At 64.8% G+C, this 55,887-nt stretch carries 53 protein-coding genes, 1 tRNA gene and 7 pseudogenes (1 of these 61 only partly in view); 28 read left to right on the top strand and 33 right to left on the bottom strand.

Annotated elements, in window-relative coordinates; genetic code table 11:
* Positions 1-105: the beginning of a serine O-acetyltransferase gene (gene cysE, locus AUC69_RS14345; protein WP_069442754.1), read on the bottom strand. Its footprint begins 729 nt before the window's first position; only the first 105 of its 834 coding nucleotides appear in the window; the start codon lies at positions 103-105; its stop codon lies beyond the left edge, outside the window.
* Between the two features lie 66 nt (positions 106-171).
* Complete coding sequence (locus AUC69_RS14340; protein WP_069442753.1) at positions 172-924, bottom strand: alpha/beta fold hydrolase; 753 nt, start codon at positions 922-924, stop codon at positions 172-174.
* A 76-nt stretch (positions 925-1,000) separates the two neighbouring features.
* Between AUC69_RS14340 and AUC69_RS14335 the strand changes: the two genes are divergently transcribed.
* From AUC69_RS14335 to AUC69_RS14295, 11 genes and pseudogenes are all read left to right on the top strand, one after another.
* Positions 1,001-1,264, top strand: a complete 264-nt coding sequence (locus tag AUC69_RS14335; protein WP_069442752.1) for a zinc-finger domain-containing protein — start codon at positions 1,001-1,003, stop codon at positions 1,262-1,264.
* Positions 1,150-1,410, top strand: a pseudogene (locus tag AUC69_RS19835) (FAD-dependent oxidoreductase); the annotation flags it as partial. The gene AUC69_RS14335 and the pseudogene AUC69_RS19835, both read left to right, overlap by 115 nt.
* Positions 1,365-2,498 (top strand): FAD-dependent monooxygenase, encoded by a 1,134-nt coding sequence (locus tag AUC69_RS14330; RefSeq protein WP_083239480.1) that lies wholly within the window; start codon positions 1,365-1,367, stop codon positions 2,496-2,498. The pseudogene AUC69_RS19835 and the gene AUC69_RS14330, both read left to right, overlap by 46 nt.
* Positions 2,499-2,618: 120 nt before the next feature.
* Positions 2,619-5,477: a monovalent cation/H+ antiporter subunit A gene (locus tag AUC69_RS14325; RefSeq protein WP_069442751.1), complete on the top strand. Its 2,859-nt coding sequence runs from the start codon at positions 2,619-2,621 to the stop codon at positions 5,475-5,477.
* A gap of 1 nt (position 5,478) precedes the next feature.
* A complete protein-coding gene (locus tag AUC69_RS14320) occupies positions 5,479-5,832 on the top strand; it encodes a Na+/H+ antiporter subunit C (protein ID WP_069442750.1) in 354 nt (117 codons plus the stop codon).
* Between the two features lie 16 nt (positions 5,833-5,848).
* Positions 5,849-7,378, top strand: a complete 1,530-nt coding sequence (locus AUC69_RS14315; protein ID WP_069442749.1) for a monovalent cation/H+ antiporter subunit D — start codon at positions 5,849-5,851, stop codon at positions 7,376-7,378.
* 2 nt (positions 7,379-7,380) lie between these two features.
* Positions 7,381-7,872 (top strand): Na+/H+ antiporter subunit E, encoded by a 492-nt coding sequence (locus AUC69_RS14310; RefSeq protein WP_069442748.1) that lies wholly within the window; start codon positions 7,381-7,383, stop codon positions 7,870-7,872.
* Positions 7,869-8,138, top strand: coding sequence for a K+/H+ antiporter subunit F (locus AUC69_RS14305; protein WP_069442747.1), 270 nt, complete (start codon positions 7,869-7,871; stop codon positions 8,136-8,138). Before AUC69_RS14310 ends, AUC69_RS14305 begins: the two co-directional genes overlap by 4 nt.
* Positions 8,139-8,142: 4 nt before the next feature.
* Positions 8,143-8,529: a Na+/H+ antiporter subunit G gene (locus AUC69_RS14300; protein ID WP_069442746.1), complete on the top strand. Its 387-nt coding sequence runs from the start codon at positions 8,143-8,145 to the stop codon at positions 8,527-8,529.
* 112 nt (positions 8,530-8,641) lie between these two features.
* Entirely contained in the window at positions 8,642-8,935 is a 294-nt protein-coding gene (locus AUC69_RS17170) for a hypothetical protein (protein ID WP_141700820.1), read from the top strand.
* Positions 8,932-9,582, top strand: coding sequence for a diguanylate cyclase domain-containing protein (locus AUC69_RS14295; protein ID WP_204377336.1), 651 nt, complete (start codon positions 8,932-8,934; stop codon positions 9,580-9,582). The genes AUC69_RS17170 and AUC69_RS14295 overlap by 4 nt, the downstream gene beginning before the upstream one ends.
* 29 nt (positions 9,583-9,611) lie before the next feature.
* On the opposite strand, the gene AUC69_RS14290 is transcribed toward AUC69_RS14295, so the two are convergent.
* On the bottom strand, positions 9,612-10,145 hold the full coding sequence (locus tag AUC69_RS14290; protein WP_069442744.1) for a Dps family protein: 534 nt from the start codon (positions 10,143-10,145) through the stop codon (positions 9,612-9,614).
* Between the two features lie 248 nt (positions 10,146-10,393).
* Here AUC69_RS14290 and hmuQ point away from each other — a divergent pair, with 248 nt between their 5' ends.
* Positions 10,394-10,732 carry a heme-degrading protein HmuQ gene (hmuQ, locus tag AUC69_RS14285; protein ID WP_069442743.1) on the top strand — a complete coding sequence of 113 codons (339 nt, stop codon included), beginning with the start codon at positions 10,394-10,396 and terminating at the stop codon, positions 10,730-10,732.
* An 18-nt stretch (positions 10,733-10,750) separates the two neighbouring features.
* Here hmuQ and AUC69_RS14280 read toward each other — a convergent pair.
* Positions 10,751-12,882, bottom strand: a pseudogene (locus tag AUC69_RS14280) (molybdopterin-containing oxidoreductase family protein).
* Between the two features lie 166 nt (positions 12,883-13,048).
* Between AUC69_RS14280 and AUC69_RS19465 the strand changes: the two are divergent.
* Together AUC69_RS19465 and AUC69_RS14275 are read left to right on the top strand one after the other, a co-directional pair.
* Positions 13,049-13,243 (top strand): annotated as a pseudogene (locus tag AUC69_RS19465) (hypothetical protein); the annotation flags it as partial.
* Positions 13,244-13,338: 95 nt separating this feature from the next.
* The gene (locus AUC69_RS14275) at positions 13,339-17,289 is read left to right on the top strand and encodes a methionine adenosyltransferase domain-containing protein (protein WP_069442742.1); all 3,951 of its coding nucleotides are present in this window, start codon (positions 13,339-13,341) and stop codon (positions 17,287-17,289) included.
* Positions 17,290-17,296: 7 nt separating this feature from the next.
* Here AUC69_RS14275 and AUC69_RS14270 read toward each other — a convergent pair whose 3' ends face one another.
* Together AUC69_RS14270 and AUC69_RS14265 are read right to left on the bottom strand one after the other, a co-directional pair.
* The gene (locus tag AUC69_RS14270; protein ID WP_244500278.1) at positions 17,297-17,776 is read right to left on the bottom strand and encodes a heavy-metal-associated domain-containing protein; all 480 of its coding nucleotides are present in this window, start codon (positions 17,774-17,776) and stop codon (positions 17,297-17,299) included.
* Positions 17,773-18,087, bottom strand: a complete 315-nt coding sequence (locus AUC69_RS14265; RefSeq protein WP_069442740.1) for a hypothetical protein — start codon at positions 18,085-18,087, stop codon at positions 17,773-17,775. The genes AUC69_RS14270 and AUC69_RS14265 overlap by 4 nt, the downstream gene beginning before the upstream one ends.
* A gap of 224 nt (positions 18,088-18,311) precedes the next feature.
* Between AUC69_RS14265 and pstB the strand changes: the two genes are divergently transcribed.
* The 4 genes from pstB to AUC69_RS14245 all read left to right on the top strand — a co-directional run bounded on the left by pstB (position 18,312) and on the right by AUC69_RS14245 (position 22,933).
* Complete coding sequence (pstB, locus tag AUC69_RS14260; RefSeq protein WP_083239492.1) at positions 18,312-19,133, top strand: phosphate ABC transporter ATP-binding protein PstB; 822 nt, start codon at positions 18,312-18,314, stop codon at positions 19,131-19,133.
* A 344-nt stretch (positions 19,134-19,477) separates the two neighbouring features.
* Positions 19,478-21,262, top strand: coding sequence for a PHA/PHB synthase family protein (locus AUC69_RS14255; RefSeq protein ID WP_193427424.1), 1,785 nt, complete (start codon positions 19,478-19,480; stop codon positions 21,260-21,262).
* A gap of 119 nt (positions 21,263-21,381) precedes the next feature.
* Positions 21,382-22,209, top strand: a complete 828-nt coding sequence (locus AUC69_RS14250; RefSeq protein ID WP_158008134.1) for a GGDEF domain-containing protein — start codon at positions 21,382-21,384, stop codon at positions 22,207-22,209.
* A 382-nt stretch (positions 22,210-22,591) separates the two neighbouring features.
* Positions 22,592-22,933, top strand: coding sequence for an EF-hand domain-containing protein (locus AUC69_RS14245; protein ID WP_069442737.1), 342 nt, complete (start codon positions 22,592-22,594; stop codon positions 22,931-22,933).
* Positions 22,934-23,038: 105 nt separating this feature from the next.
* Here the strand turns inward: AUC69_RS14245 and AUC69_RS14240 are convergent.
* A tRNA-Leu gene (locus AUC69_RS14240) sits at positions 23,039-23,125 on the bottom strand.
* A gap of 119 nt (positions 23,126-23,244) precedes the next feature.
* Positions 23,245-24,339, bottom strand: a complete 1,095-nt coding sequence (locus AUC69_RS19130; RefSeq protein WP_083239475.1) for a ceramidase domain-containing protein — start codon at positions 24,337-24,339, stop codon at positions 23,245-23,247.
* A gap of 151 nt (positions 24,340-24,490) precedes the next feature.
* Here AUC69_RS19130 and AUC69_RS14230 point away from each other — a divergent pair, with 151 nt between their 5' ends.
* Positions 24,491-24,799 (top strand): hypothetical protein, encoded by a 309-nt coding sequence (locus AUC69_RS14230; protein ID WP_141700819.1) that lies wholly within the window; start codon positions 24,491-24,493, stop codon positions 24,797-24,799.
* 50 nt (positions 24,800-24,849) lie between these two features.
* Positions 24,850-26,136 carry a DUF2254 domain-containing protein gene (locus AUC69_RS14225; protein WP_069442734.1) on the top strand — a complete coding sequence of 429 codons (1,287 nt, stop codon included), beginning with the start codon at positions 24,850-24,852 and terminating at the stop codon, positions 26,134-26,136.
* Between the two features lie 10 nt (positions 26,137-26,146).
* Here the strand turns inward: AUC69_RS14225 and aspS are convergent, their stop codons facing one another.
* Positions 26,147-27,931: an aspartate--tRNA ligase gene (gene aspS, locus AUC69_RS14220; RefSeq protein ID WP_069442733.1), complete on the bottom strand. Its 1,785-nt coding sequence runs from the start codon at positions 27,929-27,931 to the stop codon at positions 26,147-26,149.
* A gap of 158 nt (positions 27,932-28,089) precedes the next feature.
* On the opposite strand from aspS, the gene AUC69_RS14215 reads away from it, so the two are divergent.
* The 3 genes from AUC69_RS14215 to rnd all read left to right on the top strand — a co-directional run bounded on the left by AUC69_RS14215 (position 28,090) and on the right by rnd (position 30,092).
* On the top strand, positions 28,090-28,389 hold the full coding sequence (locus AUC69_RS14215; RefSeq protein ID WP_069442732.1) for a hypothetical protein: 300 nt from the start codon (positions 28,090-28,092) through the stop codon (positions 28,387-28,389).
* Positions 28,390-28,504: 115 nt separating this feature from the next.
* Positions 28,505-28,684, top strand: coding sequence for a hypothetical protein (locus AUC69_RS14210; protein WP_069442731.1), 180 nt, complete (start codon positions 28,505-28,507; stop codon positions 28,682-28,684).
* A gap of 310 nt (positions 28,685-28,994) precedes the next feature.
* The gene (gene rnd / locus AUC69_RS14205; protein ID WP_342018612.1) at positions 28,995-30,092 is read left to right on the top strand and encodes a ribonuclease D; all 1,098 of its coding nucleotides are present in this window, start codon (positions 28,995-28,997) and stop codon (positions 30,090-30,092) included.
* Here the strand turns inward: rnd and AUC69_RS14200 are convergent.
* The 9 genes and pseudogenes from AUC69_RS14200 to AUC69_RS14160 form a co-directional block, all read right to left on the bottom strand.
* Positions 30,060-30,254: a DUF2905 domain-containing protein gene (locus AUC69_RS14200; protein ID WP_069442730.1), complete on the bottom strand. Its 195-nt coding sequence runs from the start codon at positions 30,252-30,254 to the stop codon at positions 30,060-30,062. The two genes, rnd and AUC69_RS14200, sit on opposite strands and share 33 nt — an antisense overlap.
* Positions 30,255-30,258: 4 nt before the next feature.
* A complete protein-coding gene (locus AUC69_RS14195) occupies positions 30,259-30,585 on the bottom strand; it encodes a MerR family transcriptional regulator (RefSeq protein ID WP_069442729.1) in 327 nt (108 codons plus the stop codon).
* On the bottom strand, positions 30,585-31,529 hold the full coding sequence (locus AUC69_RS14190; RefSeq protein ID WP_244500277.1) for a DnaJ C-terminal domain-containing protein: 945 nt from the start codon (positions 31,527-31,529) through the stop codon (positions 30,585-30,587). The genes AUC69_RS14195 and AUC69_RS14190 overlap by 1 nt, the downstream gene beginning before the upstream one ends.
* A gap of 130 nt (positions 31,530-31,659) precedes the next feature.
* A complete protein-coding gene (locus AUC69_RS14185; RefSeq protein WP_069442728.1) occupies positions 31,660-33,171 on the bottom strand; it encodes a Ppx/GppA phosphatase family protein in 1,512 nt (503 codons plus the stop codon).
* Between the two features lie 13 nt (positions 33,172-33,184).
* A pseudogene (locus AUC69_RS14180) lies at positions 33,185-35,361 on the bottom strand (RNA degradosome polyphosphate kinase).
* A gap of 101 nt (positions 35,362-35,462) precedes the next feature.
* Positions 35,463-36,140 carry a P-loop NTPase family protein gene (locus AUC69_RS14175; protein ID WP_069442727.1) on the bottom strand — a complete coding sequence of 226 codons (678 nt, stop codon included), beginning with the start codon at positions 36,138-36,140 and terminating at the stop codon, positions 35,463-35,465.
* Between the two features lie 190 nt (positions 36,141-36,330).
* Positions 36,331-36,528, bottom strand: a pseudogene (locus AUC69_RS19460) (CDP-alcohol phosphatidyltransferase family protein); the annotation flags it as partial.
* Complete coding sequence (locus tag AUC69_RS19455; RefSeq protein WP_342018611.1) at positions 36,525-36,749, bottom strand: CDP-alcohol phosphatidyltransferase family protein; 225 nt, start codon at positions 36,747-36,749, stop codon at positions 36,525-36,527. The pseudogene AUC69_RS19460 and the gene AUC69_RS19455, both read right to left, overlap by 4 nt.
* Positions 36,750-37,054: 305 nt before the next feature.
* Positions 37,055-37,981, bottom strand: coding sequence for a DUF2066 domain-containing protein (locus AUC69_RS14160; RefSeq protein WP_158008133.1), 927 nt, complete (start codon positions 37,979-37,981; stop codon positions 37,055-37,057).
* Positions 37,982-38,174: 193 nt separating this feature from the next.
* Here AUC69_RS14160 and purM point away from each other — a divergent pair.
* From purM to AUC69_RS14145, 3 genes and pseudogenes are all read left to right on the top strand, one after another.
* Positions 38,175-39,204, top strand: a pseudogene (gene purM, locus AUC69_RS14155) (phosphoribosylformylglycinamidine cyclo-ligase); the annotation flags it as partial.
* A gap of 55 nt (positions 39,205-39,259) precedes the next feature.
* Positions 39,260-39,886: a phosphoribosylglycinamide formyltransferase gene (gene purN, locus AUC69_RS14150; protein ID WP_069442722.1), complete on the top strand. Its 627-nt coding sequence runs from the start codon at positions 39,260-39,262 to the stop codon at positions 39,884-39,886.
* Between the two features lie 309 nt (positions 39,887-40,195).
* The gene (locus AUC69_RS14145; RefSeq protein ID WP_244500276.1) at positions 40,196-41,557 is read left to right on the top strand and encodes a cytochrome P450; all 1,362 of its coding nucleotides are present in this window, start codon (positions 40,196-40,198) and stop codon (positions 41,555-41,557) included.
* Positions 41,558-41,562: 5 nt separating this feature from the next.
* On the opposite strand, the gene AUC69_RS14140 is transcribed toward AUC69_RS14145, so the two are convergent.
* Positions 41,563-42,180 (bottom strand): c-type cytochrome, encoded by a 618-nt coding sequence (locus tag AUC69_RS14140; protein WP_083239473.1) that lies wholly within the window; start codon positions 42,178-42,180, stop codon positions 41,563-41,565.
* 107 nt (positions 42,181-42,287) lie between these two features.
* Positions 42,288-42,708, bottom strand: a pseudogene (gene ndk / locus AUC69_RS14135) (nucleoside-diphosphate kinase).
* Positions 42,709-42,847: 139 nt separating this feature from the next.
* Here ndk and AUC69_RS14130 point away from each other — a divergent pair.
* Positions 42,848-43,198, top strand: coding sequence for a DUF3147 family protein (locus AUC69_RS14130; protein ID WP_069442792.1), 351 nt, complete (start codon positions 42,848-42,850; stop codon positions 43,196-43,198).
* 13 nt (positions 43,199-43,211) lie between these two features.
* On the opposite strand, the gene AUC69_RS14125 is transcribed toward AUC69_RS14130, so the two are convergent.
* The 12 genes from AUC69_RS14125 to AUC69_RS14075 form a co-directional block, all read right to left on the bottom strand.
* Positions 43,212-43,670 (bottom strand): DNA polymerase III subunit chi, encoded by a 459-nt coding sequence (locus AUC69_RS14125; RefSeq protein WP_069442720.1) that lies wholly within the window; start codon positions 43,668-43,670, stop codon positions 43,212-43,214.
* A gap of 20 nt (positions 43,671-43,690) precedes the next feature.
* Entirely contained in the window at positions 43,691-45,058 is a 1,368-nt protein-coding gene (der, locus tag AUC69_RS14120; protein ID WP_069442719.1) for a ribosome biogenesis GTPase Der, read from the bottom strand.
* 90 nt (positions 45,059-45,148) lie between these two features.
* Positions 45,149-46,129 (bottom strand): outer membrane protein assembly factor BamB family protein, encoded by a 981-nt coding sequence (locus AUC69_RS14115; RefSeq protein WP_204377335.1) that lies wholly within the window; start codon positions 46,127-46,129, stop codon positions 45,149-45,151.
* Positions 46,126-46,494 carry a hypothetical protein gene (locus AUC69_RS17580; protein ID WP_158008131.1) on the bottom strand — a complete coding sequence of 123 codons (369 nt, stop codon included), beginning with the start codon at positions 46,492-46,494 and terminating at the stop codon, positions 46,126-46,128. The genes AUC69_RS14115 and AUC69_RS17580 overlap by 4 nt, the downstream gene beginning before the upstream one ends.
* Positions 46,495-46,520: 26 nt before the next feature.
* Positions 46,521-47,204 (bottom strand): tetratricopeptide repeat protein, encoded by a 684-nt coding sequence (locus AUC69_RS14110; protein ID WP_069442718.1) that lies wholly within the window; start codon positions 47,202-47,204, stop codon positions 46,521-46,523.
* Positions 47,205-47,365: 161 nt separating this feature from the next.
* On the bottom strand, positions 47,366-48,226 hold the full coding sequence (gene panB, locus AUC69_RS14105; RefSeq protein ID WP_069442717.1) for a 3-methyl-2-oxobutanoate hydroxymethyltransferase: 861 nt from the start codon (positions 48,224-48,226) through the stop codon (positions 47,366-47,368).
* A gap of 86 nt (positions 48,227-48,312) precedes the next feature.
* Positions 48,313-48,885, bottom strand: a complete 573-nt coding sequence (locus tag AUC69_RS14100; RefSeq protein ID WP_069442716.1) for an NnrU family protein — start codon at positions 48,883-48,885, stop codon at positions 48,313-48,315.
* A gap of 29 nt (positions 48,886-48,914) precedes the next feature.
* On the bottom strand, positions 48,915-49,409 hold the full coding sequence (locus tag AUC69_RS19125) for a DUF805 domain-containing protein (RefSeq protein ID WP_280136658.1): 495 nt from the start codon (positions 49,407-49,409) through the stop codon (positions 48,915-48,917).
* Positions 49,348-50,700 carry a hypothetical protein gene (locus AUC69_RS17570; protein ID WP_158008129.1) on the bottom strand — a complete coding sequence of 451 codons (1,353 nt, stop codon included), beginning with the start codon at positions 50,698-50,700 and terminating at the stop codon, positions 49,348-49,350. The genes AUC69_RS19125 and AUC69_RS17570 overlap by 62 nt, the downstream gene beginning before the upstream one ends.
* A 23-nt stretch (positions 50,701-50,723) precedes the next feature.
* On the bottom strand, positions 50,724-51,311 hold the full coding sequence (locus AUC69_RS14085) for a hypothetical protein (RefSeq protein WP_141700816.1): 588 nt from the start codon (positions 51,309-51,311) through the stop codon (positions 50,724-50,726).
* Positions 51,312-51,361: 50 nt separating this feature from the next.
* Complete coding sequence (locus AUC69_RS14080) at positions 51,362-51,832, bottom strand: GtrA family protein (protein WP_083239470.1); 471 nt, start codon at positions 51,830-51,832, stop codon at positions 51,362-51,364.
* Positions 51,829-53,322 (bottom strand): NAD(P)/FAD-dependent oxidoreductase, encoded by a 1,494-nt coding sequence (locus AUC69_RS14075; protein ID WP_069442713.1) that lies wholly within the window; start codon positions 53,320-53,322, stop codon positions 51,829-51,831. Before AUC69_RS14075 ends, AUC69_RS14080 begins: the two co-directional genes overlap by 4 nt.
* Positions 53,323-53,681: 359 nt before the next feature.
* Here AUC69_RS14075 and AUC69_RS14070 point away from each other — a divergent pair, with 359 nt between their 5' ends.
* The gene (locus tag AUC69_RS14070; RefSeq protein ID WP_083239469.1) at positions 53,682-54,404 is read left to right on the top strand and encodes a vWA domain-containing protein; all 723 of its coding nucleotides are present in this window, start codon (positions 53,682-53,684) and stop codon (positions 54,402-54,404) included.
* A gap of 19 nt (positions 54,405-54,423) precedes the next feature.
* On the opposite strand, the gene AUC69_RS14065 is transcribed toward AUC69_RS14070, so the two are convergent.
* Complete coding sequence (locus AUC69_RS14065; RefSeq protein WP_425283553.1) at positions 54,424-55,290, bottom strand: hypothetical protein; 867 nt, start codon at positions 55,288-55,290, stop codon at positions 54,424-54,426.
* Positions 55,291-55,887: the final 597 nt, after the last annotated feature.

Below are 55,887 nucleotides of genomic sequence, written 5' to 3'. Positions count from 1 at the left end.
CGCCGGCTCCGCCGCGCTGATGTCCTCGGCCTCGCGCCGCACCCGGCTCCACACCGGGTCGTGCAGTTTGATCTGCAGCTCTGCCGATACCATGGACTTATGCATGGGCTTTCCTCACTTCGCCCCCCTAGCAGGCCCGGGGAGCTTAGTCTACCACTCGAAAGCTAGGACCTAAGCTCGTGAAGTTAAAAAGTCGAGCACACCCTGCTTGAAAGCTGCGTCGCCGACGGCCCTCATGTGATCGCGTCCGGTGATCTCTAGAAATTGGGCACCCGGGATGAGCTCTGCAAGCGCCGCTCCCGACCCGCCAATCACATCCTTGCTACCGACCGCCACCAGCGCCGGCACGGCGATCTCGCCGAGTCGCTCGGCGGGGACCTTCTCGCGCGGCCCCCGCATGCACGCGGCCAGCGCCTTCAGATCGCTTTTCGTCTGCTCGGCGAAGACCCGGAAGCTGCGCGCCGTGGCGTTGGTGACATCCTCGACACGGGGCGCTTCGAGGGCATGGGCCAGCGGGCCCGAGCCCACCATCCCGCGCACCATATGGATGCCGAGACCGCCGAAGATGACGCTACGCACCCGCTCGGGATGGGCGAAGGTGAGGAAAGCCGCGATCCGCGCCCCCATGGAGTAGCCGAGCACATCCGTCCGGGCCACGCCCAGATGATCCAGGAGTCGTCTGGCGTCCTCCGCCATGGCCGGCGCGCCGTACAACGCGGGGTCGTAGAGCTTGTCGCTGCGCCCGTGACCCCGGTTGTCATAGGCGATCACCCGCCTGCCGGCTTGCGTCAGGGTCTTCACCCAGCCCGGATCGATCCAATTCGCCGCGATATTGGAGGCGAAGCCGTGGATCAGCAGGATGGGTTCGCCCTCCCCCTCGTCCACATAGGCAATCCTCACACCGTCGGAATCGAAGCTCTGCATTCTCTCCCTACCGTTTTGCCTCAAGGGTCACTATGCTGGCCGCCAATCCTCACCACAGACAGTTTTGCGAACCCTCATGGCTCAAACGCTCGTACCCCATTTCGTGAATGACGTAGGCGTCGACCGGATCAAGATCGGCGTCAAGGAGTTCCAGTGCATGGGGACCCTGCCGCCCGACGATCACCCGCATGTCTATCTCGACATGGGGCACGAAACCCAGATCGTTTGCCCTTATTGTTCCACGCTCTACGAATTCGACGGCGACCTGGAGGCAACGCAGACCGAGCCCGGCGGTTGCGTCTATGTCGCGACTTCCCCGCCTGGCCCGCCTGCCGCCTAGCGCATCTTGATGGCGAAGCAGGCGCGCCCGTTCTCATCGCCGGCGGCGGTATCGGCGGGCTCTCGACAGCCATCGCCCTGGCCAAGCAGGGTATTGAGACCTGCGTCCTCGACGCTCGAGCTTCACCGAGGAAAGCGGCGCCGGCATTCAGCTCGGGCCCAACGCCACGCGCCTGCTCCGTAGCCTCGGCGTTTTCGACGCGATCGAGCCCACCGCCTTCCGGCCCGAAGCGATCTGTCTCTTCGACGGCATCACGGGCCGCCGCCTCGCCACCGTGCCGCTCAAGCCTCAGGCCGAGACGCGCTACGGCGCGCCTTATATCAGCCTCCACCGCGCCGACCTCCATGCCGGGCTGTTGTCGGTCGCCAAGACGCTTCAAGCCGTCGAATTGCGCCCGGGGTTCGACCTCGCTCAGATCGAGCCGGGCGAGAAGACGATCGCTGCACGGCGCATCGGCGGTCCCGGCGCGGAAGGGTCGGCGCTCATCGGCGCCGACGGCCTGTGGTCGGTGGTGCGCAAAACCGTGGCGCCCGGCGCGACCTTGAGCTTTTCAGGGGCCACCGCCTATCGCGGCATGCTGCCCATGGGCGATCTGCCCAGCCCCTTCGCCGATCCCGTGGTGGGGCTGTGGCTCGGCCCGAAGGCGCATCTCGTCCACTACCCGGTCCGTGGCGGCGAGGCCCTGAATATCGTTGCCGTCACCGAGGGCGGACAAGAGGTGCAAGGCTGGAACCAGTCGGGCGACGCCGCGTCTTTGCTTTCCGGATTCACCCGCTGGTGCAAGGAGTCGAAATCATTGCTCGAACGGGTTCAGGCTTGGCGCCGCTGGTCGCTCTATCGCCTGCCCCCATTGCCCTATTGGAGCGGCGGCGCCATCACCCTTCTCGGCGACGCGGCCCATCCCGTGCTGCCTTTCCTGGCGCAAGGGGCAGGCCTTGCCATCGAGGACGCCGTCACTTTGGCGGAGACTCTCGCTGCGGAGCCTAACGAGCCCGCCGCCGCCTTTCATCGCTACGAGGTCTTGCGCCGTCCGCGGGCCACGCGGCTCCAGCAGCAATCGAAGCGCTTCGGATGGCTGTATCATTTGCGGGGGCCGCGCGGCTCGCCCGCAACTTCGCGCTTCACGCCGCAGCGACGAGACGGCACTCGCGAGATTCGACTGGCTCTACGGCGAAACCTAGCCGGATCCGGCGGAAATGCGGTCTTCCGTGCGGCAAGAATACTCAGCCCGTGACGGTTTCCGGCGACTTTCGACATCGCCCCGACTATGCTTCGATGCCGTGCAGATTCTCACCACCAGTCCCCGCCGAGCCCCGCAAGCGGTTGACTTTCCACAAGCTTGGTAGCCGCCACGATGCTGCTCGCCGTCGTTACGCTCACGCCATTTCTGGGCGCCGTGATCCCTCTGCTGGCGATCCGCTATGGCCGCAACTTCTGCGCGTTGGCGACGGGGGCCGTCACCCTCACGGCGCTCGTCCTCCTTCTTTCCCAGGCGCCCGCCGTCTACCGCGGCGACGTCATCACGTGGAGCGTACCGTGGCTGCCGATGATCGGCTTGTCCTTCTCGTTCTTCGTCGATGGCTTGGGACTGTTCTTCGCCGCGCTCATTCTCGGCATGGGGCTGCTGATCATCCTCTATGCGCGCTACTACCTGAGCGCGGACGACCCCCTCGGCCTCTTCTACTTCTACCTCCTGATGTTCCAGGGCGCGATGGTGGGCATCGTCCTCAGCGACAACATTCTTCTGATGCTCGTGTTCTGGGAACTTACGAGCCTCACGTCGTTCCTGCTGATCGGCTACTGGCGCCACTTGCCGGAATCACGCCAGGGCGCGCGCATGGCGCTCATCGTCACCGGCGGCGGGGGCTTGTCGCTCATCGCCGGCATGCTGATGCTCGGTCACATCGCGGGGTCTTACGAGATCACCGAGATCCTGCAGCGTGGTGAGATCATCAGATCCTCGCCGCTTCTCGTGCCGACGCTTCTGCTGATCCTGGGCGGCGCCTTCACCAAATCGGCGCAGTTCCCGTTCCACTTCTGGCTGCCGCACGCGATGGCCGCGCCCACGCCCGTCTCGGCCTATCTGCATTCCGCGACCATGGTGAAAGCGGGTCTTTTCCTGATGGGCCGGCTATGGCCGGTCTTCGCCCCGACGGAAGCGTGGTTCCTCATCGTCGCGCCGGTCGGGCTCATCACCATGCTCATCGGCGCATGGATCGCGCTGTTCAAGGATGATCTCAAGGCCCTGCTCGCATTCTCGACCGTGAGTCATCTCGGGCTCATCACCATGCTGTTCGGACTCGGCACGCCTCTGGGCGCCATTGCCGCCGTGTTCCACATCGTCAATCATGCGACCTTCAAGGCGGCGCTGTTCATGAGCGCAGGTATCATCGACCATGAAGCGGGCACGCGCGACATTCGCCGGCTTGGCGGACTGCTCACCCTCATGCCGATCACGGCCACCTTGGCGATCCTGGCTGCGGCGTCGATGGCCGGAATTCCGCTTTTCAACGGCTTCCTGTCAAAGGAGATGATGCTCGAAGAGACGGCACACACCGTCTATGCCGGGATCGTCTGGCTCTTCCCCGTATTGGCGACGATCGGGGCCCTCCTCTCCGCCGCCTACTCCTTCCGTTTCGCGATCAGCACGTTCTTCGGACCGCCGCGCGACGACTACCCCCACAAGCCCCACGACCCGCCGCTTGGGATGTGGCTCCCCGTCGCCATCCTCGTCGTCCCGGTCGTGGCCATCGGCGTTCTTCCGGCCCTTACAGCAGGTCCGATCGTGGAGCGTACGGCGCTTGCCGTGGTAGGCGAGGCCCTGCCCGACTACAAGCTCGCAATTTGGCATGGCCTGACGCCGGCACTCTTCATGAGCCTGATCGCGCTAGCCGGCGGCGCCATGCTCTTCGGCCTGTACCGCTACGCCGACGCGATCCGGCTCGCCCTCCCGCGGCCCGACGCGAAGCGCATCTACGACGCAGTGCTCTCCGCCTTGGTGAACGGCTCGCGCGCGATCATTGACGTGACCCATAACGGCTCGCTGCCGCGCTATGCCGGAATCATTATCGGCGTCATTGTCGCGGTCGGGCTTGTCGGCTTCCTGGCTTCGCCGCATGAGGCTGGAACCAGGGAGATCATTCCCATGTCGTTTCCAGCGGGCGTCGCCTGGATCGTCCTCGCCGCGATATGCGTTGCGCTTCTCTTCTGGCATGGAGACCGGCTGCTCGCCCTCATCCTCACGAGCGGCGTCGGCCTCATCGTCTCTCTCGTGTTCTTGCATTTCTCCGCGCCCGACCTCGCGCTCACGCAGATCTCGGTCGACGTCGTCACGACGATCCTCCTTCTGCTTGCTCTCAATCTCTTGCCGAAGACGACGCCTGCGGAGACGGATGCGGCCGGACGGCTAGGGCGCGGCGGACTTGCGGCTGCTGTCGGCCTCGGAGTCGGCGCCCTCACCTACGCCATCCTGACACGCGATTTCCAAACGATCTCCGACTACCACTTGGCGCAAGCGAAGCCCGGCGGCGGCGGCACCAACGTCGTCAACGTCATCCTCGTCGACTTTCGTGGCTTTGATACGTTCGGCGAGATCATCGTTCTCGGCATCGCCGCCATCACCATCTTCGCGCTTCTCGACAACGCTCTGAGAGGCGCAGCGAGGAAAACCCTCGAGTCCATCCGCCATCCCCTGCAAAGTAAGGATGCTCATCCGCTAATCCTCGTCGTGGCCACGCGCATCCTTCTGCCTCTCGCGCTCACCGTCGCGGTCTTCATCTTTCTCCGCGGCCACAATGAGCCGGGTGGCGGCTTCATCGCCGGGCTGATCGTCGCCATCGCTCTCATCATGCAATATCTGGCGAGCGGCTATGCGTGGGCCGCACAGCGCGCCCGCATCGATAGTCAGGCCATGATCGGCTCCGGCGTCGCCATCGCCGGCATTGCCGGACTGACATCGCTGTTCTTCGACTGGCCCTTCCTCACCAGCACATACACACATGTCGAACTACCGTTGGTGGGCGAGATCGAAATCGCCTCGGCGGTTGCCTTCGATCTCGGCGTCTTCCTCACCGTCGTCGGCGTCGTGATGCTGTCGCTCGCCCAGATCTCGCGCGTCGAGGAACGGACCGAGCGCCAACCTGTGCCAAAGGGACCAATGGACATCCCGTTGAAGCAGGGGCGCATCGTCAGCTCGAGCAAGGGGGGCAACTGACGTGGAGCTTCTGGTCGCCAGCGCCGTGGGCTTGATGACGGCGGTCGGAGTCTACCTGCTCCTGCAGCGGCGGACGTTTCCGATCATCATCGGACTGACTTTGCTATCCTACGCGGTGAACGTGTTCCTGTTCTCGGCGGGGCGGCTCGTTGTCAACCTGCCGCCGATTATTTCCGATGCAGGCGCCTACACCGATCCCTTGCCGCAGGCGCTGGTGTTGACGGCAATCGTGATCTCGTTCGGCATGACGGCCCTGATCGTCGTTCTTGCGTTGCGCAGCTTCCTCGAGACCGAGAACGACAACGCGGACATTCCGGGAGAAGACCTCGCGCCCGAAGCCGAGGCAGATCGATGATGGCGGTGCGCACCTCATGACGAACTGGATCATCGCCCCGGCAATCCTGCCCGCGCTGACGGCCGCTCTGCTAATCCTGGTGCGGCGGCGTGACATCCGCATGCAGCGGATCGTCTCCGTCGTCGCCACCCTGGCCCTCGTGGGGATTGCGATCTTTCTCTATCACCTGGCGAGCGACGGCGAGCCACGCGTCTACCGCGTCGGCGCCTGGCCTGCACCGTTTGGTATCGTCCTCGTGCTCGATCGCCTGTCGGCAACCATGCTGCTGCTTGCCGCAGCGCTCGCTCTCGCCATCCTTGTCTATGCCGTGGCGGGATGGGATGAGCGGGGACGCCACTTCCACGCTCTGTTCCAGTTCCAACTGCTGGGCCTGAACGGCGCGTTTCTCACCGGCGACATCTTCAACCTATTCGTGTTCTTCGAGGTGATGCTGATCGCGTCCTACGGGCTCATGCTCCATGGCGGGGGCGCCCGCCGCCTGGGCGCGGGTTTCCAGTACGTCGCGATCAATCTCGTGGCTTCAACGCTGTTCTTGATCGCTATCGGCTTGATCTATGGGATCACCGGCACGCTCAACATGGCCGATCTCGCCGTGAAGGTGCCGCAGGTCGCCGCCGGAAACGAGGCGCTGCTGCGAACCGGCGCCCTGCTGTTGTTCCTGGTCTTCGCCATCAAGGCCGCCTTCGTGCCTCTGCATTGGTGGCTCCCCGGCACCTATTCGTCAGCGTCGGCGCCGGTCGCCGCACTCTTCGCCATCATGACCAAAGTCGGTGCCTATGCGATCATTCGCGTCTACGGCACGATCTTCGGTGCCGATGCCGGCGCGCTCGCGGGCGTGGCCGTGCCATGGATCCTGCCCGCCGCCCTTGCGACGCTTCTCGTCGGCGCCATCGGCCTTCTCGCAAGCCGCACCCTCCTCGACCTCGCGTCCTTCAACATCGTCGCGTCCATGGGCACGCTGCTCATCGCTATCGGTCTTTTCGACGTCGATGGCCTGACAACGGCGCTCTACTATCTGGTGCACAGCACGTTGACCGGCGCCGCGCTCTTCCTCATCGTGGACCTGATAACGACGCGGCGAATAGAGAGAGGCGATGCGCTCATACCGGGGCATCCGATCCGCCAGGCCCCTATCCTCGGCGCTCTGTTTTTCCTCACGGCGCTCGCCGCCGTCGGCCTTCCACCGCTCTCAGGCTTCATCGGCAAGCTCCTGGTGCTCGATGCGGCCTATGAAAGTCCCCAAGCCGGCCTGATCTGGCTTTTCGTTCTCGGCGCCTCGCTCATGATGACCATTGCTTTCGCCCGCGCCGGCAGCATCGTCTTCTGGAACACCGTGGGCCGGACCACGGGGCCGACATGGGCAACGATGCCAATCTCTCCCATAGTGGTCGTGGCCTTGCTCGTCTGCGCCATTGCACTACTGTCCATCTTTGCCGGGCCCGCCGTCGAAGCGTTCCATGCGACGGCCGAGCAACTGCTCGCTCCGGCCGACTATATCGACGCCGTGCTAGGCTCCACCAACGTCATGCCGTCGACGGGACACTAAACATGTTCAAACGCTTGGTGCCTCACCCCCTTCTGACGCTCCTCATCGTCGTGGTGTGGATTCTGCTGAACGGCATCTCTTGGGGTGCGGCCGTGCTCGGCGCGATTCTGGGTCTCGCGATCCCGAAGCTGACAAGCCCATATTGGCCTGACAGGCCGCATATCGGGAGCCCGCTTACTATCCTGGAATATGCCGTCATTGTTCTCTGGGATATCGTCGTCGCCAATTTCCAGGTGGCCTATCTGATCCTATTCCGCCGCGGGGAGTCTCTCCGCTCGCGCTTCGTGACCGTGCCGCTCGACCTCAGAACGCCCGAAGCGATTTCCGCACTGGCAGGAACGATCACCATGACCCCGGGCACGGTCAGCGCCGATCTCAGCGGCGACGGCCGCGCGCTGCTCGTCCATTGTCTCGAGACGAACGACGCCGAAGCGACCGTGGCGACAATCAAGTCGCGTTACGAAACCAGACTGCAGAGGATCTTCGAGAAATGATCGCGCTTGCTTGCACAATCGCCGTCTTTGCCATCGGCGCCGCGATGCTGTTGAACGTTTACCGCTTGCTGGTGGGGCCGGACACCGCGACACGCATCCTGGCGCTCGATACGCTCGTCATCAACGCCATCGCGCTCGTGGTGCTGATCGGCATCTACTTTGGAACGGAAATCTATTTCGAGGCGGCGCTGCTGTTCGCCATGGTCGGCTTCCTGACGACCGTCGCCTACTGCAAATACATCCTGCGCGGCAATGTGATGGAGTAGCGCGATGATCGATATTGGCGAAATCGCAATCGCGGCCTTGATCTACCTGGCGGCCTTTTTTCTATTCGTCGGCTCGTTTGGCCTTGCGAAGCTACCCGACCTGATGCGCCGCTTACACGGGCCGACCAAGGCGACGACTCTCGGCATCGGCTCGATGCTGATCGCCTCGATGCTCTATTTCATCTTGGAGCGCGGCACCGTGTCGATCCACGAGCTCCTAATTTCAACCTTCTTGTTCCTGACGGCGCCGGTCACGGCTCTCATGGTCGCGAAGGCGCACATCCTGTGCGACAAGGAAAGCCGCAAACAACTCCCGCCTACGGGCCGTCCGGCCGGCTGGGCCGTGATCGACGGTCCGCAGACGGAAAGGGCCAGGAAGCCCACTACCTGACCTTGAGGGCCCCAAAAGGGGCTCTTGGCGGTTGTATTCAGGTGTCAGATTAACCCGATAGTAGACGTCTTCCGCTAAGAGGTCTCGACGACCCACGCAGCCAGGAGATGTGATGGCTATCCAGCAACTCTCCCCTGAAGAACTGCACGCCGCTTCGGCCGAACTTGATCGCTGCCTCTACAACCATGACGAATGGTTGAATGGCTTATTCGGGACGTTGATCTGCCGGCTGCAGCCCGACCAGCGCGATCTGGAACGCGATGCCCATCGTCTATGCAGACTAGGCCAGTGGTATTATTCCGGATGCGGCGCGGCCGCCGCGCTTGTCGACCGGCCGGGATTTGCCGAGCTCGCGCCGAGCACCAACGCACGCATCAATGCGCGGCGCACATGCTGCAAACCATGAAAGCCGGCCAGCCTGTTGCGCTCGAGGACTACCAGCGCTTCATCAACGCGCTTAAGCGGATGCGCATGGAGATTTTCGCCCTAAAGCGCGACATCGAGGAAGCGCTCTACGCGCTTGACCCCTTGACCGGCATACCGGGTCGCATCGGACTACTCGCCAAGCTGCGTGAGCAGCAGTCCCTAGTTGAGCGCGGGGTCCAACCCTGCTGTCTCGCCATGATGGATCTCGATGAGTTCAAATTGATCAATGACAAATATGGGCACAGCGTCGGCGACCAGGTGTTGATTGCCTTCGCACACCACGCGATGGAGCACCTTCGGCCATACGACAAGGTGTTCCGCTACGGGGGCGAGGAGTTTCTCATTATCTTGCCCGATACGAGCCTCGAGGAAGCCTGCGACATCATCCAGCGGCTACGCGAGTCACTCGCGCGGCTTCCACATCACCTGGGAGCTGAAGGAGAGGTCAACGTCACGGCGTCGTTCGGCATTACCATGCTCGATGCGAACACCCCGATCGAGAAAGACATCGAGCACGCCGACGAAGCGCTCTACAGGGCGAAATCAGCCGGTCGCAATTGCTGCGTCGCCTGGAAGCCCACACCTCCGGAAGACGGCGTGCCCCAGCAAAGGGATCACGCCGCCTAATTCTTATCGCGAGAGGCCCTTGCCGCCCGCTAGTGGCCAGTCGAGTCGCCCCGGCGACTGGACTCGAATAGGAACCAGACCCGCTTCTCGGCCTGATCGATCCACTCCTCGAGCTTGCTCGCGGTCGCCACGTCGTTCTCTTCGTCACAGACGTTATGCACTTCGCGCATGCTGGCAATCAGCGCCTGATTGTCCTCGCGCAACTCGGCCAGCATGTCGAGCGGGTCCACATAGTCGGCATCGTTGTCGGGGATACGCTGAAGCCGCGCGATGTTGCCGATAGAATGGAGTGTCGTCCCGCCGATCTTGCGCACACGCTCGGCGATCTCGTCGGTCATGGCGAAAAGCTCGGCGCCCTGCTCATCGAACATGAGGTGGTAGCCGCGGAAATGCGGGCCGCTCACATGCCAATGGAAATTTTTGGTCTTCATGTAGAGCGCAAACACATCGGCGAGGAGCGCGTTCAGCGCGCCGGAGATGTCGCGGGTGGCGTTGGAGCCAAGATCGGTCGGTGTGTCGAGTTTCACTTTCTGACGTTCCTTCGGTGTCAATTGCTTGTTCATGGAGCCTCCAGGGGGGTTGAGCGGAAGCAGAATGCCGGGAGTCTTTAGATGGGGACCGCACGGCATGATCGCCAGCGGTAGGGACACTGAGTAACCTGAGACGCCTTGTCACGCCTTGATCGGGGTCAGAATTTGCGACCACTTAAGCACTGTCCAAAACCGCGACGAGACAAATAGCCAACGCGCCCTTAGGCTTCCCATCGGTGCCGCGATATCAAGTGCATCGTTTTCATTCCACGGAGTGCATCATGTTCATCGCCATGAACCGGTTCAAAGTGAAGAAGGGGTCGGAGCGCGACTTCGAGCAGGTCTGGCTCAGCCGCGACACCCATCTCGAGGACGTGCCGGGCTTTGTCGAGTTTCAACTGCTGAAAGGCCCGGAGCGCGACGATCACGTGCTCTACGCCTCGCATAGCCTGTGGCGCTCGCAAGCCGCCTTCGAGGCCTGGACCAAGTCAGAAGCCTTCCGCAAGGCACACGCGAATGCCGGCAGCGGCAAGCCGCTCTATCTCGGCCATCCCGAGTTCGAAGGCTTCACCGCCCTTCAGGAGATCTCCGCGAAGGCCACGTCCACAGCCGCCGAATAGCTCGTCTCGTTGACGGCGTCAGTTCACCCGCGTCACCTGGACGAGATTGTCCGAATAGGTCGGCGCGCGTCCCAAGCCTGAGTGGGCGTCCGACGAGATCGAGTTCACCGAGCCGTCGGAGCGGTTGAGGCTCCGCCAATAGCCGAGTGTCGCCACGACGATGCCGTCACCCACGTCGTCGGTGCGCGGGCGACGCCCTCGAAGTCGCCACGGTCGTTGAACACGCGCACCGGATCGCCTTCGCGAATGCTGCGGGCCTCCGCGTCCTTCGGACTGATCAGCACGAACTGCTCGCCCTGGCCTTTGATCTTATGCGGTTCGTTGGCGTAGCAGGAGTTGAGGAAGCCGTGGCTTTTCGGCGAGAGGATGTTGAGCGGAAAACGCTCGGCTCGCGCGCTATTGGTCTCGGGCGTCTCGCGCGGCGGAACATAGCCGGGCAACGGATCGACCGGATCGCCGCATTGGTCGCCGTCATACATCATGCGGAAAGGCCCGGCGACGAAGTTCTTGGCGTCGTGCAGCAGGAACTCCACCTTGCCCGACGGCGTCGGGAAATTGCCGTCCTTATGCGGGGTCCGCGTGTCGGCATCGCCCACGTCGATCTTGAAGAAGCCGTGCTCCTTGAAATAGTCCATGTCGACGCCGGCCATCTTGGGATCGTCCCAGTTGATATAATAGGCGGCGAGCTCACTGTCCGACATTTGGAATACGGGATCGTCGAAGCCCATCTCCTTCGCCAGCCGCCGCCACATCTCGCTGGTCGGCAAGCACTCGCCCGGCGGCTCGACGGCCTTCTCATTATAGGTGAAGTAGAAGTGGCCCCACGACCACATCATGTCCTCCGCTTCGCCCGCCATCGCGGCCGGCAGCACGATGTCGGCATATTTCGCCGTGTCTGTGAGGAAATGCTCGGCGACCACCGTGAACAGATCCTCGCGCTGTAGGCCTTGCACGATCTTGTTCGTCTCCGGCGCCTGCGACACCGGGTTGGTGCAATAGACGAACATGCTCTTGATCGGCGGATCGAGCTTCATCTCGCCGGTGAGCGCCCGTCCGAGCTGGAGATTGTTGATGGCGCGCGTGCCGGGCTTGATCCAGTCGCCGCGCGATACCTTCATCCAATCGACCGGGAAGTCCCAAAGCGGCATCTGCAAGAGGCCGCCGCCCACATGCTTCCACGAGCCCACAAGCGCCGGCAGGGACGCCACCGCGCGGATCGCCTGACCGCCGCCGGCTGAGCGCTCCAAGGCCACGCCGATCCGGATCACGCTCGGCTGGTCGGTGGCAAACTCCTTGGCGAACTGGGCGATGTCGGCGGCTTTGACGCCGGTGACCGCCTCCACATAGTCCGGCGTGAATTCCGAGGCGCGCGCTTTCAGTTCCTCGTAGCCGTAGGTGTGCTGGTCCACATAGTCCTGGTCGATCAGTCCCTGCGCGATGAGCGAGTTGATGATGCCCATGGCGAGCGCGCCGTCGGTGCCGGGCTTCGGCGCGATGTGCCAATCGGCCTGCTTCGCCGTGCGCGAGCGGTAGCAATCGATCACCACGACCTTGGCGCCGCGCTTCTGCGCTTCGAGCACGAACGGCCAGTGATGAAGATTGGTCGAGATCGAGTTGCACGCCCAGATGACGATGAACTTCGAATGCACGAAGCTCTCGGGGTCGACGCCGCCCGTCGGACCCACGGTCATCAGCCAGGCGGTCGACGAACCGGACGCGCAGAAGGTCTTCTCGTTCACCGTCGTACCGAGACGATTGAAGAACGGGTCGCCTGAGTTGATGCCCTGCACCAAGCCCATATTGCCGAGATAGCTCTGCGGCATGATGGCTTGCGCACCGTACTCGGCGATGATGTCGCGCCAGCGCGTGCCGATCTCGGCGATCGCCTCGTCCCAGGTGATGCGCTCGAACTGCTTGGAGCCCTTGGGGCCCGTACGGCGCATGGGATAGAGCAGCCGGTCGGGATTGGCGTGGTGATCGTGAAAGTCCTTGAGCTTTACGCACAGACCGCCGCGCGTGATAGGATGGTCCTTGTTGCCCTTGACCTCGACCAACCGTCCATCGGCGACCTCGTAGACCATGGCGCAGGTGTCCGGACAATCATGTGGACACGCGCCGAAAAACATCTCACGCGCTGGTTGCTCGTTCATGCCCGACTCCTCCCTCGATCTCACGACCGGCTCTTTATGAGCGCTGATTTACGTCAGCTTACGAGGGTCCGAGGCCCTTGTCGATTCGAGGCGAAGGGGCTTTTTGCGAGCCCAGGACAATACGCCCGAGCGGAATTGTCATCTATGCACACTAGCCTCCGGTACCATGCGTGTGATGCAGCAGCCCTCAGCACAACCGGCACGTAAAGTTTCAGCGCCCCTGGACGGTGTGCTGCCAAAGCGGGCCAGCGTGGAGATCGTCCATAGCGCCGTCCCGGGCCGCGTGCGCTTCCGCCACCGGGGCCTTATGGCGCGGCCACCTCTGGCGCGGAAGACGGAGACGGCCTTGCGCGGAACCGTGGGCGTCACGTCCGCCCACGCCAATCCGCTCACCGGCTCCGTTCTGATTACATATGCGCGCCGGCTTCGTGCGCGCTGGCGGAGATCATCGAGGATGTGGTCGCCAGCCGCATCCCCGGCGAGGCCGACGGCGCCCCGCCGCCGCGCGGCTTGTCGTCGGCCGCGGCACCCGCCCTCGTGCCCTCGATCCCGAGGCAGTGGCACGCGCTCACGCGGAGCATGATCTCCGAGCAGCTCGCTACCGATACCGAGACCGGGCTCGTGGCCGAGGAAGCCAAGCGGCGGCTCTTCACCCATGGCCGTAACGAGCTGATACGACTCGAGCCACGCTCCATGGCGGCGCTCCTCGCCGAGCAGATGACCAGCCTGCCGATCACCCTGCTCGGCGGTTCGGCGGTGCTGTCGCTGGCCACCGGCGGCATCGCCGACGCGGTGATCATCGCCGCCGTTGTGCTCCTCAACGCCGGCATCGCCACGGCGACCGAGCGCCAGGCGGAGCACACGATCCTCGGCCTGTCCCGCTATACCCCGAGCCCCGTGCCGGTTGTGCGCGGCGGCCGCCGCGACCTCGTTCAACCGTCCGAGCTCGTGCCCGGCGACCGCATTCTCCTGGAGCGCGGCACGCTCATACCCGCCGATGCCCGCCTCGTCTCCTGCGACGACCTCAGCATCAACGAGGCGGCGCTGACCGGCGAGGCGCTGCCCGTTCAGAAGGACTCGGACGTCGTGCTTCCCGACAACACCGAGCTCGCCGAGCGCCACAACATGGTGTTCCGCGGCACGGTGGTCACCGGCGGCTCCGGCGCCGCCGTGGTCACCGCCACCGGCATGGTGACCGAGATCGGCCGCGTCCAGCATCTGCTCGGCGCCGTGAGCGCCCCCGAGACGCCCATGCAACGCCAGCTCGGCGATGTCGGCCGCGAACTCATCATCGTCAACGGTCTCATCTGCGGCGCCATTCTCGGGCTTGGGCTGCTGCGCGGCCATCCCCTCATCCCTCTGGTGCGGAGCGCCATCTCGCTGGGCGTAGCGGCCATCCCGGAAGGCTTGCCCGCCGTCGCCACCACCACGCTTGCGCTCGGCATCCAGGACATGCGCAAGCGCAACATCCTGGTGCGCAAGCTCGACGCGGTGGAGACGCTGGGTGCCGTCGAGGTGGTCGGTCTCGACAAGACGGGAACCCTCACCGAGAACCGCATGACCACCGTCGCTATCCATGCCGACGGCGCGGCGCTCACCTTCGAGGCGGGCCGGCTGATGGCGGGCGATGCGCTAGCGCCGGACGCGACCGAAACCGTCGTGCGCCGCTTGTTCGAAGTGGCCGCGCTGTCCAGCGACGCGATCGTGCGCGAAGTCGAGCACGGCTTCGCCATCGAGGGCACGCCCACCGAGAGCGCGCTCATCGAGACGGCGATCACGCTCGATGTCGACGTGCCGGCGTTGCGGCTCGACGCGCGCGTGCTGGCGACGGCCTTGCGCAGCGACCGGCGCAAGCGCATGAGCACGCTGCACGCGACCACGCGCGGACGGCTGCTCTGCGTCAAGGGCGATCCGGTCGAAGTGCTGGAGCGCTGCACGCACCATCGCACCGGCGACGGCCTCGTCCCGCTCGACGAGGAGACCCGAGGCCGCATCCTGAAGGCCAACGAGCGCATGGCAAGCCAAGCCTTGCGTGTGCTGGGCATCGCGGTGAACGAGTCAGGCGGCAACCCTTACGACGAGCGCGATCTCGTCTGGCTCGGCCTCGCCGGCCTCGCCAACCCGATCCGGCCCAGCGTCGCGCCGGCCTTGGACAAGCTCCACCGCGCCGGCGTGCGCGCAGTGATGATCACCGGCGACCAGAGCCCCACGGCCTTCGCCATCGCCCGCAATCTCGATCTTGCCGGCGGCGACGAGCTGAAGGTGCTGGAAGCCGGCCAGATCGCCAATATGCGCCCCGACCTTCTGGCCGCCTTGGTGGGCCAGCCGCAAGTGTTCGCCCGCGTGAACCCGGTCGACAAGCTCAACATCGTCCGTGCGCTGCAGTCCGGCGGCCACATCGTCGCCATGACCGGCGACGGCATCAATGACGGTCCGGCGCTGAAGGCCGCCGATATCGGCATCGCCATGGGCGGCGAAGGCACCGACGTTGCCCGCGAAGTTGCGGACATCGTGCTGGCGGGTGACGATCTCGACGGTATCATCGAGGCCATCCGCCTCGGCCGCGCCACCTACGCCAATATCCGCAAGGTCCTGCGCTACCTCGTCTCCACCAATGCCGGCGAGACCTTCACCATGCTCGGCGCTGCGCTCGTCACCGGCGGCGAGGCCCTGACGCCAATGCAGCTTCTCTGGCTCAATCTCGTCTCCGACCCGCTACCGGCGCTGGCGCTCGGCTTGGAGCCGCCCGAAGCCGGCGTGCTCGACCAGCCGCCGCACGATCCGCAAGCGCCGATCCTGAGCCCGCGCGACTTCCGCCACATCCTGCGCGAAGGCACGGTGATGGGCGGCGCGGCGCTCACCGGCTATTTTCTCGCCGGCGGCGCCTCCAACCCCGTGCGCGCCGGCACGCTCGCCTTCCACGGCCTGACCTTTGCCCAGCTCCTGCATGCGCTCTCCTGCCGCTCCGAAACGCACGGCTTCGCTGCGGAGATCGGGCGCCCGCCGAGCGCCAAGCTCTACGCCACGCTTGCCGGCTCCGCGGCCGTTCAGGTCGCGGCGCAAATGTTCCCCCTCACCCGCCGGTTCTTGCGACTCGCGCCGCTCGCGTCGGCGACGTGCTGGCGATTGCCGGCATCGCCGTCGGCAGCACGCTCGCCAACGACCTCCTCGGCCGTGTGTTGCGCGACTTCGAGCGGCCGCTCCCTCGCAAAGCCTAAAGGATCCCCGCAAATGCCATCGGACATGATCTTCACCTCCGAGTCGGTCACCGCCGGTCATCCCGACAAGCTCTGCGATCAGATCAGCGACGCCACCGTCGACGCCTTCCTCCGCGAGGATACGGGCGCCCGCGTGGTGATCGAATGCGCGGTGGCCACCGGCGTCGTATTCCTTGCCGCGCGCTTCACCGCCGAGGCGGTGATCGATCTCCCCTCGCGCGCCGCGGCGTCATTAAGGATGGCGGGCTATGTCGGTCCGGAGTTCGCGCGCGCAAATGCTCCATCCCCAGCCTCACCGAGCTGCCCCGGGACATGCGCCAGCCGCCGCTGGCGGTCTTCGATGGTGCCATGGCCGGAGGACTATCCCGCTCAGGATCAGGCCAATGTGTTCGGCTATGCATGCCGGGAGACGGCCAACTTGATGCCGCTGCCGATCGCCATCGCCCACAGCCTGGCGCGCGGTCTCGATGACCTGCGCCGCGGCGGCGCCGGCTGGCTGGCGCCGGACGGCAAGAGCCAAGTGTCCGTCGAGTATCGCGACAACCGGCCGGTCCGCATCCACACGATCTCACTCACGGCGACCCTCAAGCCCGAGGCACGGACGGACGCGGTCGAGGACTCCTTGCGCACCCTCGTCGCGGAGAGCTTCACGGGCGACGGCCTCAAGCCCGATGCCGACACGGTGCTGCGCATCAATGCCGGCAGCCCTTATGAGAGCGGCGGGCCGGCGCGGCATGCCGGCCTCACGGGCCGCAAGAACGGCGTCGACACCTATGGCGAGATCGCCCGGCAGAGCGGCGCCGCGCTGTCGGGCAAGGACCCCTCTCGCATCGACCGGATCGGCGCCTATGCGGCGCGCCATGCCGCCAAGAACGTGGTCGCCGCCGGTCTCGCCGAACGCTGCGAGGTCCATCTCGCCTATGCCATCGGCCAGACACGCCCGCTCAGCATCTCGGCCGAGACGTTCGGCACCGGCCGCATTGCCGACGAGATCATTGCCGCGCGCCTGGCCGAGCATCTCGACTTCCGGCCCGCGGCGATCGCCCAGCGGTTCGCGCTGCGCACGAGGCCTGCGGCGTCAGGTGACCGGGGATTCTACCGGCCCTTGGCCGTCTACGGACATTTCGGGCGGAGCGATCTAGATTTGCCCTGGGAAGCGCTCGACGCGCTCGACCTCTTGCGCAGCTAAGGCGTCGTTACTCGCCGTCGCCCCCGCCATCGCCGGGGGCGTCCCCGGCGCTATTTATCAGGATGCCGCTCAGCGTTGCCGCATACCAGGCGAGCGTGGCCGCTTGCGGCAAGACCTGCCCCCTGCCGGCCTGCAGCAGGGCCAGCGCGCCGAAGCCCAGCGCCGCCATCATCCTCATATCGAGCGGCAAGGCCTGCATCGCGGTAAGCGACGGACCGGCCCCCGCCGTCGCGAGCGCGAACAGGCGCACCTCCTCCGCCGCCTTGGCGATGCCTTCGAGCGGCACGTCATGGTGGATCAGCACACTGCCGGTGAGAGGATTAACCTCCACCTTCCGTACGCCCTGAAATGTGGAGAGTCCCGTGGCGAGCGATGCGAAGAACACGGGATCGCCGCGCCGGCTCGTGATGCGCAGCCGCGAGCGGCCGGGACAGGCATGAACGAGTTCGGCTTGTGGTAGCGCCTCGGGCATCCGATGAGAGATCAAGCCGCGGCGCTTGGCGGCCGGTTTGCTTCCGGTGCTTGTGCTGCTGCTCGGGTCGCCTCGTCTTGGGTCGCGGCGTCAGGCGATGCGGCTTCGGCGGTCTCTTGGTTCACCTCGGCCTTGGCCTCGGCATAGAGATCTTCCGCCGCCTCGGCCACCTCCGCGCCGCGCACCTGGACCTCATGCAACGCCGCCAAGGCGGCCTTCACCGCGGCCTTCGCCACTGGGCGGGCTTGCTGGGCGATCTGGGGCGCGAACAGAACGGCAGTCGCCGCCCCGGCCACAAACCCCACGGCCAAACCAAAGGGAAACATGCTCGATCTCCAACACTCGCCAGAACCGCGCTTTCGCCACGAACCAAAATTGCCGCCGACTGTAACGCTCCCCTCCACCTTCCGAAAGACTGACCTATCTCAAACTTCAGTTAGGTTTTCACAAAAGCTTCATCGGACGGCGGCATCCAAGATGCAGACTTCGCTGCTATGGAGCCTTGACGTGGCGCAAGACTCATCTGGCGCAAAACCCGCAGGATGATCCCATGCTGGATGCCACCCGCAGTCATCTCCCGCATCTCGGACCGATACCCAATCACGACCGCGCTCACCCGACGAAGATGAACGTCGAGGATGTCAGCTTCTGGTACGGACCGAAGCAGGCGTTGAAGGACATTTCGCTGGACATCTACGCGAACGAGGCCACCGCCTTCATCGGCCCATCGGGATGCGGCAAAACCACCTTGCTACGCTGCCTGAACCGCACCAACGACATCATCGAGCATACGCGCATGACGGGCCGCATCCTGCTCGACGGCGAAGACATCTACGCGCCCGGGATCGATCCGCCGGTGCTGCGCCAGCGCTTCGGCTGGATCGCGCAAAAGCCAAATCCCTTTCCCCGGTCGATCACCGCCAACATCGCCTATGGCGCCGAGATCCAGGGCATTGTCACCAATCGCAAGGAGCGCGACGCCCTGGTGGAACAGACTCTCCGGGCCGTCGGCATGTGGGACGAGGTCAAGGACCGCCTGCATGAAGCCGGCACCGATCTGTCGGGCGGACAGCAGCAGCGGCTCTGCATTGCCCGGGCCATCGCCACAAATCCCGAGGTGCTTCTGATGGACGAGCCCTGCTCGGCACTCGATCCCATCGCCACGGCCCTGTTCGAGAATCTGGTCGACGAACTGCGCGATCGCTACACGATCGTCATCGTCACCCACAACATGCAGCAAGCCGCCCGCATCTCGCAGCGTGCCGCCTTTTTTCACCTCGGCAATCTGGTCGAAGTCGGCGACACCGAGCAGATTTTCATGAAGCCGAGAACCCAGCGCTGCCTCGATTTCGTCACCGGCCGCTACGGCTAGGCCCGGACGCCGCAACCAGCCGTTAACCCTCTCAGTTTTAAGGCCTAAAAGCGCGGCCGCCGACGCTGTTTGCTAACCGTGGGGCCGGCATATTGGTGCGTTAGGTAGGCCCACTACGCGTTCGGCGCGCTGGCGCCTTCGGGACCAGTCTCATCCTCGCCGCCCACGCCAAACACGGGCCGGGATGGGACGGGTCGCGTAACCAGCGCCCATCCCCCCTGCGACGACGTCACACGGGCATCGGTCATATGTCCTTCACAGTGTGGCGCTTCTTTTAGCGAAACGGTGTCTTGTCATTGCCCCGCGACCGAATCATGGACCAGATAACGTCTTCGCACCTTCCCATGCGCTCCAAGTCTCCCGCTCAGCCTGCTGACGCGGTGGGCGGCAGCGCCCGCACCACGCCATCCTTCGAGGCCGCCGACCGGCTGGCGCGCGCCACCATTGCGCGTTTCACCCAAGGCGTGTCGCCCCATTCGCAACTGGCCGCCTGGTTCGATTGGGCCTCCCATCTTGGCCGCTCTCCGGGGCGCCAGATGGAGCTTTGGCTCGAGGCCGTGGGATCATTGGCGCGGCTCGGCCGCTTCGCACTCGAAGCCGGGGCTCAGAACCAGACAACGCCCGAACCACCCTTCGCGCCGCAACCCAAGGACCACCGTTTCGACGACCCTGCCTGGAAGACCTTTCCCTATATGCTCTGGCAGCAGGCGTTCCTCGCCCAGGAAGCCTGGTGGCGCAGCGCCACCCGCGAGGTCCGCGGCATGTCGCCCAAGGACTCAGCCCGGGTGGCCTTCATGGCCCGCCAGGCGCTCGATGTCGTCTCGCCCTCCAATATGCCGTGGCTGAACCCGGCGATCGTCGAGCGCACCCGAGAAGAGTCCGGCGCCAATCTCATTCGCGGCGCCGCGAACTTCACCGAGGACATGCTTTGCGCGCTGGCCATGGAGCCGCCGCCGATCAATGACGGCTTCACCGTCGGCGAGAAGGTCGCCATCACGCCCGGCGAGGTCGTCTATCGCAACGACCTCATGGAGCTCATCCAATACACGCCGGCCACGGAAAACGTGCATGTCGAGCCCATTCTGATCGTGCCGGCCTGGATCATGAAATATTACGTGCTCGACCTGCGGCCCGAAAATTCGTTGGTGCGCTATCTCGTGGCGCAGGGCTTCACCGTCTTCATGATTTCCTGGCGCAATCCGACCGCCGCCGACCGCGACATCACCTTCGACGACTACCGCACCCAGGGCATCATGGCCGCGCTCGACGCGGTCAACGCCATTGTGCCGGAGAGCAAGGTCCATGCCTGCGGCTATTGTATCGGCGGCACTCTCCTTGCCATCGCCGCCGCGACCATGGAGCGCGACGACGGCCATCGGCTGGCGAGCATCACCATGCTCGCGGCCCAGACCGATTTCAGCGAGGCGGGCGACCTCATGCTCTTCGTGGACGAGAGCCAGATCGCCTTCCTCGAGGACATGATGTGGGATCAGGGTGTGCTCGATACCAAGCAGATGGGGTCCGCCTTCAAGGCACTGCGGCCGAACGAGCTCGTCTGGTCGAAGATGACGCGCGAATACCTGCTCGGCGAGCGAGACCAGGCGATCGACCTCACCAGCTGGGCCGCCGACCAGACCCGGCTCCCCTACCGCATGCATTCGCAATATCTGCGCGCGCTGTTCCTCGACAACCGGCTGACCGCCGGCCGCTACGCCGTGGAAGGCAGAGTCATCGCCCTTAAGGACATCCGCACGCCGATTTTCGCCGTGGGCACGGAGACCGATCACATCGCGCCGTGGCGTTCGGTCTACAAGCTCCATCTATTCACCGACAACGAGCTCACCTTCCTCCTGACCAATGGCGGACACAACGCTGGCGTCGTCTCGGAGCCCGGTCACCACGGACGCCGCTATCACGTGGCGACACGGGATCCCGGTGACGCATACGTCGATTCCGATACCTGGCTGTCGCTTGCCGCGCCGGGCGAAGGCTCATGGTGGCCGGTCTGGGCCGAATGGCTCGATCGCCATGGCAGCGCCGGGCGGGTCTCGCCGCCGCGCATGGGCGCCCCGGAACGGGGCTACGCACCACTGTGGCCGGCGCCGGGCATCTACGTCCATCAGCGCTAGTTGTGCGGCCTCGAGCGGCTCGCGGGTCGCGCGAGGCGCCACCCTTAGAATCTGGCGCTCAATTTACATTTCTTAGAGGCTCTCGCCGTATTTTCCCTCCGACATCGGCGGGAGCGATCATGGACACCATCACACCAAGAATGTTGAGGGAGGCAATCGCCGCTCACCCGCAGTCGAGCTTGCAGGACGCCCTGCTCGTCTTCTGCGCGATGATCGCCGCGCTGCTCCTCGCGCTACAATACGATCTCTTCTACTTCATCGACGCGCTCAGCTCGGCCCAGCGCAAGATCTCCCTGGCCGAGGCGATCTTCCTCACCGCGCTCTTGGCGGCCGGCATCGTCACCTTCATCGTCCGTAGACTGAGCGACCAGAGACGCGATATCGCGCTGAAGGTCGCCGCCGAGATGGAGTTGCGCGAGCTGACGACGATGGCGATGCAAGACCCGTTGACCGGGTTGCTCAATCGCCGCGCGCTCATCGCCGCCTTGGAGACCGCGATCGCATCGCCGCCCGCCAATGGCAGCCAATACGCGCTGTTCATGATCGACCTCGACCACTTCAAGTCGGTCAACGACGTGCATGGTCACGCTGTCGGCGATCAGGTGCTGGAAGTCGTTGCCGACCGCTTCAAGGGCGCCGCGCGGCCGAGCGACCTCGTGGCGCGCATTGGCGGCGACGAATTCGCCGTCCTGGCCTACAACGTGGATCGCGAGACCGCGCGCAAGATCGGCTCACGCTTTCTGGAAAGCCTGACGCGCACCATCGGGGCCGGAGGCCACGCGCACAAGGTCAGCCTGTCGATCGGCGTTGCACTCATTCCCGAAGACGGCGCCACGGCCGAGGAAGCGCTGCGCAACGCCGACCTGGCCATGTACCGCGCCAAAGAGCGCCGCAACGGGCTGGTGTTCTTCGCGCCGAACATGAATCAGCAAAAGCAAATCGCCTAGTTGAAGAGCGCGAGCGTCCCCCGAAGCAATCACCGCTATCGAGATCGGACCTTAGACCGGTAGCACGGTCGTGGCGGAATGGTGTGGTCGCACGGGATCGCTTTGCAGGACGTCTGGCTTACGTGAGCGCGGCAGGGCCTGCCGGTTTGGCAGTGCTGAGGGCTTTTGCTGAGGGCGGACAGATGTCTGCCATGCCCGGCCTGGATAGTTTCAAGGCCTTAGCCGAGAAGATGTGGTCGGGGTGGATTTGGAAGCTTTGACCTTGATAAAGGCCCGAAAGAAGGCCCCCGTGGTAAGGCCGCCAAAAGCGGCGTCAGGACCCTCGCTCGCAAAGGGGCGACGCGGTCAAAACGGTAGAAACAGTATCAGGGAGGAAGTCGCAATGACCAAAATCTGGGTCGCTTTTGTTTCGGTTATGCTTCTCTTGGGAACGCCCGCCATCGCCGCCAGTTGGACTGACGGTTTCAATACCGTCGACACCGACGGCAGCGGCACGATCAGCCGTGCGGAGTGGGACGCAAACGAGTCGAAGGTCGGCGATCCGACCTTCAACCCGACCTTTCAGACCATGGACTCGAACGGCAACAACAGCGTCGATGAGGACGAATGGGCCGCGGCCGAAGGGATGAAGACGGCCATCGGCAACTCTTGCCAGTCGGCCGAGGGATCTTGGTGCCCGTGCCAGAACCATCCGGAAAAGCCGGAGTGTCAGAAGTCCAACTAGCGCTTGCACACCGGCACGGCGACAAAGGCGGTTGGCGCTGAGCCAATCGCCTTTGCCATTATGTGCGGACGGGATTGGGGCGACGCCAAGCCCGTCGGTTGGCTGTGGTGCGGACGGCGGGAGTCGAACCCGCACGGGGTTTCCCCCTCAGGATTTTAAGTCCTGTGTGTCTACCAGTTCCACCACGTCCGCCTAGGGTCCGCGCGCAAGGCCAATCTCGGCAGGCTCGAATCCGAGCCGTCATGCTAGCCGAAGGCGTAGAGCACGCGCCACCAGAGCGCTACCGCTAGAGGAGATCTAGCGGTAACGCCCTAGGATTGTGTTGAGGCGCGCTCTGGCCGGCCAAACGGCGCTTTAGGCGGGACTGGACGGCTTCTTCTTCGACCGACTCTTTGGCGCGGGCTTTCGGACTCGTCCTCCTTAGGCGCCTCTTCTTCGGCCGCGTCGGAGGCCTCTGATACCTTCGGCTCCGGCCCGTCGTCGGGCTCAGCCTCCTCAGCCTCCTCTTCGGCCTTCGCCGCCGCCTCCAGCATGGCCGCCTCGCCAGCCGACGCCACTTCCGGCGTCTCCACCGGCTCGTCCTTGGCCGGCATCGCTTCGACCGGAACCGTCTCCACCGGCGCGGCCGCTGGGGCTGAAGGCGCCTCCGGCTCCGCTTCCGTCACGGGCTCCGCTGTAGCAGGTGCCGCAAGCACCGGACCGGCTTCGAGGCTAGCCCTGAGCAGCAGGAACAGCACGACCGCATTCAGCAGATGCCAGATGAAATGGGTGCCGACATTGCGCCCGTCGATCACCACCTGATCGCAGAACGCCATATCGAGCGACCTGAGGATGATCGACACGGTGAAGAGGACGGCGGCCCAGATGACATAGGGTGCGGCACGGTGATGACGCTCCGCGAGAAGCATGCCGATGACGATCAAGGCGCCGAGCGCCGGCAGATAGGCCATGCTGCCGTTGAGACAGGGCTTGGCGTCGGTCACCTCTGGCCCCGGCAAGCCGATGCCACCCTCCCAGCACTGCACATGCATGGCGGCGCCGACCAGCGCCACGAAGCCGATCGCCAGCATCACCGTCCAACCCGGCGGGACGCCGAGGAAGCGATTGAGCGCAAAGCCGAGATAGACCAGCATGAAGATGACGATGGGGATGACATCGGCCAGCGCCGTGCCCTCATCGGCATAGAGATGGAAGGCGAGACTGCCGAAGCCGATCAGGAAAACGAGGCCCACCAGCAAGAAATGATCGGCACTTCGCTCCTCGCGTGGGCGCCATAGCAAGAGTTGCCACGCCACAAGTGCTGCAAGGAAGAAGGCAGCGTTAGAAATTGCGTTGATTGGCTCCGCCCACAGCGCGGAGTTAGTACCCCGCTCGCAATAGAGGAAGACGTGCTCGCCAAATGTCATGGTCCCTGTCCTTTCGACCCGTCACGGAAAGAGCCCCCCCTCTCCCAGCGGTTGGCCCGCCAGGCATTTTGAATTCTGTGAATTGCAGCTTCCCACCGTCCATACGCTGCGCATATGTTAAACGCGAAACGGTTCGAAGGGCACCGCTGTCATGAAAATGATGCGAATTCGTTGCACAGCACTCGTCGCCGCGATGATCGTCGCGTCGATCGGCGTCTCGGCGCCCCATGCCGGCAATCGGTCGCTCACCGACAACGGCGCCTACCCGCACATCACCGTCACCAGCCAATACGATCCCACGCAGTCGATCTCGGCCCCCGTCCGGCGCTTGCCGAAAGGCGATCAGGTCAGATTGCCCGGCGGCACCTGGGTCTGGTGCGGCATCAACTGCTACCACACGCTCCGCAACGCCACGGTCGATTTCTGGCGGCGCTACGATGCGCCGGTGACGTTGCCCTGACGGCAAGCGCATTCAGAGCTGGCGGCGTCACGAAACCAAGGGGCTGTTGAATGTTCACCCGGCTTCTGACCCTTTGGCACGAAGCACGATCGAGTCTTTGGGCTCTGCCGCTCCTGATGGTCGCCGGCGCCGCCGCCGCGGCGATCCTCGCCGTTCATATTCCACTCCGCCAGGGCGACGATCCGGTGTGGTTCCTCTATAGCGGCGATGCCGAGGAAGCCCCGCAATTCCTCTCCAACCTCGTCACCGCCATGATCACCATGGCGACGCTGGTGGTCTCCATCACCATGGTCGTGCTGACACTTGCCGCCCAGCAGCTGGGCCCCCGTCTCATCCGCAGCTTCATGGCCGACCGCCGGACGCAAGCCACACTAGGCCTGTTCGTGGCCACGGTGGTTTATCTGCTGCTGGTCCTGCGCTCGGCCTATGGCGGCACCGACAAGGTACCCAACCTCGCCGTGACCGGCGGCACCGCATTGGTGCTTCTCTGCCTCATCGCGCTTCTGATCTTCGTCCATCATCTCGCGCGCTCCATCATCGCCGACAACACCATCGATCGCGTCGGCGAGGCGCTGGATGCGGATATTGCCCGGCTGTTGCCAGAGTCGAACGGCGAGGAGCCTGACGCTCCGGCCAAGCGCCCGCGCGACACCGGCGCGCCATTGGTGCTTCATCACAGCGGCTATGTGCAGGCGATCAACCATCACGGACTGATCGAGATCGCCGATGAGGCGGACGCGGTGATCGAGCTCGCCTTCAAGCCGGGCCGGCACGTTATCGAAGGCGGCGTATTCGCCTGGATCGCTCCCAAGAAGGCGGCGGACGAGACTCACGGCAATATCGAGAACTGCGTGATACTGGGTGGCGAGCGGGCATCCATTCAAGATGTGGAGACCTCGATCCGCCAGCTCGTCGAGGTGGCCTTGCGCGCGCTGTCGCCCAGCATCAGCGACCCGTTCACCGCCATGGCGGTGATCGACCGCCTCACCACCTCGATCGCGAAGGTCATGCGGCGCGGTCAGCCGCAATGCGTCTGGGCCGGCGACGACGGCAAGGTTCGGTTGCTGGCGCCGAGCTCTACTTTCGCCGACACAGTGGAGGAAGCCTTCCGCCAGATCCGCCAGCACAGCACCGATCAGCCGGCGGTCCTCATCCGCCTCGTGGAGAGCCTTGGCCAGCTCCTGGCCCAGGCCGACGAGGCGCAGCAGCCCGTGCTGAAGAAGGAGATCGAGATCGTGCTGGAGAGCGGACGCAGAGCCATCGCCCAGAAAGAGGATCTGGCGACGCTCGAGGAGCGCGCCAAGCTCGCGCTGAAGGAGGCCTCAGCAGGCCGCTAGGGGAAGCCGCCTAGCCCTTTGATTTCGGCTTGGGCAGAGCCAGCCGGATATTCAGCTCCTGGAGCTGCTGGGGCGAAACCTCGCTCGGCGCGCCCATGAGCAAATCCTCCGCCTGCTGGTTCATGGGGAACATGACCACCTGGCGCAGATTCTCCTCGCCACAGAGCAGCATCACCATGCGGTCGATGCCCGGCGCGATGCCGCCATGGGGCGGAGCGCCATATTGCAGCGCGCGCAGCATGCCGCCGAAGCGCTCTTCAAGCACCTCCTTGGGATAGCCGGCGATGGCGAAGGCCTTCTCCATGATCTCGGGCTTGTGGTTCCGGATGGCGCCGGAGGACAGCTCCACGCCGTTGCACACCACGTCATATTGATAGGCCAGGATATCTTCCGGCTCCATGGTGTCGAGCGCTTCGAGGGCGCCTTGCGGCATGGAGAACGGATTGTGCGAGAAGTCGATCTTCTTCTCATCCTCGTTCCACTCGAACATGGGGAAGTCGACAATCCAGCAGAAGTCGAAACGGTCGGTGGCGCTGAGCTTCAACTCGGCGCCGACCTTTACGCGCGCCCGCGCGGCGAAGTCGGCGAACTCCTTCGGCAGGCCGGCCACGAAGAACACTGCATCGCCGTCTTCCAGGCCGAGCTGCTTGCGGATCGCCGCGGTACGCTCCGGTCCGATATTCTTGGCCACAGGCCCGGCGCCCTCCCCGTCACGGAAGAAGATGTAAGCCATACCCGGCAGGCCTTCGCCTTGCGCCCAGGCGTTCAGGCGGTCGCAGACCGCGCGCGAGCCGCCGCCCTTGCCGGGGATCGCCCAGATGCGCGTGTTGACGTCCATGTCGATCATGCCGGCGAAGACCTTGAAGCCCGAGCCGCGGAAATGCTCGGTCACGTCTTCCATCTCGATGGGATTGCGCAGATCGGGCTTGTCGGTGCCGTATTTGCGCATTGCCTCGGCATAAGGGATGCGCGGGAATTTCTGCGTCACCGGCTTACCGCCGCCGAATTCCTCGAACAGACCGCGCAGGATCGGCTCGACCGTGTCGAACACGTCGTCCTGAGTGACGAAGCTCATCTCGATATCGAGCTGGTAGAACTCGCCCGGCGAGCGGTCGGCGCGAGCATCCTCATCGCGGAAGCACGGCGCGATCTGGAAGTAGCGGTCGAAGCCCGCCATCATGATGAGCTGCTTGAACTGCTGCGGCGCCTGCGGCAGCGCGTAGAACTTGCCGGGATGAACCCGGGACGGCACGAGATAGTCGCGCGCGCCTTCCGGCGAGGACGCGGTCAGGATCGGCGTCTGGAATTCGAAGAAGCCGGCGCCGCGCATGCGGTCGCGCAGCGATCCGATGATCGCCTGGCGCTTCATGATGTTGTTGTGCAGCGTCTCGCGCCTGAGATCGAGGAAGCGGTATTTGAGCCGGGTCTCTTCCGGATAGTCCGGCTCCCCGAACACCGGCAGCGGCAGCTCGGCGGATTCCGACAGAACCTCGAGACCCTTGATTCTGACCTCCACCTGTCCGGTCGGCAGGTTGGGATTGATAGTCTCGTCCGTGCGGGCCACCACGTCGCCGTCGATGCGCACCACCCATTCGGGCTTCAGCTTCTCGGCTGCGGCGAACACCGGCGAGTCCGGGTCGGCCACGATCTGCGTGATGCCGTAGTGGTCGCGCAGGTCGATGAACAGGAGCCCGCCATGGTCGCGAACGCGATGCACCCAGCCTGAAAGGCGGACGGTCTTGCCGACATCGTCGGCGCGGAGCTCGCCGCAAGTGTGGGTGCGATAAGCGTGCATGGCGTAAAGGACTCTGGTGGGATCAGCGGGTCAAAGGGTGCCGGAACACCGCATAGGAAGCGCGCTCTTGTCAAGGCGGGCGGGCCCGGCGCGCGAATCGGGGGAACGATGGGTCCCGCCAGCGGGTTTTCTCCTGAGAGCCGCAAAGGGAGGACGTCATGCTGCAGATGCTGAAATGGGCCCTTGCCGCCATGGCGCTTTGCGCTTCGGCTCTCTCGGTCCTCATCCTTGTGGCCTTGGTCCAGGCCGCCGCCCAGACAGCGAGCGAGCCCGTGCCTGGTGTCGACCCGAACCAGACGCTGAGCGACCAGCTCAACCAGGACAAAGGCGTGATCGTGCCCCCGCCGGTCGGAGACGAGGCGATTCACGTGCCTGCCCCAAATCCGAGCCCGGGCACCACCCGGGTGATCCCGCCGCCCGGGACGGAGGGCGGAGATCCTGAAATTCAACCTAAGTGAGCGGAAACAAAGCTATTTTTCGGTGAGCATTTGAATGAAATTTTCAAGGCCTTTTAGGAACCCAGGCGGGGTACGGACGTTTTTGATGCACGGAACTTACTGAGGGACACTTGAAATGACCAAGATTCCGATCAAAACACGCTTGCCCATCGAAGCGTGGACTGTGGCAGGTCTTGTGACGTTGTTCTCGCTGCTGTCCACCGTCGCCCATATGCCTGCTCCGGACGCGACCCAACCCTCCGTCGAGCACGCCCAGCTGGATAGCAGCCCCCTGTTCACGTCCGCTATCCGCTGAGCCAAGAGCTGATGACCGGCTTCAAGTTTCGCGTATCCGGCCACCGGCTTTGGCGCCCAAAACAGGCCGTCCCGCCGGCGCTGTCGGCCTTTGGCGGGCGCGCTTAGGCCCAGGCGACGGACGCCGACGCGCCCCGCCTCCGGCAATTATCTCACTTTGAATCGACTCTTGCGGCGTTCACGCTCTTGGCCACGAGCCCGGCGTTAGGCTATATCCCGCCCACCATGGATCTCATTACCCGTACCGAGGATCTCGCCGCGGCCTGTGCCAAGCTGGCGAAAGCCCTTACATCGCCGTCGACACCGAGTTCATGCGCGAGCAGACCTTCTGGCCGCGCCTGTGTCTCGTGCAGATCGCCTCCGCGGACACCGAGGTGCTGATCGACAGCATGGCGCCGGATATCGACCTCACGCCCCTATTCGACCTGATGGTCGACGAGAACGTGCTGAAGGTCTTTCATTCGGCGCGGCAGGACGTTGAGATCGTTCATCATCTGGCGGGGGTCATTCCGCACCCGATCTTCGACACGCAAGTGGCGGCCATGGTTTGCGGCTTCGGCGAGGCGGTCAGCTATTCCATGCTGGTGAAGCGCCTGCTCGGCCGCAATCTGGACAAGACCTCACGCTTCACCGATTGGAGCCGGCGTCCCCTGTCCGAGCGCCAGCTCGTCTATGCCATCGGCGACGTCACCTATCTGCGCGACCTCTACCCGCTTCTGCGGGCGCAGCTCGACAAGTCCGAGCGCGCCAGCTGGCTCAACGAGGAAATGGGCGTGCTCACCGACCCCGCCACCTATGAGCTTCATCCTGAGCAGGCCTGGCGGCGCCTGAAAATGCGGATCAAGACGCCGAAGGCGCTAGCCGTGCTCATGGAGCTTGCCGCCTGGCGGGAGCGTGAGGCGCAGAGCCAGGACGTGCCCCGGAACCGCATCCTCAAGGACGAGGCGCTCTACGATATTGCCGGCCAGGCGCCGCGCACCATCGAGGATCTGGGCTCGCTCCGCTCCTTGCATAACGGCTTCGCCCGCTCGCAGCGCGGCCGCGCCGTGCTCGAGGCGGTCACCAAGGGGCTCGAGCGCGATCCCAAGACGGTGCCACCACTGCAACGCGGCGAACCCATGCCGCCCGAGGCGCAAGCCGTGGTCGATCTGTTGCGCGTGCTGTTGAAGGCGACCGCCGGCCGCCATGGGGTGGCGCCGAAGCTGATCGCTACATCCGACGAGTTGGAGCAGATCGCCCGTTCCGACGAAGCGGATGCGGCCGCCTTGCGCGGCTGGCGCAGGAAGCTCTTCGGCGAGGATGCGCTGGCGCTGAAGCGCGGCCAACTGGCGCTCGTCATCCAAAAGGGCGAAGTCACCGTGCTCGCGCCCGGCGGCTCAGCGTCGGAAGAACCAAAAGACGGCGCCTAGCAACACGCTGACGATGGCTGCGGTGGTGAACGGCAGATAGAAATAGAAGCCACCGGTATCGACCACGATATCGCCCGGCAGCCGGCCGAGGCCGTATTGCACGCTGACGACCGTCAGCAGAATGACCAGCAGGACGAAAAAGACGATCGTTCCGGCGCGCATGGCCTTAGCCCTGCCGCCGCCGCTCGATCCGCATGCGCACCGTGGTCCGGACGTCCGGCGGCAAATCGTCAAGCGCTTCGAGCAAACCCCGCAGCTCCGAGCGAAGCCCGTGGATCTGGTCGATCAGATTGAGCAGCACCGGCACGTCCTCCTCGGCGAAACCGAGCTCGTCCTCGAGATCGGAGATCAGCGCCGCCCGCGCGATATCGGCTTCCGAGAAATCCGGCGCCGCCTCGTCGGCCGGCTTGATGAGCCCTTGGGAGACCCACACCCTGAGCCGCGTGACCGTGAGGTGCTGCACCCGGGCGACGACGTCTTGCTCGCTCGCCATCACGCCTGCTCCTTAAGCTTGCGCCGCGGATCGTAGCCATGGCTCTTCCGCCATTCCTCCGCGAAGCTCTTGAGGTCCTCGTCGATGGTCTCGGGCAGGGTGATGCTCAAGCGCACGAGCTGATCGCCGGCCCCGGCCTTCGCTTTCACCCCGCGCCCTTTGAGCCGCAGCGTCTGCCCGGTATTGGATCCCGGCGGAACCGTCGCCATTACCCGGCCGCCGATGGTCGGCACCTCGACCTTGCCGCCGAGCACCGCCTCGTCGAAGCTGATCGGCACCTCGACGACAATATCCTTGCCCTCGCGGGTGAACACGGGATGCGGCTTGACGTTGATCTCCACCAGCGCATCGCCCGGACCGCCCTCGCCCATGCCCGGCATGCCCTTGCCCTTGAGCCGCAACACCTGCCCCGAGTCGACGCCGGGCGGGATGGTCACGTCGAGCGTGCCGCCGTCGGGCAAGGTGATGCGCTGCTTGGCGCCGTTGACCGCATCGAGGAAACTGATGTCGAGCCGGTATTGTGCGTCCTGGCCGCGCATGGAGAATCGTCCTCCGCCGCCGCCACGCGCCCCCGCGCATTCCGGCCCCCCCTGAAAACATGTCGCCGAAGAGATCGCTGAACGCGCCGATATCCTCGTAGCCCGCGGTCGAGTGATAACGCGCGCCTTGGGCCCGCCAGCATATTCACGGTAATAGCGTTCCTGCGGCCGCTCCTGGCCGCTCGCGTCGATCTCGCCGCGGTCGTATTGACCGCGCTTGTCCGCGTCGTTGAGGATCGAATAGGCCTGGGAGGCCTGCTTAAATTTCTCCTCGGCCTCCTTGTCCCCCGGATTGAGATCGGGGTGCAGCTTCTTGGCGAGCTTGCGGTAGGCTTGGTAATGTCGGCGGCGCTGGCGGTCTTCGCCACGCCAAGAATGGAATAGAGATCCTCTGCCATCGACCAATCTAACGTTTGGAGTTGAAATTGAACCTTTGGCCTTCAAGGCCAAGGTCTTGCGCCCGAGGCGCTACGATTCCCTTAAGCCATAATGATTTGGGAAAGCCCCCGTCGTCCAGCAAGTCGGGACACGGATTTTAGCCCGCGGCGAGCTGAAATTGGGTGCCGACGCGGATCTCCGGCTCCCGCTCCAGAAGATTGGCCAGCGTTTTGAAGCGACGCTCGACCCGCTCGCCCTCGAGATTGGCGTAGGGCTCGGGCAAGGTCCAGATCAGCCGGTTCCCCTCATAGGTGAGCGGCGTGTTGGGCAGCACCCCGGGCATGGCCGCCGAGACCATGTGCGCCGCACGGAAGGCAGCACCGAGGATGCGCGCCCGCTTCAGCGTATCCTTGTCGACGAGTTCGATCAGCTTCTGACTTAGGTCGTCTTTCCCCTCGTTGCGGTAATAGGCCGTGAGCGCCAGGAAGGCGCGGCCCGGATGGTCGACACCGACGAAGTCGCCATGGGCCACGAGGTTCAAGCTCTGAACGCCACGATAGTCCGGATGCGCCCGCCAGCCGATATCCGACAAAAGGCAGGCCGCGTGGCGCAGCCGCTTCTCCTCCGGCGTTTCGACGGGCCCCGGGGCTTGGAACAAAGCATCGGTCCATGCGCAGAGTTCGTAGGCGTTCTCCAGCGAGCGCGAGCGCTGCTTGGCAAGATTGGCGCAAAGCTCGAGCAGGGGATCCTTCTCCCGCTCCCCCTCGTCGAGAAGGCTGTAAAGCAGCCCCTCGCGGATGCCCATGACCGACACCACGATGGCCCGCGGCTTCATCTGCTTGATCAGCCGCTCCAGCACCAGCGCGCCATAAGGAACCGTCTCGCGGCGCGCACTGGAGATATCGCGGATGCCGGCAAGCGAGCTCTGCGATTGATGATCGAGCAGAGCGGCGAATTTCAGCGCGTCCTCGGCCGGGATCCGGTAGTTGTGCATCACGCTCAGAGGATAGCTGGTCTGCGTCATGTGCAGGCGTGCCAGCGCGCGCCACGTCCCGCCGATGGCATAGAAGTCGCGGCCCCTGCCCTTCTCCAGCCAATCCAGCTTGTCGAATTCGGCGTCGACGATCTCGCGCGCCTTTTTCAGATTGCCCTGGGACGTATCGATCAGCCGCAGGCCGCCGAGCGGCATGGTGACGGCGTCGGACAACCGGCCGCCGCGTACGTCGATGAGCTCGAGGCTGCCGCCGCCGAGATCGCCGGCGAAACCGTCCGCCGCGTAGATGCCGGAGACCACACCGAGCGCGGCAAGCTCCGCCTCCATCGTGCCGGACAGCAACGCGACCTTGCGGCCGAGCACGCGCTCCACCTGGGCGATGAATTCAGGACCGTTATCGGCCTCGCGCGCCGCCGCGGTGGCGATAACCCTCCACGCGCGCACTTGGAGCTGATCGATCAGCGCCCGGAAGCGGCGCAGCGCCCGCAAGGCCCGCGACACGCCGTCGGCATCGAGCTTGCCCGTGGTGGCGATGGAACCGCCCCAACCCGCAAAGCACCTTCTCGTTGTAAACCGGCGCCGTGCTCGACTGGCGGACTCGTAGACGATGAGCCGCACCGAGTTTGAGCCGATATCGACAACTGCAACGGGGGCTCGATCGTCGCTGAGGGCCATTATGCTCTCGGGCTCAGCCCGTCTCGACCAGGCGCGCGAAGCGCGGCGGCATATTCCCGGTGAGAGACGTGCCGCGGCCGGACAGGCTTGGATTGGTCATAAAATAGTCCTGAGCACTGAAGGGCTCATGATCTTCCGTGGGATGCATCCGCTCGGAGCTACCGTCCGGAAGGACCCGCCAGCTCTGCAGATTGTCCTTCAGATTCGCCACCATGATCTGATCGAGGATCTGTTCATGCACCGTTGGGTTCTTGATCGGCACCATGCCCTCCACGCGGCGGTCCAGATTCCGCGGCATCATGTCGGCGGAGCTGATATAGACCACTGCCTTGCGATGCGGAAGCCCATGACCGGCGCCGAAGCAATAGATGCGTGAATGCTCGAGGAAGCGGCCCACGATGCTCTTCACGTGGATATTCTCCGAAAGCCCCGCCACGCCGGGACGCAGGCAGCAAATGCCGCGCACCACGAGGTCGATCTCGACCCCGGCTTGGCTCGCTTCATAGAGCGAGTCGATGATCTCCATATCGACCAGAGAGTTCATCTTCATCCAGATGGCGGCCGGACGTCCCGCCTTGGCGTGATAGATCTCCTCGCGGATGTGGTCGAGGATGCGCGCCCTGATGCCGTGGGGCGACACCGCCAGAGCCTCGAGCTCGGCCGGCTCCGCATAGCCCGTCACATAGTTGAAGATGCGCGACAGGTCGTTGCCGATGGTGCGGTCGGCGGTGAAGAACGACAGGTCGGTGTAAATCTTGGCGGTCACGGCGTGGTAGTTGCCGGTGCCCGCATGGCAATAGGTGGCAAGGCCGCCGCGCTCGCGCCGCACGATGAGGCTGAGCTTGGCGTGGGTCTTCAGCTCGATGAAGCCGTAGACCACCTGCACGCCCGCGCTTTCGAGGTCGCGGGCCCATTTGATATTGGCCTCTTCGTCGAAGCGGGCTTTCAGCTCGACCACGGCGGTCACCGACTTGCCGGCTTCGGCCGCGTCCTTCAACGCCTCGATGATCGGCGAGGTCTTGCCCGTGCGATACATGGTCCACTTGATCGCCACCACGTCGGGATCGGCCGCCGCCTGCTTCAGGAACTGGAGCACCACGTCGAACGATTCGTACGGGTGATGGACGACGATGTCCTTCGCGGCGATGGCGGCGAAGCAATCGCCATGATGCTCGCGGATGCGTTCCGGGAAGCGGCTGACATAAGGCTGGAACTTGAGATCCGCGCGTCTGCGACGATGACCTGGTTGACGTCGGCGAGCCCGATCAGGCCCTTCTGCACGAAGGCCTCGCGCTCGGAGACCTTGAGCTCCTGCATGACGAAGCGCTGGAGGCGGGACGGCATTGTCGCTTCCATCTCGAGCCGGATGACCGATCCGCGCTTGCGCCGCTTCAGCGCCGATTCGAACAGGCGCACCAGATCCTCGGCCTCTTCCTGGACCTCGATATCGCTGTCACGCACCACCCGGAACGCGCCTTGGCTCCGCACCCGGTAGCCGGGAAACAGACGCGACACGAAGATGCCGACCACGGTCTCCAGTCTGATGAAGCGAATGTCTTTCACGCCCTCCTCGCTCGGCAGCCGGATGAAGCGGTCGAGCTGCGAGGGGATCGGCAACAGCGCGTGCATGGTGCGCAAGCTGCCCTCGCGCACGAGCTCGAGCCCGAGCGTGAAGCCGAAATTCGGGATGAAGGGGAACGGATGGGCCGGATCGACGGCGATCGGCGTGAGCACGGGAAAGATCAGATTTAAGAAGTGATCCTCGAGCCAGGCGCGCTCGCTCTCCGACAGTTGATCGGCATGGAGGACATGGATGCCGGCCTCGCCGAGCAACGCCTCCAGCGTCACCCAATTTTCCTGCTGCTGCGCCGTCAGCTCGGCCACCGACTGGTTGATCCGGTCGAGTTGCTCGGCGGGGGTCAGCCCGTCCTGACTCGGCGTCTCGATGCCGGCCACGACCTGGGCGCGCAGACCCGCCACCCGAACCATGTAGAACTCGTCGAGATTGGTGGCGGAGATGGACAGAAAGCGCAGGCGCTCGAGCAGCGGGTGGCGCTCGTTCTCAGCCTCCTCGAGCACTCTCTTGTTGAAGTTCAGCCAAGACAGCTCGCGATTGAAGTAGCGGCTGGGTCCGAAGGCAGCGATGCGGGCCTGCGCGCCGTTCGGCTCGACCGTTTCTGGCAAATTCATCAATAACCTCGTGAAATCCGGCGCTTTTCGCCTCCCGCGCCAGTTTAGCCGCTCAAATGTATCACTAGCGTTACGGAAAACGCCAATCCGTGGGCCGTCCCCTACTCCACCGACGCGGTGGCCTGCAACGCCTCGATCACCAGCTGACGGCTGATCTTGCGTCCCGAGGCGAGCGCCGCCCGGTCCACCGCGTCGACCGCCGCCGCCGCCGCCGCCAGCGACCGGTCGATCCGCATCGCCATGAATTCGAGCATTTTGGGATCGATGGCGAGCTGCCGGTCGGTGAAGTGCTTCAACATCACCGTGCGCAGCAAAGCCTCGTCGGGTGCGCCGATCTCCGTCACCGGTACCGCGCTCAAGCGCGAGGCGAGGTCGGGCAAGGCTGTATCCCAGCGGTTCGGCCCGAGGCGTGCGGTGAGCAGCACGAAGAAGTGCTTCTCACGCGCCAAGTTCAGCAAATGAAACAGCGTCTTCTCATCGTAGGTGGCGCGGTCGGCGTCCTCCACGACTAGGGTCGAGCCCGCAATCAGGCGATCGAGCAGAGCGACCCCGAGATGCGCCGGGTCGAGGGCCACGGCGCCGGAACGCCCCTGCCACACCCGCACCAAATGGGTCTTGCCGCTCGCCGCGGGACCGATGAGGACCTGGACCCGGTCCGTCCACTCGGGCCACGCGTCGACCAGCCTGACCGCCGCGATATTGCAATCGCTGACGAGAAAATCCTCCGCGCCGAGAGCCGCACGATGCGGCAGATCGAAGGTGAGCTGTGCCAACGTCACGAAGCCCGGACCCGTGGAGAGCGCCCGGTGCCCGCACGGGCCGGCTTCCGCCGGGGCGGCCGCGGCGCTGCACGGGCTCGTAGCTCGCCATATGCCGGAGCCACTGCCAGAAATAGGCGCAGGCCGACAGGATGGTCAGCGTGCCCGTCACCCAGATCAAGATCCATACGAGCGTGTCGAGACCGAGGTCGAGGCCGAGCTTGGCGAGGACGACCCCCGCCAGCATGATCTGCGCGAAAGTGTTCGCCTTGCTGATCAGCAACGGTTTGACGACCACCGGACGCGACATCATCCAGGCGAGCATGACCGCGCCGACGATGAGGATGTCGCGGCTGACCACCGCGAGCACCAGCCACACCGGCAGATGTCCCGCCAAGCCGAGCGTCACGTAGATCGTGACCAGTAGAGCCTTATCGGCAATCGGGTCGAGATAGGCGCGAGCTCGGTGTGCCAGCCATAGCGCTTGGCGAGATAGCCATCCGCCGCGTCGGAGAGGCCGGCGGCCATGAACAGCAGAAACGCGGCGAGCATCTTCTGGTCGATGATCAGCCATACCAGAAGCGGTACGAGCAGGATCCGGCCCAAAGTCAGCGTGTTGGGAATGTTCACCACCGCGTTTCCAGCCGTCTCCCATTGAGGCCCGTCTTGGCGGCACCTTCAAGAACTGATTCTAGCAGATTGCGCGCAAGAAAACGGCCCATTTCGGCACCCCCGCCGCTATTGGGAGCGGACCACGAACATGCCGTTCCGGTCCTCGAGCGCAAATCCATTCTGGCCGAGAGCGGCCTGGAGACGGTCGAGGGAGCCGGCGAAATCGAAGGTAACAGAGGCCCCCCGGGCGGAGAGCGAGTTCACCTCGAGTGCCTGGAGGCCCGCGATCTGGGTCAGACGGCTTCGAATCTGTTGCCAATCCCTTAGGCCGCTGAACTCGACCAGCACAACAACATTGCGCGGCACTTCGGCCGGCGCGCCCGGGGCCTCTTCGGCGCCTGGAACCGGCGACTCCTCATAAGTGGCTTCCGCCGGACGCCCGGAACCTCGCCGCCCGACCGCGTCATCTTCCAGCGAGTCTCCAATGTCGCCAGGGACGCTGCCGCCACCTTCTCCGCCGCCAGCTTGGCGTTGCCGCCGACCGCTTCGGAGAGACTGACATTGATGGCGCCCGCGCCGTCCTCGCCGACAAGCTGGGTCGTCAAGCTGTCGCCCTTCAGCTCGCCCACGGCGAGGACCAGCCCGCCATAGCCGTATGCGCTCTGCATCGCGGCAAGCGCGTCGGCGTCGCCCGACAGCGCCGCCTTGACGGTCGCCGCGGCAAGGTCGGGGCGCGGCCGCAGGATCGTCCCCGGAGTCACGCTGTGAGAGAGATCGAGCCCCTCCCATGCCTGGCGCCACCCCACGTCTCCTTCGCTCGTCACGCTGTCGCCGGCGAGCATGAGCGGCAGGATGGAGATCGACGGGGCCCGCTCCTCGCTGAAGGGAATGGCGTTGTCCGCCAGGAACTGCTTCACGGCATATTCGTTGAAGCGCACATCGAGCGTGGCGATGTAGCGCGTGGTCGACGTCTGCTCCTTGCGCACGGCAACGCCGCTGACCAAATCTTCGATCTCTTCATGGGAGAAGGCAGGCAGTTGCTCGCGCACGCTCTGGGACACGAGCCGCTCGAGCAGGATATTCATGGCCCGCATCTCGGCCTGGGCCATCCCTGTATTCCTGGCGGCGACGGCGTCCTTGGCGGTGGTATCCACGCTGACCTTGGCGACGTCGTAAAGACTGTCGGCGGCAGCCACGTCGCCCACCACCGAGCCCAGCCCGGCCAGCCCGACAAGGGCAAAGAGACTCAATCTGCGAGCAAGCCGCTCTAATCGCCTGAAACTCATTTTGAACCTCACCCGCCATGGCACTTCAGGCGCGCAACCGCGCCCCTACCCCCTAAACCCTTGGAATATGGCAGGCCCACGGCCTTTCCGCCTTGACGGGCCTCGTCCGGCACGATTGTTATGCCAATTCTTCTGAACTTGCACCCCGAGCGGCCAGGTGCCTCCCAAAACCCCATCCAACGACCATGCGCCTTTGACCTATCGCGACGCCGGCGTCGACGTCGATGCCGGCAATGCGTTGGTGAAGGCGATCGGTCCGCTCGCGGCCAAGACCATGCGCGCCGGCGTGCTGGGCGGCATCGGCGGCTTCGGCGGCCTCTTCGATCTCAAGGCCTGCGGCTATTCGGATCCGCTGCTGGTCGCCGCCACCGACGGCGTCGGCACCAAGCTGAAGCTCGCCATCGAGACCGGGCTGCATGACGGCATCGGCATCGACCTCGTCGCCATGAACGTCAACGACCTCGTCGTCCAGGGCGCCGAGCCTCTCTTCTTTCTCGACTACTTCGCCACCGGCAAGCTCGAGCTGGGCGTGGCCTCGGCCGTCGTGGCCAGCATCGCCGCCGGCTGCAAGGAGGCGGGCTGCGCCCTGATCGGCGGCGAGACCGCCGAGATGCCGGGACTCTATGATGAAGGCGACTACGACCTCGCCGGGTTCACCGTGGGCGCGGTGGAGCGCGACCGGCTGTTGCCGCGCACCGATCTCGCAGCCGGCGACGTGCTCGTCGGCATTCCCTCCTCAGGGGTTCACGCCAATGGATTCTCGCTGGTGCGGCGCGTGGTCGCCGAAAGCGGGCTTGGCTGGGACGACCCCGCGCCCTTCGCGCCGGAGACGAGCCTCGGCGCGGCGCTGCTCACCCCCACCCGCATCTATGTCCGGCAGCTCCTTGGAACGATTCGCACAACCTCGGCCATCAAGGCGCTCGCCCACATCACCGGCGGCGGCCTGATCGACAATCTGCCCCGCGTGCTTCCCCGACACCCTCGCCGCCGCGATCGACATGAACGCCCTGCGCCTGCCGCCGGTATTCGAATGGCTCCAGGTGGAAGCCCGCCTCGACGCCCACGAGATGCTGCGCACCTTCAATTGCGGGATCGGCATGGCCCTGATCGTCGGCGCGGGCGATGTCGACCGCGTCATCGCCGGCCTCGGCTCGCTCAAGGACGAAGCCGTTGTCTTCGGCACACTGGCGCGCGCGACGGCGGCGAGCCGGTGCGTCTCGAAGGCAAGCCCTGGTCGGCGTCATGACGGGGAGGAAGCGCGTCGGCGTCCTCATCTCGGGCCGCGGCAGCAATCTCCAGGCGCTGATCGATGCGGCCAAGGCTCCCGACTACCCGGCGGAGCTCGTGCTGGTCATCTCCAACGTGGCGGGCGTTCAGGGCCTTGCCCGCGCCGAGGCCGCGGGCATCCCCACCCGGGTCATCAGCCACAAGGACTTCGCCGGGCGCGAGCCTTTCGAGGCGGCGCTCGATGCCGCGCTGAACGATGCGGGGGTCGAGATCCTCTGCAACGCCGGCTTCATGCGCCTGCTCACGGAGAGCTTCGTGGCGCGCTGGCACGACCGCCATCTCAACATCCACCCCTCGCTGCTACCCGCCTTCAAGGGCCTGAATACCCATGAGCGGGTCCTCGAATCGGGCGCCAAGATCACGGGCGCGACCGTCCATTTCGTCCGCGCGGCCATGGACGACGGCCCGATCATCGCCCAAGCCTCCGTGCCGGTTAACCCTGGCGATACCCCCGACATTCTGGCCGCCCGCGTCTTGGAGGCCGAGCACAAGCTTTATCCGCATGCGCTGGCCCTGGTCGCCTCCGGCGCGGTTCGCGTCGAGGGTGAACATGTGGTCGGAATGACACAGCAAAACAGCTGAATCCGCCCTCTTTTCGCCGCCCCCCGGCCACACGCTTTGATCAGAGAGGCAACCGCCGTAAACTTAGAAGTTGGGCGTAGGACTTGATACAGCTCAAGATGCGGCGCTGCCGACCATGGACAATGCTGACGGCCGGATGCTAGGAACTGGCCATACTCGCACAATCTTCACGGCTGCTTTTCATAGGCCGGAGCCACGTGCTCTCAAGCAGCGCGCAAGATCGTTATTCTGGCCTGGCGGCGGTATCCCCGGGCCCACAACCCGGCACCAAGGCACCGCGATGACCAGGAGCTTAGGGGGAAGGCGTAGATGGCGGACATGACGGTCGCCTATTCACCGTCGCACGGGCTCGGCGAAGAGCAGAGCATCTGGTTCAAGCTCACGCCGCTTTTGAACCAGGAGAACCCTATGCAGGTTCTCATGGCGCTCAGCGACAAATACGGCGGCGTGATCCCGATCAATCTGAAGAACCAGCGCATCGTGCTGCTGAGCGAACCGGCGCATGCCGAGCGCGTGCTCGTGTCGAACGCCGACAACTACACAAAATATTTTGACGGTCTGCGGCCCATCTTCGGCAACAGCATGATCACGATCGACGGCGCGCTGTGGCAGAAGATCCGCACGCCGCAGCAGGCCGCGTTCCACCCGAATATGTTCGAAGAGTATTTCCCCTACCTGATGTCGGCCATCGACTCCAAGATGGCGCGCTGGGCGGAGATTGCCGAGACCGGCGAGACCGTCGAGATGGTCGAGGAGACTTGGACGCTGGCCGCCGAGATGGTGTGCAAGGCGCTGTTCGACCGCGAGATGCCGTTCAACCCGCATTTCGTGTTCCAGCAGGTGAAGACCTACACCGATGTGATGAACCACAAGTCGATCCGCCTGAAGAACCAGCGCGGCGAACTGGTGGAGATGACGGCCGAGGAAACCGCCAAGGCCATGGAAGTATGGCACTCGATCCCCGATACGGTCATGGGCGCCAATGTTCTCGAGCATCGCGAGAAGACGCTGCTCAAGATGCTGGAAGCAGCCGAGGCCGATCCCGATTTCCCGGAGTTCGACCACCGCCAAGTCATCGACGAGATGAAGCAATATCTGTGGGCCGGCACCGAGACCACCGCGCTCACGCTCGCCTGGTCGCTCTACCTGCTGTCGCAGCACCCCGAGGCCATGGAGCGCATCCGTGCCGAGGCCCATGCCGTGTGCGGCGACGCCGACCCGGAATGGAACCAGGTGCAGCAGCTCGCCTATACGCGGCAGGTAATCCAGGAGACCATGCGGCTGTTTCCGCCGATCTGGGCACTAATCCGCATCGCCGCCGGCGACGACGATATCCAGGGTCACAAGATCAAGGCCGGCGACAAGGTGGTGATCCTCACCTACATCGCCCATCACAGCCCGAAATATTGGGACGATCCGGAGAAGTTTGATCCGGAGCGCTTCGCGCCCGAGCGCGCCAAGAAGCGGGTGAAATATTCCTATTTGCCGTTCGCCGCCGGCAAGCGCGCCTGCATCGGCGGGGCGCTCTCGCAGATCGAGAACACCTTGGCCCTGGTGCAGCTGCTCCGCCGCTTCACCCCGGAATATGCCGGGCCTGTGCCGGCGAAGATCCACGCCACGGTGACGTTCTGCCCGAAGGGCGGCCTGCCCTTCCGCATCCGCCCGCGCTGATCGGCTCAGTCTAAGTCCGGCTCGTCGGTCTTGGCCGCGCCACCCTTTTTGGCCGGTGCCGCCTCGATGTCCGGGAAGCCGGCACGCAGATAAGCGACGATCTGCCAAATCTGCTCTTCCGAGAGCGTGTCCTTGAACGCCGGCATGGCGGTGCCGAATTGCTTGCCGCCCTCGGAGATGCTCCACAGCAGATATTGGTCGACGGCGATGGGCTGCTGCACCATGTAGGCCAGCAGCGCCGGCGACGGAGTCAGCGCATAAGCAAGGTCGCCGTTGCCGAGCCCGGTGTCCCCATGACATTTCTGGCAATGGGCCCAATAGAGCGGGCCGCCTTCGGCGATGGCGTGCACCGTATAGCCGACGTCGTTCTCCGCCTTCAGATACGCCTCGGGAATCCCCCGGTTGGTGAAGGTGGAAAAGCGCAGCATGCGCTGCTGCTGCTCGGGGTCGACATTCCTCAGGCTCCAGCCGATGGCGGGCTCCTGAGTCTTCGGCGTTTCCTTCGGCACGTCCCCGGCGGCCGGCGGGGCGTCTTCCGCGACAGCAGCGGCCAGGGGCGCGAACAGCAGTGCGGCGAAAACAAATGCAACGGGGAATGAGCGAGACATCAATGAGCGAGACATCGGCGAGGTCCTTATCGCTGAAGGGTCAGCGTCGGTGTCATACCTCCCATCGAAGGCAAAACCATGCCTTGTCGCAGATCAAACGCGCCGGGCGGGACGATGGGCCCCTAGCCGACGATCTCGGACTTCTTGAAGCACAGCGCGATTTCGCGCTTGGCGCTTTCGGGGCTGTCGGAGCCATGCACGGAGTTCCGCTGCATGTTCACGGCGAAGTCCTTGCGGATCGTTCCGGGTTCAGCATCGACGGGATTGGTCTTGCCCATGACCGCGCGGTTCTGGCGATGGCGTCCTCGCCCTCCAGCACCTGGAGCACGATCGGACCCGAGGTCATGAAGGCGATGAGGCCTTTGTAGAAGTCCTGGCCCTTATGCATCTCGTAGAACTTCGTCGCGTCCTTCTTCTTCCACCACACGCGCTTCTGCGCGATGACGCGGAGCCCGGCGCCTCCAGCCTGGCGACGATCAGCCCGGTGATATTGCGCTCGGTCGCGTCCGGCTTGATGATTGAGAGCGTGCGTTCGGAAGCCATTCCTAAGTCCTTCTAGTCTTTAGAATCTTTTCGGGGCTTATAGCTGCCAGGCATGACAGCCACAAGGCGATCAGGGTAAACAGCGGTTGGGTTTGGAATGCCGACGCGGGCCCGCCTCGGCGCATGGGAGGGAAAGCCGATGCTCTATGCCACGCTCAAGGTCCTGCTGACGAGCGTCCTCGTGGTCGCAGTGTCCGAAGCGGCCAAACGCAGCGCCCTTTTCGGCGCGGTCATCGCCTCCATCCCCCTCACCTCGGTGCTGGCCATGATCTGGCTCTATGTGGACACCGGCGATACGGAGAAGGTGGCGCGCCTGGCCAACGGCATCTTCTGGCTCGTGCTGCCCTCCCTGGTGCTGTTCGTGAGCCTGCCCGTGCTGCTGCGCTACGGCGTGGACTTCTATGCGAGCCTCGCCGCGTCCATCGCCCTCACGGTCGGGGCCTATTTCGCCATGCTCTATACGCTGAAGCTGGCCGGCATCGACATCTGAGGAAAGCATGGCGTCAGGCCTTTTGCTGCCAGCGCCCCTCGTCATCCTGCTGCCAATAGCTCACCGCATAGCCCTGCTCCTTGGCCGCGGTCCACACGGCGCGCGCCTGCGCTACCGCATCTGGATCGCGGCCGTCCAGCAAATGAACGACGCGCGTATAGGCTGAGGCATCGGCGAGCGTGGCCCCGTCGACCAGAAAGCGCACGGCCGCCTCGTTCGGATTGTCTTCCTCGTCGGTGAGATAGACAGGCTGCGCCGCGGGGGTACCGTCGCTTGCCGCGCCGTGCGGCAGGAAGCTGTCCTCGCGATAGGTCCATAGCAGCGTGTTGAGCGCCTCGACCCGCTCCTTGCTCGCCGCCTGCACGGCGGCACGCCAGCCGCGCGCCAGCGACCGCTCGAGCAGCCCCGGCAGCACCTGATCGAGCGTGCGGTTCTCCAGATGATAGAAATAGACTTCCGTCTCACCGCTCATGCTCACGCATCCTACTCGGCTCAAGAGTCCTTGGCGTAAGGGTTCTTGCCCTTGCGTAAGTTCAGCCGGATGGGCACGCCGGGCAAGTCGAAGCTCTCGCGCAAGCCGTTCACCAGGTAGCGCGAATAGGAATCCGGCAACGCTTTCGGCAGCGAGCAGAACACCACGAAGGTGGGCGGCCGCGCGTTGGCTTGGGTCATGTAGCGGAGCTTGATGCGGCGTCCCGAACGCGCCGGCGGCGGATGAGCCTCCAACGCGGCGGCGAGCCACTGGTTCAAGGCATGGGTCGGCATCCGCCGGTTCCACACCTCATCGGCCGCGAGCACGGCCTTCATGAGCTTGTCGATCCCCTTGCCGCTCTTGGCGGACACCGTCACCAGCGCCACGCCCCTGACCTGGGGCAGCAGGCGCTCGCAGGCTTCGCGCAGCTCGTTCAACCGCTTCTCGCGCTCGCGCACCAAATCCCATTTGTTGACGGCGATGACGAGCGCCCGGCCCTCTTGCGCGATCAGCGCGGCGATCTGGAGGTCCTGCTTCTCGAATGGCGTCTCCGCGTCGAGCAGCAGGACGACCACCTCGGCGAAGCGAATGGCTTTCAGGGTGTCGCCGACCGACAGCTCTTCCGCCTTGCCTTCGACCCGCGCCTTCTTGCGCAAGCCGGCGGTGTCGAACACGCGCAAAGGCCTGCCGTCCCAATCGATCTCCGAGGCAATGGCGTCCCGCGTGATGCCCGCCTCGGGACCGGTAATCATCCGCTCTTCCCCGAGCAGCGCATTGACCAGCGTGGACTTGCCCACGTTCGGGCGCCCGACAATGGCGATGCGCAACGCGTGGGGGCCTTCGTCAGCCTCGGCGTCCGCTTCGGCGCCTTGCCCGGACTCCTGGCCCTCGCCCTTCGCCAGGCACGCGTCCTCGATGGCGACCGAGACATCGCCGATGCCGAGGCCGTGCTCGGCGGAAATCGGCAGCGGCTCGCCGAGCCCGAGCGCGAAAGCTTCGTAGAGGCCCGCTTCCGCCGCCCGGCCCTCGCATTTGTTCGCGGCCAGCACCACCGGCTTGCCGGAGCTCCGCACCAATTCGGCGAAGATCTCGTCAGACGCAATCACGCCCGCCCGGGCATCGATGAGGAACAGGACGAGGTCGGCTTGCGCGATGGCCGCTTCGGTCTGCTCGCGCATCCGCGCGGTGAGCCCCGTATCGCCGGGCTCGAGCCCCGCGGTATCGACAAGCGTGACCTCGCACGTCCCGATTTCGGTCTCGGCCTCGCGCCGGTCCCGCGTCAGGCCGGGCTGGTCGTCGACCAGCGCCAGCCGCCGACCCGCAAGCCGGTTGAACAGGGTGGACTTGCCGACATTGGGCCGTCCGACGATGGCGACAGTAAAGGACATGGATCCGTTCGGGGCGGCGTTTCGGGAAGGAACTTGGTAGCGGACTGTAGCGGTCTCGGCGACGCCACGTTACGGCGCTCTAGCACGCAATCAGTTAAGAGCGATCAAGTCGGCGTCGTCGTCCAGGATATACATCCGGCCGCCGGCCACAACGGGCGTGACGAAGACATCCGTGTTGAGATCGAGTTGATCGGCCACTTGGCCGGTCCGCGCGTCCACCCCGACCAACAGCCCGTCGCCGGAAACCACCCAGAGACGGTTTCCCGCCAGCACCGGACCGCTCCACCGCGCGCTCTTGGGAAGGTCGCTCACCCACAGCACCTGCCCGTCGTTGCGGCCAAGCGCCATGAGCCTGCCGGCCACGTCGACCACATAGACCGCATTGCCGGCGACCCACGGCATTTGCGTGCTGGCAACATTGCGGGTCCAAACACGCGCGCCGGTGGAGGCGGACGTCGCGATCATCCTGCCGCCATGGCTGACGGCGAACACCACGTTGCGGTCGATCACCGGCCGCGCCGGATCGCCGAGAATGCCCGCGGCGCTGGTTTCCGAGGTGCGCGACAGGGAATCCTTCCACGCCGCCTGACCGCTACCGGACTGATAGGCGGCAATGTCGCCTGCGGGGAATGGCGCGACCACGACGCCGCTGGCCACCGCCGGGCTCGCATTGCTGAGCAGCGTTGCGGTCTGCGGCAAGCCCCGGACCCGCCACAGCTGCTCGCCGTTCGACCCGTTCAGCGCATACAGCGTGTTGTCGCTGGCCACGAAATAGACCTTGCCGCCCGACGCCGTGGGTGAGTTGCGGATCGGCTCGCCCAGCGACTTCGACCACTGCACCGTGCCGCTGCCCGCGTCGAGGGCAACAACGGTGCCGTAGCCCGTGGTGGCATAGAGCGTCCCGCCATCGAGCGCGATCCCGCCACCGAAGCCTTCGCTGCTCCTCTCATTTTCTGGCGTCACGCTTATGCGCCAGACCCGGGCACCGCCCGCGGCAGAGAAGGCCGAGACGGTACCGGCCGCGTCCAAGGTGAAGACCTTGCCGCCGGCGACGAGCGGCACGGCGCTCAATCGCCCGCTCGACGAGGAGCCGGTGCCAGCGTCCGCGGACCAGACCTTGCGCAAGGAGCTGCCGAGGCGAGATGGCCGAGATTGTTCGAGGCGACGCCGCCCGGCTGAGACCAGGACGCATTGGCCTGGGGCGGCGGCAAGGAGACGGGCTTCAAGGTCGCTTGCTGGGCGGCGATCTGCCCCGGATCGGTAATGACGGCGATCCGTTCGCCCGGCAGCTTGGGCTCTTCCTTGCTGAATGGATTCTTGATACCGGCCAAGGGACCGCAACCGCAAAGGATCGCCGCAACGCCCATGGCGACCGCAGCCGCGGTCCACGCGCCGAGACGGCGATCGCCTGATCTGCGTCTACTGTCTCGGCCCATATTCAGAGCCCTTCGATCTCAAAACGCTAATTGGCCGTGCTGCTACTCAGCGCCGACGAGCTGCTCGCGATCAGCGTCAGCATCATGTTGGCGCGTTCCCGCAAACTCGGCGGAGTCCGCTGATTACTCAGGATCGCGCTGAACTGTTCCTCGGCCACGCGCATGTCGTCGTGGCGGTAGGCCGAAAGGCCGAGCAGCTCGCGGGCCGAGAATCGCCACGCGGAATCCGCGTCGATGAGCCCCTTCAGCCGGCGCTCCATCTCCGCATAGTCGGCGCTGTCCAGGCGTAGCGTCGCGGCTTGCACCGTGGCGAGGCCTTGCAGGATTGGATCGACGCTGGCGTCGGTGGCAAGCGCATCATAGGACGCCACGGCCTTGTCGGTCTCGCCCGTCTTGGCTTCGCTGGCTGCCAACTGGAAGCGCGAGAGCACCTGATAGCCTTGCGGCCCGCTCTTGGCGAGCGCGGCGAAGGCCGCACGTGCCTTGTCGCTCTCGGTGCTGGCCTTCATGGCCAGCGCCTGGGTGAACTCGGCCCCCGCCTCTTGCGCCTGGCGTTCCTTCCAGAACACCCAGCCCTTGTAGGCAGCAACGCCGGCGATCAAGAGCGCGCCCAGGACGAGGATGGCGATCCCGTATCTGTCCCAGAGCTTTTTGTACTGGTCGTGGCGGACGGCCTCATCCACCTCGCGAAAAAAACTATTGTCGCTCATTGGGCTGCGGGCTCTTGTGACAGGATGAAAACAATGATGGCGGCGGGAGCCATAGCGTCAGCTCCTGCCCCCACGCCGTATAGTGAAGGCCACTAGCTCGCGCAAGGCTGGAAGCCCCCGCGGCGGCTGACAGATTTGGCGAACGCATTAGCCCTCAGGGGCTAACTGCCTGTCATTTTGGTCTTTTTCGTGTCTCCGTCACCGTCCTCGAACATCGGATAGGTGTATGCGTCGGACGGGAAGGCGCGGGAGCGCACCTCGGTGGAATACGCCTTGACCGCACCTTCGATGGCGCCGCCGAGCTGGGCATATTCCTTCACGAATTTCGGGACGCGGGGCGAAAGACCGAGCATGTCCTCGAGCACGAGGATCTGCCCATCGCATTCCGCAGAGGCGCCGATGCCGATGGTCGGAATGGAAATCTGCTTGGTGATGCGGGCCGCGAGCAACTCGGCCATGGCCTCGATCACGACGGCGAAGGCCCCGGCCTCGGCCACCGCCTTGGCGTCTTCCTCGAAGGCCGCCCACTCCGAGCGGTGCCGTCCCTGAGGCTTGAAGCTGCCGATGGTGTTCACCGCCTGCGGGGTGAGGCCGATATGGCCAACCACCGGAATGCCGCGGCTGGTGAGATAGCGGATGGTCTCGGCCATGTGCACGCCGCCTTCGAGCTTGATGGCGCCGCAACCGGTCTCTTTCAGCACGCGGGCGGCGTTGCGGAAGGCGATCGGCGGGCTCTCCTCATAAGTGCCGAACGGCATGTCGACCACCACCAGAGCCCGCGAGGAACCGCGAACCACAGCCTGGGCGTGCATGATCATGAGCTCCAGCGGCACCGGCACGGTCGTCTCGTAGCCATGCATCACCATGCCGAGGGAGTCGCCGACCAGCAGCATATCCACGTAAGGATCGATGATCCGCGCCGTATGGGCGTGATAGGCGGTCAGCGCCACGATGGGCGTGCCGCCCTTGCGCTTGGCGATCTCGGGCGCGGTCACCCGCTTTGCCTCAAAATTCTGCGACACGGCTCAAGCCTCGCGATTGGGAACCCCGGGGTCTTATGACAGAAATATGGTGATTTGTGCAGTGCAAAAAAGCCCGCTGGCGGCCCTTAATGCTGGATCACCACCCGGCCGATCAGCAACGGATGGAGCCAGACCAGGAACACCACATAGAAGATCACGCCGAGAACCACCGCGATCAGGTCGTTGCGGGCCGGCCCGGAGCCCGGTGTCTCCACGAGCGCCGTCGGCTTCCGCCCTTTGAGCGCGATGCGGTCATAGACGGCATAGGCCAGGAAAGAGCCGAACAGGGTGATGGACGCCAGATCCCCATTGGCGATCAAATGTGCCAACGCCCAGGTCTTGATGGCGGCCAGAAAAGGGTGCTTCAGCCTGGCCTTGAGCCGGCACGGAACATAGGCCGCGACCAGAAAGATGAAGGCCGGCAGCATGAGCACGATCGCCACCCAGCGCGTCCATGGCGGCGGCGACCAAACCTGGATTGAGCGGGGCCTGCGCGAAGCCCCAGACGAGCAGCACGAAACCGGCAACGGACAGGAGGGAGAAGAAGATCTGTAGCCGGTTTCGCCGATACGCTCGACGAATCCAGCGCGGAACTGCGGAAAGCTCGGCAACAGGTGAATGCCGAGGAACACGGCGATGCCGATGATGAGTAGCGTCATGACTCCAGCCCCGCCTTCCCTGCCCGACTCTAGTCGGTGACCGGCGGCCCGAACCGGTTCGGCCCCGGCGTTCCCTTGAGAAAGCCGAGCTCTATGATCAACCACAGCGCGCCGATAATCGGAATGAGGCCGATCAAGACCCACCAGCCGGACTTGTCCCGGTCATGGAAACGCTTGATGTAAATGAAGATCGACGGAATCAGGATGATCAGAGTCCACAGACCGCTTAAGAGGCCCATGCCGCTCTCGGCATCGAACGTGCCCATGGCGCTGTCGATCATCGCAAACACGATGCTCACCACCACGGCCGGCAGGATCAGCCAGAGCCAGAATTGCTTGCGGTTCGCCCGGCCTGGGGCGACAGATAGAATTTCTGAAAATCCATGATGCCCTCCCTGTTTCCCGGAAAGAACAAACCTCAAGGGTGCTAGCCGGTCAACAAGGCTTTCGCCGGCAAGCGTGTCACGACCGGCAACGCAGAACCACGTAGTCTTGCGTCTCCGTCCAAGTGACGCTTTTCCCATCCCAGGCGAATGACGGGTTGCGGCCCGGCGAGGTCCAATGGGACGAGGTCCAACGGCCTGCGGAGACCTGTCCGTCTTCCACCGCCCGGGACGGCACGATGACCCAGGCGGGAGCGTCTGCGGCCGTGCAAAGCTGCTCCAGGGACGCATCGCTCAAATTCCGCAAGCTCGGCTCTTCATTGCTCATCCGCTCCTCGCCATTGAACGGCGTCCGCAGACGCTGATCGACCAGCCCCAAGTCCGCGAGACGTCGCGAGCGTTCGTCCCAAACGAGCGCGAGCGGGCGTGAGAAGACGTTGCTCGCGCCTTGCAGCCGGCTTACCCAGTTCGGCCGTCCCGCCTGGCTCCACGTCGCGAAGCCGCCGCCGATCCACAGCACCTCGCCGTCCCGCGCCGCGACAATGTCCGCGAGCGCCGGATCTGGCCCAAAGCGATCCGTCGCGGCGCTCCACGCAGTCCGGTCGTCCCACGCAAGGATCGCCGCGGCGGTGAGCACGAGCGAGGCGCCGGCGACCGCGGCGAAGATCCGCCCGTCCGGCCGGGCATTCGCCCACAACACCGCCAGCACGCAGACCGGGATGGCGAGCAGGTTCAGATATCCGGCCAGCTCGAGAGCACCGCCCTCCCCGGGCAGATTGGCGACCAGGAGCGCGAAGGCGTAGAGATGCATCGCGAGGTAGAGGACGGCGCAGACCGCGACGACACCCCACGCGACCAGGGACAGGCGCCGCATGTCGGTTTCGGGCCGAAGCGGCGCGAAGGTCACCACGAGCGCGAGAGCGGCGGAGACCAGAGCCGGCAGCGGCACGTCGATCTCGATCCAGGCCAGCACCAAGATCGCCAATGCCGTCCGTCCCAGCGCGCCTCGATGCCACAAGCCGATGGCGCACAAGCCGAGGCCCGCCGCCGCGAACACGGCGAGCAGCCATGTCGCACGCCACGGCTGAACCTGCACGACGAGAAGCGACCCGAGCACGTCGCCGAAGAGAAGCGAGACCAGCACGCCACCGAGAGCCACGGTACCAACGGCGATGAACAAGGACCGGGCGCGGCCGGTCACGAGAGACGCGGCAATCGCCACCGTGACCGCTTGCACGGCCAGCCGGCTCCAATCGGCGAGCGGCCAGGCGCTCACGAAGAGATAGGGACTGCGCGTCATGAGAATGTCGCGCCAAGCAGGATCGACCACCGTGAACAGCCGCGCCGCCATGGCGACCCCAAGCACCGCAGCCAACGTCAGGATCGCCAGCGCAGCGAGGCCGAGGGCCACGCCGACGATCGGAGGCGCCACGCGCTCCTGCCTATCGAAGAATGTCAGCCAGAACCAAACCGCGCCCCCGGCCAGGGCGATGATGGGATGGAACAAGACCGCGAGGCGATGGGCACGAGCGCGGCGATCTTCCGGCCGGAGGCGAGGAGCGCCATCGCCAGGAGGACGAAAGCCTCGGCGAAGGGACGCGGCACGGCCAGCGGCTCGGCGTAGCCGAACACCTCGTAGGCCGCATATTGCGCCGGCAGCACCGCGACGAAGATCAGCATGATCCACCGCGTGCGCCCTTGCGCCAGATTCGCCATCAGTGCGGCCGCCGCGCCGAACCACAGAATGAGCGCGGCGAAGGTCACGAGCTTGGCGCCGAGCGAGGAGCCCAGTGCCTCGACCGCGAAGGCGAGCAGCGCCGGGAACACGGTGAAGCCCGACTGGCCTTTCTCGGCCAGCACCATGTCCTGACCAAGACTTGCCGGATGCAGCGACGCCAGCGCATAGCCGACATAGAGCCGCGCATCGTGGAGGATGCCGCTATAGGGCCGGACCAAAAGGAACAAGGCCAGCACGCCCAGGGCACCCAGAGCGCAGTGGACAACCGCGCGGGCGATCGCGGGCCGGTCCACTGGCTCATTCACTCGAGCGTGTTCCACGGAAGGGGCAGCGCTTGGGATCGGACGCGGCCCGCTCAGCGCCATGACCGCGCGGAGAAGAGCAGATTGCGGCGGGCGAAATAATTGAACAGGAAAACGATTCCGGCCGTCGGCACCTTGGCCAGCTGATAGCTCAGCGGCGTGCCCGTGGTGATGCACCACAACAAGATCCCGTTCAGTGCGAGACCAGCAATGCCGATCGCGGCGAAGCTCGTGACCTCGAGCGATTTGCTGGCGAGACGCCGCTCTTGGAAGATGAAGGAGATGCTGGAGACATAGACCAGCAGCATGCCGGCGAGGAAGCTGATCGACGCGGAAACGAGATAATAGAGTCCGACATACTCGGTGAGGAAAACCAGCAGACCGAAGTCCAAGGCCAACGCCGCCACGCTGATCGCGCCATAGAGAACGAATTGGCGGAGCTGGCCGCCCCATAGCTCGCTGAATGCCAGGCTCGGGCGCGACCGCCCAAGCAACGCGCCCACCGGCTTGCTGTCGATGCTCATGCCACTTTTCTCGGTACCAGGCGTTCGCTCTTCAACGCCTCCTCGACACCGGAAAGCCCCTCCTCGCCATACTCGGCGTCCTCGTTGACCTGCCACACGTCGTAGACCGCCCGGCCCGCCTCGATATTGAGCGCGGTGAGCAGCCCGGTCATCATGGCGTGATCTTGATTGTTGTATTTGTGCATGCCGTTGCGGCCGACGAGATGCAGGGTCGGGAAATGCGCCGCTAGATCCCGGCGCACCATGGTCATGTTGTCGGCATAGGTGTCGTCATAGACCGGATAGGCTTTCGGCTGGCGCACCACGCAGGCATCCGCCACATCCTCCGAGCGCATCAGCCCGATCTTGTCGATCTCCGCCTTGGCCAGCGCGATGAGATCGTCGTCGCTCGAATTCCACAGCCCATCGCCCTCGAAGCAGAAATATTCGAGGCCGAGGCTGGTGGACGTCTCATCGGGAATGAGCTCCGGCGACCAGGAGCGGAAATTCTGCACCCGGCCGACCTTGACCGCGGGATCGTGGATATAGACCCAGTTGTCGTCGAGCGCGACGCTCGACTTTCCCATCAACACGACGGTGAGGAAGTCGCGGTAGCGCAGCTCGCGCGCGTGCAGCCGCGAAATCGGCGACGGAGTGATCGAGCGCACGAGATCGCGCACCGGCGCCGAGGACACGACGTGCCGCGCCGTATAGGTCTCGCGCGAGCCGTTTCCCTTGACGACCTCGACGGTCCACAGGCGGGACGCCTCGTCCCAATGCAGCTTCTCGACCTTGCGGTCCATGGCGATGCGTCCGCCGTGCTCGACGATCTTGCGCGCGGCGGCGTCCCACATCATGCCGGGACCGCGGCGCGGATAGCGGAACGATTCGATCAGCGTCTTAGCCGTCGCCTTGCCGTTGCCGGAGCGGCCGAGCGAGCGGCGGACGCCGTCCATCACCGCCGAGGTGAGATCGAGACCCTTGATGCGCTGGGCCGCCCAATCGGCGGAAATCTCGTCGCAGGACATGCCCCACACCTTCTCGGTGTAGGTCTTGAAGAAGATCGAGAATAGGCGCTCGCCGAACTGATTGCGCACCCACTCATGGAACGTCCTCGGGCTCTCGACGGGCGCGATGCGCGCTTTGCCGTAGGACAGGACGCAGGCGAGGCTCTCGATCGGCCCGAGCTTGCGGAACGCCTCGAAGGCCTTGAGCGGATAAGAGAAGAACTTGCCGCGATAGTAGATGCGGGACAACCGCAGCCGCTCGATGAAATCGTCCGGCAGGATCTCGTCCCACAGGTCGACGATCTCCTTCGACTTGGAGAAGAATCGGTGGCCGCCGATGTCGAACAGAAAGCCCTTGTGGTTCACCGTGCGGCTGATGCCGCCCACATATTTCTGGTCTTGCTCGAGGACGAGGACGCTATGGCCGTCATGCGCCAGACGATAAGCCGTGGTGAGGCCCGCAGGGCCGGCACCGATGACGATGGTTTCCGCTGAAAGGCTCAAAGAATCGCTCCCCGGGGGCCCCTTGATTGTTGAGGCAACCCTAGGGAAACGCCGTAAAGAAGCCCTAAACGGGCTGGTCCGTGCGGGACTGTCGCGCGATCGTCGCCCTCACGGGCCCCGCTCCCACAGACATGCATGCGCCAAACACCGTTTTTGACGCCGATTCGGAGTCTGAGCGAGCGTGCTCAGCACGCCCCGCCGGACACGGGCCCAGATCCATCGAAGAAGGCCGCTGCCTGACCGTAGCGATCCTTCAGCGAGCCGGAACAGCCGACTCCCAGCGCCTAAGGCCTGGCGACGTCTCGGCTGCTCCCGCAGCTGTGATCGTAAGACTGCGCGCCATAGGCTAAGGTCGGATCATGACCGTGCTGTCACACTATGCCTGTCCGGCCGCGCTCGCGTTGATCGCGATCCTCGCCGCACCGGTCGCGGCGCAGGAGGACGATGAAGTTCGGGCGCACTGCACCGAGGACGCGATGATCGTCTTCGATGCGTCGGGCTCCATGGCCGGCAATACGGTCCAAGGCCTCTTCAGCGACGTGACGCGCATCGACGAGGTCCGCAAAGCGCTCGCGCAGGTGCTGCCGCACGCCGTGAAGTTCCGCAAAATCGGACTCATCACCTACGGTCCCGGCCCGTATCAGCAGTGCAACGTCCAGCTGAACTTCGAGCCGATCTGGAACGCGACCGCGCCGATCATGAGCGTGGTGAACACGCTGAACCCGGCCGGCAAGACTCCGCTGGTGACGGCGGTGAAGGTGGCCGCGGCGGTGCTGGATTCCAAATCGAAGCCGGGCGTCATCGTCTTGCTGACCGATGGCGAGGAAACCTGCGGCGGCTCGCCTTGCGAACTTGGCGAACTGATCAAGACGAGCGGCCGCCAGCTCACCGTTCATGTCATCGGCTACCAACTCAGGGCTTTCCGCTGGACCGGCGACCAGAGCTTCCTCGATGCGAAATGCCTCGCCGAGGAAACCGGCGGCCTCTACATCACGGCGGAGAACCGGCAAGACCTGGTCGAGGCGTTCGAGAAGACGCTCGGCTGTCCGATGATGTCGTCTGCCGGCGCCACCTTGCGCTGACCGGCCTCATTGACCGGCCTCACTGCCCCTTGCACAGCGGCAAGGGCCGCGGCGGTGGCGGCGGATGCGCCTTCCGATACGCGTCGATGATGGGCCGCAGCGTGTCCTTGGGCCAGAATTTCGGCACGCGGATTTCCCGCAAGCAGGCGGCGTTCCAATACAGTCCCGCGCGCGACGGCGACTTGCCGGCCTTCACGGCTTGCGCGACGGCGTCGATGTCGCTCGACTCAGGGTAGATATAGATCGTCGTCGGCCTGTCCTTCACGATCTCGAAGATCTTCTCGGAGTCCGGCCGCGTCCAACTGGTGCAGCCATTGCTGCGCCCGGCGCTATAATCCACCAGCTTGCCGTAGGGAACGTAGCCCTCCTTGTCGGCGTAGGGACTTTCGGGATCCTTCAGACGGCACAGCCCCCGCAACAACACGGCCGGATGCCCGCCGATGGCGCGCTCCCTGGCGTTCGCGGTGTCGCCCTCGCCCTCGAATTGCAGGAAGGAGCGGACCAGCGGCACGCGCTTTCCCGAGACGCGGTAATAGCCCTTGAATGACGGCCGCGTCTCGGCCGTCACATAGGGGCCGCCCGTCGTCAGCTTGGAGCCCTCCGCGTTGCTGAAATTCTTGGCGCAGCGGATGCCGTTGGCGAAATTCGCGCCCTTGAGACTGCGGCCGTTGCCGTGGCCCGACGGCACCGCGCGAAACGTCTTGTCGGCTTCGCAGATGATGTAGAACCGGCGTCCGACGCCGGCGGGACGCGTTGCATCGAACGCGAAGTAGCAGGGATTGCTGATCGCGCCCTCGCGCGGCGTTTGCAGGTAAGCGCGCGCGCCCGTTGCAGGACGACCGGCGCGATCTGCCCGTCGCCGGTGCCGACATGCGCCTTCAGCCAAGCCGGAATCTCCGGCGGCGGCGGCTCCTCGGCAAGCGACGGGGACGAGCCCGGCAAAGCCGCAATCATGGCGAGGCCGATGGCGGCCAGAAGGAGAGATGTCAATCGCACCGGATCACGTCTCCTGTCGCTCTAAATCGGGGTTCGATGCTGGAAGGCAGGCCAATGCAGGCGCTTCGACCCCGATGGTCGGCAATCTTCTTGTCCTATGTTAGACGATTCCACCGCGTTCTTCACCGTGCCCAACCTCGGCCCGCCGGCAGGCGCGACGTCCTTGCCGCGGTGCGGTCGGCACCCGGCTGATGACATATCTATGCGCCACCGGCCGCGCGACCAGCTTGAGCGCACCCTCCCGTGGCTCCCATGAAATCCCCTCATATCGAGGGGGGTGGCGCGCCGCTTGGCGCAAGATCCTTTAGGTGTCCGCGGGGCTTTGCGAGACCCGCGGCGGGCGCGTCACGGCGCGCCACATCCGGCGATATCAGGCCCCCTTCCGCACGGCTTCTCACCAGTGGCACAGGCGCGCAGATCGTTCGCGCGCCTCACCCGACGACCCACGCGTTACAGCGCAGGTGGGCGGAGCGGGGACCCCCGAGGC

It is taken from the genome of Methyloceanibacter superfactus (assembly GCF_001723305.1).
GTDB classification, from domain to species: Bacteria; Pseudomonadota; Alphaproteobacteria; order Rhizobiales; family Methyloligellaceae; genus Methyloceanibacter; species Methyloceanibacter superfactus.
This window is presented reverse-complemented; position numbering and strand designations above follow the sequence as displayed.

Bases quoted from the DNA above. Each gene is read 5' to 3' on its own strand.
- rnd (WP_342018612.1), top strand. From the start codon at position 28,995: ATGCGCGAGCAGACCTTCTGGCCGCGCCTGTGTCTCGTGCAGATCGCC.
- AUC69_RS14070 (WP_083239469.1), top strand. From the start codon at position 53,682: ATGACCGTGCTGTCACACTATGCCTGTCCGGCCGCGCTCGCGTTGATC.
- AUC69_RS14100 (WP_069442716.1), bottom strand. From the start codon at position 48,885: ATGACGCTACTCATCATCGGCATCGCCGTGTTCCTCGGCATTCACCTG.
- AUC69_RS14230 (WP_141700819.1), top strand. From the start codon at position 24,491: ATGAAAATGATGCGAATTCGTTGCACAGCACTCGTCGCCGCGATGATC.
- AUC69_RS14140 (WP_083239473.1), bottom strand. From the start codon at position 42,180: ATGTCTCGCTCATTGATGTCTCGCTCATTCCCCGTTGCATTTGTTTTC.
- AUC69_RS14145 (WP_244500276.1), top strand. From the start codon at position 40,196: ATGGCGGACATGACGGTCGCCTATTCACCGTCGCACGGGCTCGGCGAA.
- AUC69_RS14245 (WP_069442737.1), top strand. From the start codon at position 22,592: ATGACCAAAATCTGGGTCGCTTTTGTTTCGGTTATGCTTCTCTTGGGA.
- AUC69_RS14315 (WP_069442749.1), top strand. From the start codon at position 5,849: ATGACGAACTGGATCATCGCCCCGGCAATCCTGCCCGCGCTGACGGCC.
- AUC69_RS14110 (WP_069442718.1), bottom strand. From the start codon at position 47,204: ATGAGCGACAATAGTTTTTTTCGCGAGGTGGATGAGGCCGTCCGCCAC.
- AUC69_RS14290 (WP_069442744.1), bottom strand. From the start codon at position 10,145: ATGAACAAGCAATTGACACCGAAGGAACGTCAGAAAGTGAAACTCGAC.
- AUC69_RS14185 (WP_069442728.1), bottom strand. From the start codon at position 33,171: ATGGCCCTCAGCGACGATCGAGCCCCCGTTGCAGTTGTCGATATCGGC.
- AUC69_RS14125 (WP_069442720.1), bottom strand. From the start codon at position 43,670: ATGAGCGGTGAGACGGAAGTCTATTTCTATCATCTGGAGAACCGCACG.
- AUC69_RS14295 (WP_204377336.1), top strand. From the start codon at position 8,932: ATGAAAGCCGGCCAGCCTGTTGCGCTCGAGGACTACCAGCGCTTCATC.
- purN (WP_069442722.1), top strand. From the start codon at position 39,260: ATGACGGGGAGGAAGCGCGTCGGCGTCCTCATCTCGGGCCGCGGCAGC.
- AUC69_RS14305 (WP_069442747.1), top strand. From the start codon at position 7,869: ATGATCGCGCTTGCTTGCACAATCGCCGTCTTTGCCATCGGCGCCGCG.
- AUC69_RS14130 (WP_069442792.1), top strand. From the start codon at position 42,848: ATGCTCTATGCCACGCTCAAGGTCCTGCTGACGAGCGTCCTCGTGGTC.
- hmuQ (WP_069442743.1), top strand. From the start codon at position 10,394: ATGTTCATCGCCATGAACCGGTTCAAAGTGAAGAAGGGGTCGGAGCGC.
- AUC69_RS14215 (WP_069442732.1), top strand. From the start codon at position 28,090: ATGCTGCAGATGCTGAAATGGGCCCTTGCCGCCATGGCGCTTTGCGCT.
- AUC69_RS14265 (WP_069442740.1), bottom strand. From the start codon at position 18,087: ATGTTTCCCTTTGGTTTGGCCGTGGGGTTTGTGGCCGGGGCGGCGACT.
- AUC69_RS17170 (WP_141700820.1), top strand. From the start codon at position 8,642: ATGGCTATCCAGCAACTCTCCCCTGAAGAACTGCACGCCGCTTCGGCC.
- AUC69_RS14225 (WP_069442734.1), top strand. From the start codon at position 24,850: ATGTTCACCCGGCTTCTGACCCTTTGGCACGAAGCACGATCGAGTCTT.
- AUC69_RS14080 (WP_083239470.1), bottom strand. From the start codon at position 51,832: ATGAGCATCGACAGCAAGCCGGTGGGCGCGTTGCTTGGGCGGTCGCGC.
- aspS (WP_069442733.1), bottom strand. From the start codon at position 27,931: ATGCACGCTTATCGCACCCACACTTGCGGCGAGCTCCGCGCCGACGAT.
- AUC69_RS14310 (WP_069442748.1), top strand. From the start codon at position 7,381: ATGTTCAAACGCTTGGTGCCTCACCCCCTTCTGACGCTCCTCATCGTC.
- AUC69_RS14210 (WP_069442731.1), top strand. From the start codon at position 28,505: ATGACCAAGATTCCGATCAAAACACGCTTGCCCATCGAAGCGTGGACT.
- AUC69_RS19125 (WP_280136658.1), bottom strand. From the start codon at position 49,409: ATGGGAAAAGCGTCACTTGGACGGAGACGCAAGACTACGTGGTTCTGC.
- AUC69_RS14335 (WP_069442752.1), top strand. From the start codon at position 1,001: ATGGCTCAAACGCTCGTACCCCATTTCGTGAATGACGTAGGCGTCGAC.
- AUC69_RS14250 (WP_158008134.1), top strand. From the start codon at position 21,382: ATGGACACCATCACACCAAGAATGTTGAGGGAGGCAATCGCCGCTCAC.
- AUC69_RS14340 (WP_069442753.1), bottom strand. From the start codon at position 924: ATGCAGAGCTTCGATTCCGACGGTGTGAGGATTGCCTATGTGGACGAG.
- AUC69_RS17580 (WP_158008131.1), bottom strand. From the start codon at position 46,494: ATGGGCCGAGACAGTAGACGCAGATCAGGCGATCGCCGTCTCGGCGCG.
- pstB (WP_083239492.1), top strand. From the start codon at position 18,312: ATGCTGGATGCCACCCGCAGTCATCTCCCGCATCTCGGACCGATACCC.
- AUC69_RS14200 (WP_069442730.1), bottom strand. From the start codon at position 30,254: ATGCGCGCCGGAACGATCGTCTTTTTCGTCCTGCTGGTCATTCTGCTG.
- AUC69_RS14195 (WP_069442729.1), bottom strand. From the start codon at position 30,585: ATGGCGAGCGAGCAAGACGTCGTCGCCCGGGTGCAGCACCTCACGGTC.
- AUC69_RS14325 (WP_069442751.1), top strand. From the start codon at position 2,619: ATGCTGCTCGCCGTCGTTACGCTCACGCCATTTCTGGGCGCCGTGATC.
- AUC69_RS19130 (WP_083239475.1), bottom strand. From the start codon at position 24,339: ATGACATTTGGCGAGCACGTCTTCCTCTATTGCGAGCGGGGTACTAAC.
- AUC69_RS14300 (WP_069442746.1), top strand. From the start codon at position 8,143: ATGATCGATATTGGCGAAATCGCAATCGCGGCCTTGATCTACCTGGCG.
- der (WP_069442719.1), bottom strand. From the start codon at position 45,058: ATGTCCTTTACTGTCGCCATCGTCGGACGGCCCAATGTCGGCAAGTCC.
- AUC69_RS14255 (WP_193427424.1), top strand. From the start codon at position 19,478: ATGCGCTCCAAGTCTCCCGCTCAGCCTGCTGACGCGGTGGGCGGCAGC.